The organism is Galactobacter valiniphilus (assembly GCF_003575975.1).
In the GTDB taxonomy this organism is placed as follows: Bacteria; Actinomycetota; Actinomycetes; order Actinomycetales; family Micrococcaceae; genus Galactobacter; species Galactobacter valiniphilus.
In genome coordinates this window covers 1-55,018 of sequence record NZ_QQXK01000014.1, presented here as the reverse complement: position 1 = coordinate 55,018, position 55,018 = coordinate 1, and the positions used below count along the sequence as shown (strand labels likewise).

General features: G+C 72.0%; 56 protein-coding genes. 36 read left to right on the top strand and 20 right to left on the bottom strand.

All coding sequences use genetic code 11. From position 1 onward, the window contains the following. Positions 1–20: 20 nt before the first annotated feature. Entirely contained in the window at positions 21–1,040 is a 1,020-nt protein-coding gene (locus DWB68_RS08430; protein ID WP_119424696.1) for a hypothetical protein, read from the bottom strand. Between the two features lie 132 nt (positions 1,041–1,172). On the opposite strand from DWB68_RS08430, the gene DWB68_RS08425 reads away from it, so the two are divergent. From DWB68_RS08425 to DWB68_RS08355, 15 genes are all read left to right on the top strand, one after another. Next, positions 1,173–2,813, top strand: a complete 1,641-nt coding sequence (locus tag DWB68_RS08425) for an AAA family ATPase (RefSeq protein WP_119424695.1) — start codon at positions 1,173–1,175, stop codon at positions 2,811–2,813. 46 nt (positions 2,814–2,859) lie between these two features. Beyond that, a complete protein-coding gene (locus DWB68_RS08420; protein ID WP_119424694.1) occupies positions 2,860–3,297 on the top strand; it encodes a hypothetical protein in 438 nt (145 codons plus the stop codon). After that, on the top strand, positions 3,294–3,512 hold the full coding sequence (locus DWB68_RS08415; RefSeq protein WP_119424693.1) for a DUF2997 domain-containing protein: 219 nt from the start codon (positions 3,294–3,296) through the stop codon (positions 3,510–3,512). The genes DWB68_RS08420 and DWB68_RS08415 overlap by 4 nt, the downstream gene beginning before the upstream one ends. Continuing rightward, positions 3,509–4,618 carry a helix-hairpin-helix domain-containing protein gene (locus DWB68_RS08410; RefSeq protein ID WP_119424692.1) on the top strand — a complete coding sequence of 370 codons (1,110 nt, stop codon included), beginning with the start codon at positions 3,509–3,511 and terminating at the stop codon, positions 4,616–4,618. Before DWB68_RS08415 ends, DWB68_RS08410 begins: the two co-directional genes overlap by 4 nt. Then, on the top strand, positions 4,608–5,252 hold the full coding sequence (locus tag DWB68_RS08405) for a 4Fe-4S single cluster domain-containing protein (RefSeq protein ID WP_119424691.1): 645 nt from the start codon (positions 4,608–4,610) through the stop codon (positions 5,250–5,252). Before DWB68_RS08410 ends, DWB68_RS08405 begins: the two co-directional genes overlap by 11 nt. Beyond that, positions 5,249–7,054 carry a CoA transferase gene (locus DWB68_RS08400; protein ID WP_199700416.1) on the top strand — a complete coding sequence of 602 codons (1,806 nt, stop codon included), beginning with the start codon at positions 5,249–5,251 and terminating at the stop codon, positions 7,052–7,054. The genes DWB68_RS08405 and DWB68_RS08400 overlap by 4 nt, the downstream gene beginning before the upstream one ends. Then, complete coding sequence (locus tag DWB68_RS08395; protein WP_119424690.1) at positions 7,051–7,878, top strand: MerR family transcriptional regulator; 828 nt, start codon at positions 7,051–7,053, stop codon at positions 7,876–7,878. The genes DWB68_RS08400 and DWB68_RS08395 overlap by 4 nt, the downstream gene beginning before the upstream one ends. 314 nt (positions 7,879–8,192) lie before the next feature. Next, a complete protein-coding gene (locus tag DWB68_RS08390; protein WP_119424689.1) occupies positions 8,193–9,926 on the top strand; it encodes an ABC transporter ATP-binding protein in 1,734 nt (577 codons plus the stop codon). Beyond that, positions 9,926–12,100 (top strand): ABC transporter ATP-binding protein, encoded by a 2,175-nt coding sequence (locus DWB68_RS08385; protein ID WP_119424688.1) that lies wholly within the window; start codon positions 9,926–9,928, stop codon positions 12,098–12,100. Before DWB68_RS08390 ends, DWB68_RS08385 begins: the two co-directional genes overlap by 1 nt. Before the next feature lie 57 nt (positions 12,101–12,157). Next, positions 12,158–13,384, top strand: a complete 1,227-nt coding sequence (locus DWB68_RS08380) for a low temperature requirement protein A (protein WP_158588260.1) — start codon at positions 12,158–12,160, stop codon at positions 13,382–13,384. A 15-nt stretch (positions 13,385–13,399) separates the two neighbouring features. Next, on the top strand, positions 13,400–14,077 hold the full coding sequence (locus DWB68_RS08375) for a pentapeptide repeat-containing protein (protein WP_119424686.1): 678 nt from the start codon (positions 13,400–13,402) through the stop codon (positions 14,075–14,077). A gap of 28 nt (positions 14,078–14,105) precedes the next feature. Then, the gene (locus tag DWB68_RS08370; RefSeq protein WP_158588259.1) at positions 14,106–14,912 is read left to right on the top strand and encodes a CPBP family intramembrane glutamic endopeptidase; all 807 of its coding nucleotides are present in this window, start codon (positions 14,106–14,108) and stop codon (positions 14,910–14,912) included. A gap of 15 nt (positions 14,913–14,927) precedes the next feature. Then, on the top strand, positions 14,928–16,184 hold the full coding sequence (locus DWB68_RS08365; RefSeq protein ID WP_325048557.1) for an MFS transporter: 1,257 nt from the start codon (positions 14,928–14,930) through the stop codon (positions 16,182–16,184). Positions 16,185–16,261: 77 nt separating this feature from the next. Then, the gene (locus tag DWB68_RS08360; protein ID WP_119424684.1) at positions 16,262–16,699 is read left to right on the top strand and encodes a hypothetical protein; all 438 of its coding nucleotides are present in this window, start codon (positions 16,262–16,264) and stop codon (positions 16,697–16,699) included. A 167-nt stretch (positions 16,700–16,866) separates the two neighbouring features. Next, entirely contained in the window at positions 16,867–17,238 is a 372-nt protein-coding gene (locus DWB68_RS08355) for a YciI family protein (RefSeq protein ID WP_119424683.1), read from the top strand. On the opposite strand, the gene DWB68_RS08350 is transcribed toward DWB68_RS08355, so the two are convergent. After that, positions 17,213–17,740, bottom strand: a complete 528-nt coding sequence (locus DWB68_RS08350; protein ID WP_233548687.1) for a GNAT family N-acetyltransferase — start codon at positions 17,738–17,740, stop codon at positions 17,213–17,215. The genes DWB68_RS08355 and DWB68_RS08350 overlap by 26 nt on opposite strands. 160 nt (positions 17,741–17,900) lie before the next feature. On the opposite strand from DWB68_RS08350, the gene DWB68_RS08345 reads away from it, so the two are divergent. The 3 genes from DWB68_RS08345 (at position 17,901) to DWB68_RS16205 (ending at position 20,284) form a co-directional block, all read left to right on the top strand. Next, entirely contained in the window at positions 17,901–19,049 is a 1,149-nt protein-coding gene (locus DWB68_RS08345; RefSeq protein WP_119424682.1) for an acetyl-CoA C-acyltransferase, read from the top strand. Positions 19,050–19,157: 108 nt separating this feature from the next. Next, the gene (locus DWB68_RS08340; protein ID WP_119424681.1) at positions 19,158–19,817 is read left to right on the top strand and encodes a dihydrodipicolinate synthase family protein; all 660 of its coding nucleotides are present in this window, start codon (positions 19,158–19,160) and stop codon (positions 19,815–19,817) included. Then, positions 19,814–20,284: a hypothetical protein gene (locus DWB68_RS16205; protein WP_158588258.1), complete on the top strand. Its 471-nt coding sequence runs from the start codon at positions 19,814–19,816 to the stop codon at positions 20,282–20,284. The genes DWB68_RS08340 and DWB68_RS16205 overlap by 4 nt, the downstream gene beginning before the upstream one ends. A 24-nt stretch (positions 20,285–20,308) precedes the next feature. On the opposite strand, the gene DWB68_RS08330 is transcribed toward DWB68_RS16205, so the two are convergent. Both DWB68_RS08330 and DWB68_RS08325 read right to left on the bottom strand, forming a co-directional pair. Then, positions 20,309–21,130: a class I SAM-dependent methyltransferase gene (locus tag DWB68_RS08330; protein ID WP_119424679.1), complete on the bottom strand. Its 822-nt coding sequence runs from the start codon at positions 21,128–21,130 to the stop codon at positions 20,309–20,311. Between the two features lie 127 nt (positions 21,131–21,257). Further along, complete coding sequence (locus tag DWB68_RS08325; protein ID WP_119424678.1) at positions 21,258–21,704, bottom strand: SRPBCC family protein; 447 nt, start codon at positions 21,702–21,704, stop codon at positions 21,258–21,260. A gap of 291 nt (positions 21,705–21,995) precedes the next feature. On the opposite strand from DWB68_RS08325, the gene DWB68_RS08315 reads away from it, so the two are divergent. Then, positions 21,996–23,297 carry an MATE family efflux transporter gene (locus tag DWB68_RS08315; RefSeq protein ID WP_119424725.1) on the top strand — a complete coding sequence of 434 codons (1,302 nt, stop codon included), beginning with the start codon at positions 21,996–21,998 and terminating at the stop codon, positions 23,295–23,297. Continuing rightward, positions 23,294–23,737, top strand: coding sequence for a hypothetical protein (locus DWB68_RS08310; protein WP_119424676.1), 444 nt, complete (start codon positions 23,294–23,296; stop codon positions 23,735–23,737). Before DWB68_RS08315 ends, DWB68_RS08310 begins: the two co-directional genes overlap by 4 nt. Positions 23,738–23,740: 3 nt before the next feature. Here DWB68_RS08310 and DWB68_RS08305 read toward each other — a convergent pair whose 3' ends face one another. Together DWB68_RS08305 and DWB68_RS08300 are read right to left on the bottom strand one after the other, a co-directional pair. Continuing rightward, the gene (locus tag DWB68_RS08305) at positions 23,741–24,325 is read right to left on the bottom strand and encodes a VanZ family protein (protein ID WP_119424675.1); all 585 of its coding nucleotides are present in this window, start codon (positions 24,323–24,325) and stop codon (positions 23,741–23,743) included. Positions 24,326–24,451: 126 nt separating this feature from the next. Further along, the gene (locus DWB68_RS08300; RefSeq protein WP_119424674.1) at positions 24,452–24,700 is read right to left on the bottom strand and encodes a DUF4287 domain-containing protein; all 249 of its coding nucleotides are present in this window, start codon (positions 24,698–24,700) and stop codon (positions 24,452–24,454) included. 211 nt (positions 24,701–24,911) lie between these two features. Here DWB68_RS08300 and DWB68_RS08295 point away from each other — a divergent pair, with 211 nt between their 5' ends. Continuing rightward, complete coding sequence (locus tag DWB68_RS08295; RefSeq protein ID WP_119424673.1) at positions 24,912–25,388, top strand: DUF805 domain-containing protein; 477 nt, start codon at positions 24,912–24,914, stop codon at positions 25,386–25,388. Between the two features lie 262 nt (positions 25,389–25,650). Continuing rightward, positions 25,651–26,292 (top strand): D-alanyl-D-alanine carboxypeptidase family protein, encoded by a 642-nt coding sequence (locus tag DWB68_RS08290; protein WP_119424672.1) that lies wholly within the window; start codon positions 25,651–25,653, stop codon positions 26,290–26,292. Positions 26,293–26,355: 63 nt separating this feature from the next. On the opposite strand, the gene DWB68_RS08285 is transcribed toward DWB68_RS08290, so the two are convergent. Further along, on the bottom strand, positions 26,356–26,835 hold the full coding sequence (locus DWB68_RS08285) for an anthrone oxygenase family protein (protein ID WP_119424671.1): 480 nt from the start codon (positions 26,833–26,835) through the stop codon (positions 26,356–26,358). A gap of 128 nt (positions 26,836–26,963) precedes the next feature. Here DWB68_RS08285 and DWB68_RS08280 point away from each other — a divergent pair, with 128 nt between their 5' ends. Beyond that, entirely contained in the window at positions 26,964–27,722 is a 759-nt protein-coding gene (locus tag DWB68_RS08280) for an SAM-dependent methyltransferase (RefSeq protein WP_119424670.1), read from the top strand. Between the two features lie 105 nt (positions 27,723–27,827). On the opposite strand, the gene DWB68_RS08275 is transcribed toward DWB68_RS08280, so the two are convergent. Further along, the gene (locus DWB68_RS08275) at positions 27,828–28,367 is read right to left on the bottom strand and encodes a hypothetical protein (protein ID WP_119424669.1); all 540 of its coding nucleotides are present in this window, start codon (positions 28,365–28,367) and stop codon (positions 27,828–27,830) included. 135 nt (positions 28,368–28,502) lie between these two features. Between DWB68_RS08275 and DWB68_RS08270 the strand changes: the two genes are divergently transcribed. The 5 genes from DWB68_RS08270 to DWB68_RS08250 all read left to right on the top strand — a co-directional run bounded on the left by DWB68_RS08270 (position 28,503) and on the right by DWB68_RS08250 (position 34,571). After that, on the top strand, positions 28,503–29,264 hold the full coding sequence (locus DWB68_RS08270) for a LamB/YcsF family protein (protein ID WP_119424668.1): 762 nt from the start codon (positions 28,503–28,505) through the stop codon (positions 29,262–29,264). Next, positions 29,261–31,048 (top strand): 5-oxoprolinase subunit B/C family protein, encoded by a 1,788-nt coding sequence (locus DWB68_RS08265; protein ID WP_233548686.1) that lies wholly within the window; start codon positions 29,261–29,263, stop codon positions 31,046–31,048. Before DWB68_RS08270 ends, DWB68_RS08265 begins: the two co-directional genes overlap by 4 nt. Further along, the gene (locus DWB68_RS08260; RefSeq protein WP_119424667.1) at positions 31,045–32,799 is read left to right on the top strand and encodes an acetyl/propionyl/methylcrotonyl-CoA carboxylase subunit alpha; all 1,755 of its coding nucleotides are present in this window, start codon (positions 31,045–31,047) and stop codon (positions 32,797–32,799) included. The genes DWB68_RS08265 and DWB68_RS08260 overlap by 4 nt, the downstream gene beginning before the upstream one ends. A gap of 139 nt (positions 32,800–32,938) precedes the next feature. Continuing rightward, positions 32,939–33,799, top strand: a complete 861-nt coding sequence (locus DWB68_RS08255; RefSeq protein ID WP_119424666.1) for an NAD(P)H-binding protein — start codon at positions 32,939–32,941, stop codon at positions 33,797–33,799. A 118-nt stretch (positions 33,800–33,917) separates the two neighbouring features. Further along, the gene (locus DWB68_RS08250) at positions 33,918–34,571 is read left to right on the top strand and encodes a GntR family transcriptional regulator (protein WP_325048556.1); all 654 of its coding nucleotides are present in this window, start codon (positions 33,918–33,920) and stop codon (positions 34,569–34,571) included. Between the two features lie 152 nt (positions 34,572–34,723). Here DWB68_RS08250 and DWB68_RS08245 read toward each other — a convergent pair whose 3' ends face one another. Both DWB68_RS08245 and DWB68_RS08240 read right to left on the bottom strand, forming a co-directional pair. Continuing rightward, complete coding sequence (locus DWB68_RS08245; RefSeq protein ID WP_119424664.1) at positions 34,724–35,560, bottom strand: putative hydro-lyase; 837 nt, start codon at positions 35,558–35,560, stop codon at positions 34,724–34,726. A 7-nt stretch (positions 35,561–35,567) separates the two neighbouring features. Then, positions 35,568–36,809: an NRAMP family divalent metal transporter gene (locus DWB68_RS08240; RefSeq protein ID WP_119424663.1), complete on the bottom strand. Its 1,242-nt coding sequence runs from the start codon at positions 36,807–36,809 to the stop codon at positions 35,568–35,570. A 215-nt stretch (positions 36,810–37,024) separates the two neighbouring features. Here DWB68_RS08240 and DWB68_RS08235 point away from each other — a divergent pair, with 215 nt between their 5' ends. Next, positions 37,025–38,908, top strand: coding sequence for a S1C family serine protease (locus DWB68_RS08235; RefSeq protein ID WP_119424662.1), 1,884 nt, complete (start codon positions 37,025–37,027; stop codon positions 38,906–38,908). Positions 38,909–39,085: 177 nt separating this feature from the next. Here DWB68_RS08235 and DWB68_RS17150 read toward each other — a convergent pair whose 3' ends face one another. Then, positions 39,086–39,739 carry a metal-dependent transcriptional regulator gene (locus DWB68_RS17150; protein WP_119424661.1) on the bottom strand — a complete coding sequence of 218 codons (654 nt, stop codon included), beginning with the start codon at positions 39,737–39,739 and terminating at the stop codon, positions 39,086–39,088. Positions 39,740–39,797: 58 nt separating this feature from the next. Between DWB68_RS17150 and DWB68_RS08225 the strand changes: the two genes are divergently transcribed. Continuing rightward, complete coding sequence (locus DWB68_RS08225; RefSeq protein ID WP_119424660.1) at positions 39,798–41,102, top strand: MFS transporter; 1,305 nt, start codon at positions 39,798–39,800, stop codon at positions 41,100–41,102. Between the two features lie 39 nt (positions 41,103–41,141). Here DWB68_RS08225 and DWB68_RS08220 read toward each other — a convergent pair whose 3' ends face one another. Together DWB68_RS08220 and DWB68_RS08215 are read right to left on the bottom strand one after the other, a co-directional pair. Next, positions 41,142–41,675, bottom strand: coding sequence for a GNAT family N-acetyltransferase (locus DWB68_RS08220; protein WP_158588257.1), 534 nt, complete (start codon positions 41,673–41,675; stop codon positions 41,142–41,144). A 386-nt stretch (positions 41,676–42,061) separates the two neighbouring features. Then, positions 42,062–43,240 (bottom strand): Nramp family divalent metal transporter, encoded by a 1,179-nt coding sequence (locus tag DWB68_RS08215; protein ID WP_233548688.1) that lies wholly within the window; start codon positions 43,238–43,240, stop codon positions 42,062–42,064. A 384-nt stretch (positions 43,241–43,624) separates the two neighbouring features. Between DWB68_RS08215 and DWB68_RS08210 the strand changes: the two genes are divergently transcribed. From DWB68_RS08210 to DWB68_RS08195, 4 genes are read left to right on the top strand one after another with little or no spacing between them, the layout of a single operon-like run. Beyond that, the gene (locus DWB68_RS08210) at positions 43,625–44,410 is read left to right on the top strand and encodes a polysaccharide deacetylase family protein (protein WP_199700415.1); all 786 of its coding nucleotides are present in this window, start codon (positions 43,625–43,627) and stop codon (positions 44,408–44,410) included. Further along, the gene (locus tag DWB68_RS08205) at positions 44,400–45,116 is read left to right on the top strand and encodes a hypothetical protein (protein WP_119424657.1); all 717 of its coding nucleotides are present in this window, start codon (positions 44,400–44,402) and stop codon (positions 45,114–45,116) included. The genes DWB68_RS08210 and DWB68_RS08205 overlap by 11 nt, the downstream gene beginning before the upstream one ends. Further along, positions 45,113–45,865, top strand: a complete 753-nt coding sequence (locus tag DWB68_RS08200; protein ID WP_233548685.1) for a response regulator transcription factor — start codon at positions 45,113–45,115, stop codon at positions 45,863–45,865. The genes DWB68_RS08205 and DWB68_RS08200 overlap by 4 nt, the downstream gene beginning before the upstream one ends. After that, positions 45,858–47,219, top strand: coding sequence for a sensor histidine kinase (locus DWB68_RS08195; protein WP_119424656.1), 1,362 nt, complete (start codon positions 45,858–45,860; stop codon positions 47,217–47,219). Before DWB68_RS08200 ends, DWB68_RS08195 begins: the two co-directional genes overlap by 8 nt. Here DWB68_RS08195 and DWB68_RS08190 read toward each other — a convergent pair. Together DWB68_RS08190 and DWB68_RS16415 are read right to left on the bottom strand one after the other, a co-directional pair. Further along, entirely contained in the window at positions 47,198–47,989 is a 792-nt protein-coding gene (locus DWB68_RS08190; protein ID WP_199700414.1) for a Dyp-type peroxidase, read from the bottom strand. The genes DWB68_RS08195 and DWB68_RS08190 overlap by 22 nt on opposite strands. A 14-nt stretch (positions 47,990–48,003) precedes the next feature. Then, entirely contained in the window at positions 48,004–48,183 is a 180-nt protein-coding gene (locus tag DWB68_RS16415) for a hypothetical protein (protein ID WP_199700413.1), read from the bottom strand. Positions 48,184–48,360: 177 nt separating this feature from the next. Here DWB68_RS16415 and DWB68_RS08185 point away from each other — a divergent pair, with 177 nt between their 5' ends. Further along, positions 48,361–49,218, top strand: a complete 858-nt coding sequence (locus DWB68_RS08185) for an SseB family protein (RefSeq protein WP_158588256.1) — start codon at positions 48,361–48,363, stop codon at positions 49,216–49,218. A 69-nt stretch (positions 49,219–49,287) separates the two neighbouring features. Here DWB68_RS08185 and DWB68_RS08180 read toward each other — a convergent pair whose 3' ends face one another. Further along, positions 49,288–50,439 (bottom strand): calcium:proton antiporter, encoded by a 1,152-nt coding sequence (locus tag DWB68_RS08180; RefSeq protein ID WP_119424654.1) that lies wholly within the window; start codon positions 50,437–50,439, stop codon positions 49,288–49,290. 239 nt (positions 50,440–50,678) lie between these two features. After that, positions 50,679–51,032 (bottom strand): DUF5956 family protein, encoded by a 354-nt coding sequence (locus DWB68_RS08175; RefSeq protein ID WP_119424653.1) that lies wholly within the window; start codon positions 51,030–51,032, stop codon positions 50,679–50,681. A 254-nt stretch (positions 51,033–51,286) separates the two neighbouring features. On the opposite strand from DWB68_RS08175, the gene DWB68_RS08170 reads away from it, so the two are divergent. Continuing rightward, entirely contained in the window at positions 51,287–51,487 is a 201-nt protein-coding gene (locus DWB68_RS08170; protein ID WP_119424652.1) for a hypothetical protein, read from the top strand. On the opposite strand, the gene DWB68_RS08165 is transcribed toward DWB68_RS08170, so the two are convergent. The 3 genes from DWB68_RS08165 to adh all read right to left on the bottom strand — a co-directional run bounded on the left by DWB68_RS08165 (position 51,477) and on the right by adh (position 54,703). Beyond that, entirely contained in the window at positions 51,477–51,863 is a 387-nt protein-coding gene (locus DWB68_RS08165) for a DUF779 domain-containing protein (protein WP_119424651.1), read from the bottom strand. The two genes, DWB68_RS08170 and DWB68_RS08165, sit on opposite strands and share 11 nt — an antisense overlap. Beyond that, positions 51,863–52,873 (bottom strand): alcohol dehydrogenase AdhP, encoded by a 1,011-nt coding sequence (gene adhP / locus DWB68_RS08160; RefSeq protein ID WP_119424722.1) that lies wholly within the window; start codon positions 52,871–52,873, stop codon positions 51,863–51,865. Before adhP ends, DWB68_RS08165 begins: the two co-directional genes overlap by 1 nt. Before the next feature lie 306 nt (positions 52,874–53,179). Next, positions 53,180–54,703, bottom strand: coding sequence for an aldehyde dehydrogenase (adh, locus tag DWB68_RS08155; RefSeq protein ID WP_119424650.1), 1,524 nt, complete (start codon positions 54,701–54,703; stop codon positions 53,180–53,182). Between the last annotated feature and the right edge of the window lie 315 nt (positions 54,704–55,018).

The window sequence follows — 55,018 nt, the reverse complement described above, 5'->3', positions numbered from 1 at the left end:
GTGAAGTCGGATTTCCACCATTAGGAAAAATTGCCGTCGGCGAGGAGCCGATCCGCCACCACCACGGGCTGCCCCGCCACGCTCGCCGGCACCGCCGTGGCCCACACCGTGGGGTCCCGCGGCACCCGCGTGAGGAGGCTCGCGCGCTCCACCGGCACCGCCTCGAAGCCGGCCGCCCGCAGGTCCACTGGCGTGCGCAAGAGCACCTCGACCCGGCCCGCCTCGAGCCCCGGCGTGTGCACCTGCCGCGCCACGGAACCGCTCAGCAGGGCCGAGGCCCCGGCCCGCTGGGCCAGCAGCGCCGCGGCGCGTGCCTGCCCCAGGGGAGGCAAGGGGTGCCACCAGCCCTCGCTACGCCCGCCCGGCCCCGGATACGCGGCGAGCCACGCGCCCAGGAGGGCGGCGTCGTCGTGCGCCGTCCACACGCCGGAGCCGTCGCGGCGCACCAAGGCGCCCCATTGCGTCAGGGCGCGGCTCACGGCTTGGCGCGAGACACCGAGGACATCGGAGAGGTGCCCCACGGGGGCGCCGCCGCGCAGCAGGAGCAGGCGCGCCACGGCCCAGCGCGTCCAGGCCGGGCGCCCGCCGGTGTGGGAGGGGAGCGCCTCGGCGGCGGGGAGCCGCTCCAGGAGCCCGGCCGGCAGCGGGGCCGGTTGCGTGAGGGGCGCGGGTTGGCCCAGGCGGTCGCGGCGGCGCGGGGCGTCGCTCGGGACGCCCGTGCCGATCGCCTCGTAGGCCACGCCGTTGATGAGCGCGAGCGGCGCCTCCCACAACAGGAGGTCCCAGCGGCCCAGGCGCGCGGCGTCCAGCACACCGGGGGAGGCGGACGGCGCGACGAGCAGGACGCGCTCCGCCCCGCCGACGTCCCCGCGCTTGCGAGCCTCGGAGAGCGTGATGCGCCCGCGGTCCCCGCGCAGCGTGCGGCGGGCCGGGCGGGCGTTGGGCAGGATGAGCGCCCACGAGTCCCCGACACGCTCCCCGATCCTGAATCCGAGCGCGCGCAGGCCGGCCTCGCTGGCGGCGGCGACCTCGTTGAGCACGTGCGTCCTTGGTGGGTGGAGTCGGCGGGCGACGCCCGGCGACCGGGCGCAATGACTAAGCATGTCAGGTTCGGGCGGGGTCATGTCATGGCACGATGATCTCAGTCACATCGGCGTCTGTAGGGGGAAGAGATGGCGGCAACGGGGCCCAGCCCGTTCCAGAACACGCTCACGGAGCTGATCCGGGCGCGGCACCCCGTGCTGCTGGTGCAGACCCAGGAGGCGGACCGCGTCATCGCGGCCGTCTCCGAGCTGCTCACGCACGGCATGGTTCCCCGCGGCCGCGGCCTGCAGCTCTACTCGCTCACCCGCGGCCTGCACGCCCCCGGCGGGGGCGCCGGGCGCCGTGTGGCGCCCGAGCAGGCGCTCGCCGACGCCGCCAACGTCACCGAGCCCACGGTCTTCATCTTCCAGGACCTGCACCATCAGCTCGGGGCCGGCGGCTCACGCGCCGAGCCGGTGCTCATCCGCGCGATCCTCGACACCGCCATGCAGTTCAAGAACGGCCCCATCCCGCACACGCTCATCATCGTCTCGCCCACGCTGGCCCTGCCGCCGGACCTGGAGAAGGCCGTGACCGTTGTGGACCTCCCGCTGCCCACGGAGGAGGAGATCGGCGCGGTGCTTGAAAGCATCGTGAGCGTCAACCGGGACGCCATCACCGACAACCTGAGTGAGGACGACCGCCGCCGGCTCATCCAGGCGGCCCAGGGCCTCACGCTGTGGGAGGCCGACAACGCCTTCGCGCGCGCCCTCGTGGCCGACCGCATGCTCGATGCCGGCGACATCACCATGGTCCTGGAGGAGAAGCGCCAGACCATCCGTAAGGCGGGGCTCCTCGAGTTCATCCCGCCGGCCGGCTCGCTGGACGACGTCGGCGGGCTGGGAAACCTCAAGACCTGGCTGACCCAGCGCGGCCACGCCTGGTCGGCGGACGCCGCCAAGTGGGGCATCCCGGCGCCCAAGGGCCTGCTCATCACGGGCGTGCCCGGCTGTGGAAAGTCGCTGACCGCCACGTGCGTCTCCGCGCAGTGGGGGTTGCCGCTCCTGCGCCTCGACGTGGGCCGCGTGTTCGCGGGCCTCGTGGGATTCAGCGAGGAGAACATGCGCCGCGCGCTCTCGCTCGCCGAGGCCGTGGCGCCCGCCGTGCTGTGGATCGATGAGATCGAGAAGGGCTTCGGCACGGGCCAGGGCGGCGACGCCGGCACGAGCCGGCGCGTGCTCGGCACCTTCCTGACCTGGATGCAGGAGAAGGACAGCCCCGTCTTCGTCATCGCCACGGCCAACGCGATCGACGCGCTGCCGCCCGAGTTCCTGCGCAAGGGCCGCTTCGACGAGATCTTCTTTGTCGACCTGCCCACGCGCGCCGAGCGCGAGGACATCTGGCGCCTGCACCTGACCCAGCGCCTCACGAAGGGCCCCTCGGCGGCGGGTGGGATCGAGATCGAGCCCGCCGCGGTGCAGCTCGCCGAGGCGACGGAGGGCTTCTCCGGCGCGGAGATCGCGCAGGCGGCCGTGGCCGGTTGCTTCGACGCCTTCGAGGCCAGGCGACCCCTGAGCATGGAGGACCTGCTCACGGCCGTGCGCAATACGGTGCCGCTCTCGGTGACGCAGGCCGAGCAGATCGCTGCGACCCGCCAGTGGGCGCAGACCCGCGCCGTGGCGGCGACCGCCAAGGCGGCCCGCGAGGAGTATGCCGAGGTCACCCCGGAGGGCAAGGCCCCCGAGGGCGACATCGGCTCTTGGCGCGGCGGCCGCACCATCGACTTTTAGCCCCGCCGGCACCGACCGGCACTCCACACGAACAAGGAACAAGCAGATGAGCATCGGAGCACTCCTCATCCCCCTCGGCATGGCGCTGATCGGCGCCGTCACCTCGGCCGCGACCAAGCTCGAGGAGCAGGGCCGGACCGAGTTGACGCCCATCCGCGTCTCCGACCCGCAGCTCGTCGCCGCCGCCCTCGAAAGCCTCGGCGCCACCAACGTTGCGGTGGAGGAGCACCTCGTGACGGCCACGACCGCCACTGGCGTCATCCGCTTCGAGCGCGTGGGGCAGGTCTTTGCCGGCGTGCTGCTCGGGGCGCCGCAGGAGGCCTCGGCCCGGGCGGCGGCAGACGTCGAGGCCGCCGCCGGGCGCCTGGCCCAGGCCCGCACGGCCGAGCTCGCCAAGGCCCAGGCCGCCGAGCTCGGCTTCACGCTCATCGAGGAGCGCACCGAGCAGGGAACCATCAACTACGTCTTCGAGGAGATCGCGTGACCCGCCGCCTCAGCGTCAGCATCCGCCCGGACGGGACCATCGCGGCGGAGGCCTCCGGCACGCCCGGACCCGATTGCCTCGAGGCGCTCGAGCAGCTCAAGGCGCTCCTGCACGCCGAGGTCGAGGCCTCCAAGCCCACGCCGGAGTTCGCGCTCCTGCCCGAGACGGTGCAGGACGAGGCGGCCGCGCGGCAGCGCCTCGAGGGGCAGGCGTGAGCTATGCCCCCTACGGCCCGCGCCCCACGGCGGGGTGGCGGATCGTCAACAGCCTCTGGATGCTCACCGGCTTCCTGAGCCTCGGCCTCTTGTGGTTCATCGGCTTCTGGATGGTGGCCATCCGGCGGCGCACCAGCGCGCTCTGGTACATCGCGGCAGTGGTCGTGACGGCCCTCGACGTGGCTGTCATCGTGCTTGTCGCCCTCAGTAACGCCGACCCGGACAACTCCGTCCTGGACACGCTCGGCAGCACGATCTTGGGGATCATCTTGCTCGGCGTCCCCGTGGCCGCGTTCACCATGAACGTCTCGTGGCTTCGCTGGCTGTGGCAGGACCAGCTCGCGAGGGGCGGGGGCGGCTGGACCGCCGCACCCGCCGGCTTCGCGCCCTCGCCGTGGACCAGCAGCCCGGGTGTGGGCCACGTGCCCGAGGGCGCACCGGTGGCCTGGGCCCCGGACCAGGCAGGCGGCCAGAGTGGCTACCTGGGCGGCGCTGCGGCGAGCTACCCCGCTGGGCAGCCGGCGGGGAACGCCGCCTGGGGCCGGTCCGGGCAGAACCCCCCGGGGCGCCACGCGGGCGGAGCGGGGGCCCCGGTTTCGGGGCAGCCAGCGCCGTTCGGACAGTTCGGCCAGCCCGGCCAGCCCGGCCAGTCGAGCCGGGCCACGCCCACCGCGTGGGAATCCGCTCCGTACCCGGGATCCCAGCAGCCGGCCCGGGTGCCCGGTGCCCACCGGGGATCGGCCCACCAGGGAAGCCCCGCGCCGGCCCCCGCCGCCCCCGCGGACACCGGAGCGGTCCCCGTCATCGGCGGCCCTCAGTTGGATCTCAATGCCGCGAGCGTGGCCCAGCTCGCCGCGCTGCCCGGCGCGGGGGAGGCGCTCGCCCGCGCGATCGTCGCGGAGCGCGACGCCCGCGGCGCCTACGCCCGCGTGAGCGATCTCGTGGCGCGCGGCGTCGTGCAGCCCCACGTCTTCCTCGCCTTCTCCACCGGGCTCTTTGCCGGCCCGCTCGCCGCCCCACCCACGCCCGGCCTGGACGGCGAGCCGGCAGCGCGGCGCCGAGACGACGGCGGCGAGGCGGGAGGCGGGCGGCGCCTTGAGTTCTGAGCTGCGCGTTGGCCGCATCTTCCACGGGACCACGGCCGAGGGGCCGGGCAAGCGCACGGCCGTGTGGGTCCAGGGCTGCACCATCCGCTGCCCCGGCTGCATCAACCCCGAGCTGTTCGACGCGCGCGGCGGCTCGCTCGTGAGCGTGCGGGATCTCTTGGCCGAGGCGCTCGCCGAGGAGGTGGAGGGCTTCACGTTCCTGGGTGGCGAACCCTTTGAGCAGGCCGATGCGCTCGGCGAACTCGCCGAGCTGGCCCGCGCCGAGGGCCTCGGCGTCATCGCCTTCACGGGCCACCGGCACGAGGAGCTGCTGGCCCGCCCGGAGGCCCAGCGGCTCCTGGCCAACGCCGACCTGCTCGTGGACGGCGAGTACCAGGCCGCCCATCCGGAGACCCAGCGCTCCCTCGTGGGCTCCGCCAACCAGCGCTTCCTGCACTTCACGCCTCGCTACGAGGGAGTGCTTCCCGCGCCGCAGCGCAACCGCGTGGAGCTGCGGATCGGCGCGGACGGCTCCGTCGAGATGGCGGGCTTCCTCACGAGCGAGGGCCTTGGCGAGTGGGCCGACGCCCTCGGCGCCCGGCGCCGCCCGCGCCGGGCCGGGAACTCGACGCAAGGGAAGCAAGGGGAGGCATGAGCGCGCTGGAACGCACGGAGGTTCGGGTGCCCGACGACGGCGGGCTGGCCGCCGCGCTCGCCCTGGCCGGGACGCGGGGCGGGGACCCGGCGCGCACCCCGGGCGGCGGGGAGCGCGAGGGCGCGCCCGGCGCGGCCGGCGCGGGCGGTGTCGATGTCGCTTCCGCGGAGGCGCACCGACGGGCGCAAGGGCGTGCGGAGGGGTGCAGGCACCCGGACGGGGTGTCGGGCCTGCTTCCGGGGCGCGAGGCGCTCGCCGACGTGAAGGTCTCCGGGCCGCGGCGCTGGTGGGGCGGACCGCTCGACGTGGAGGGCCTGGCCCTTGGGTCGTCCCGACTCGCCGCCGCGGCGCTCGCCCGCCTGATCGGCCGTCCGGGCGCGCTGAGCCTGCGCAGCGAGCGGGTGGCCGCCGCCTTCGATTCCTTCCGGCTCCTGCGCGTGGGCGGCGAGCCGGTCCAGGGTTTCGCGCCGCTCTCGCGCTTCTGGCCGTGCGCCGACGGCTGGCTGCGCACGCACGCCAACTATCCGCACCACCGCGCGCGGCTGCTTGCCGCGCTGGGGCTCGGTGAGGGCGCCGGGCCCGGGGCCCTGGGCGCGGCGCTCGCGCGGCTGACGGCCGCCGAGGCCGAACACCGCATCGTGGAGCGCGGCGGGGTCGCGGCCGCCGTGCGTTCCCGCACCGACTGGGCGGCCAGCGCCGCGGGCGTGGAGGCCTCGCTCTTCGCCCACGCGCCGCTGCGCCTTGAGCGGTCCGGGCCGGACGGGCCCGGCGCGGCCGGCCGAGGCTCCGAGGGGCAGACCGGGGCCGGCCGGGCGGGCGGGCCCGGAGAACCTGCCCCTTGGCCGGAACCTCGAACCGACGGGGTGCCACCACTCCGGGAGCCCTGGCGCCCGGAGCCACGCCACGCCCGCGCCCCGCTGAGCGGCCTGCGCGTGCTGGACCTCAGCCGCGTCATCGCTGGCCCCACCGCCTCCCGCACGCTCGCCGCCCTCGGGGCCGACGTGCTGCGCCTCGACCCGCCGGTCCTGCCGGAGCTGCGCGATCAGTACCTGGACACCGGCACGGGCAAGCGCCGCGCGAGCGTCGACCTCGGCGCGGAGGCGGCGCGGATCCACGCCCTGCTCGCGGACGCCCACGTGGTCATCACGGGCTACCGCCCCGGCTCGCTCGAGGCCCTGGGCTTCGGCCCGGCGCAGCTCGCGCGCCGACACCCGCACCTCGCCGTGGCGAGCCTGAGCGCATGGGGCCCCGGGCCGTGGGCCGAACGCCGCGGCTTCGACTCGATCGTCCAGGCGGCCAGCGGCATCTCCCTCGAGTACCGGGACGGCCACGGCCACCCCGGCGCCCTGCCGGTGCAGGCCCTCGACCACGCCACGGGTCAGCTGCTCGTGGCGGGTCTCGCCTCGCTGCTGTGGGCCCGGCTCGACCCCGCCGCCGGATCGCCCGCGCCCGGCTCGGCACCGGGCGACGCCACGGCCTCCGGCCCCCACCCCGGTGGCCTCGTCACCGCCTCGCTCGCCCACACGGCCGAGGCGCTCTGGGCGCTGGGAACCCACCGGGACCCCGCGCCCGCCGGACACGCGGACCCCGCGGGAGCCCCGCCTGCCGGGGCCGCACGCGTCGTCGAGCCCGTGAGCTGGCGGCCCGAGCCCGGCGGCCCGGAGGTGCTCGCTGCCCCGTCCGCGCTTGACCTGGACGGCGCCCCGGCGGCACCGGCGGCGTGGTCGCTGGCCCCCACGGACCTCGCGTGGAACGAGGGGCTTGCAGCTGACACGGTGTCAGCACCCACGGTGGAGCCATGACCACCAACGCCGGCCTCAGCATCGGGGAGTTCAGCTCCCTCGCCCGCATCAGCGTGCGGATGCTGCGGCACTACGACCAGCACGGCCTGCTCGCGCCGGCCGCTGTCGACCCGTTCACGGGCCGCCGCAGCTACTCCCGCGAGCAGCTCGTGAGGGCGGGGGACATCCGCCGCCTGCGGGACGTGGGCTTCGGCGTGGCGGCCATCGGGGCCCTGCTTGCCGCACGCGGCACGGAGGACTTCGCCAGCGCCATCGCCACCCGGCGCGCCGAGCTCCTTCGGGAGCTGGACGAGGCCGCGGACCGGCTGGCGCTGTTCCGCCAACTGTTTCCAGAGGAGGGCGACATGCCTGCCATCACCGTTTCGACCGCCACCGTCCCCGCCACGACCGTCGTGGCCCTGCGCGGCACCATCCCCAGCTATCCGGAGGAGGGGGTGCTGTGGGGCCGCCTCATGCCGCTGCTCGCGGCCGCCGGCGTGGTGCCCACCGGCCCGGGCGGCGTCATCGAGCACGACGGCGAGTTCCGCGAGAGCGACGTCGACGAGTCGGTCTGGGTGCCCGTGGCGCCCGGCACGCACGTGCCGGAACCGCTCGAGGTGCTCAGCCTGCCCACGCGCGAGACCGTCGTGGCCCGCGTCGAGGGGCCGTACTCGCTCATCACGGAGGCTCACGCACGCATCGGCGCCTATGCGCTCGAGCACGGGCTGACGCTCGCGGCCGGGGGCCCCGACGCCCCGCTGCCCGAGCGAAACTTCAACGTCTACCTCAGCGAGCCGGACGCCGAGGGCGGCCCGGTCACCGAGGTGCACATGCCGCTCGCCTGAGCGGCGGGCGGGCGCCCCGTTCCGGGCGCCGCCTGCCCGACGGCGCGGGGAGGCGCGGGTGCCGCCCCGCGCCCCGGGCGCGGCGGGGCGACAACCCGGCCACCCGCCGTCGTGCATCGGTGAATTCCCGGGCGAATCATCCGTTTGGGGGATACCAACCAGTCGGGGTCGCGGGTTATTCTTTTCGTCGCTTTGGGGGCAGCCGGCCCCCGTGGCCCACCCGCCGATCTCCCTCACCTTTGCCCACCTGGCCGCCGGCACCGCGCGCCCGGGCCAGGGGAGGAAGACGGGGCGGAGCCTGACGAAGGAAGAACATGCTTCTCAAGCTCATCGCACGGCACGCCAAGCCGTACGTTGGGTGGATTTCCCTTGTGGTGATCCTCCAGCTCGCATCCACCATCACGACTCTCTACCTGCCCGCGCTGAACGCCAACATCATCGACCAAGGCGTCATCGTGGGGAACGTTGCCCGCATCTGGGAACTCGGCGGCATCATGCTGATCGTCGCATTCATCCAGGTCATCGTGGCCGTCGCCGCCGTGTACTTCGGCTCCAAGACCGCCATGGCGATCGGCCGCGACATCCGCCGAGACGTGTTCCACCGCGTTTCCGACTTCTCGGCCCGCGAGGTCAACAAGTTCGGCGCTGCCACGCTCATCACGCGCGGCACCAATGACGTCCAGCAGATCCAGATGCTCACGCTCATGGCCCTGAACTTCATGGTCAGTGCGCCGATCATGTGCATTGGCGGCATCATCATGGCGCTGCGCGAGGACGCCGGGCTGTCCTGGCTCGTGTGGGTCTCCGTGCCGTTGCTCTTCCTGGTGGTCGGCCTGCTGGTCATCAAGCTCATGCCGCTCTTCCGCGAGAACCAGGAGCGCCTCGATTCCATCAACGGCGTCCTGCGCGAGCAGATCACCGGCATCCGCGTGGTCCGCGCGTTCACGCGCGAGCCGCACGAGACGAAGCGTTTCAACGAGTCGAACGACGCCCTGACCGGCGTGGGCGTGCGCGTCGGCAACCTCTTTGTGCTGATGTTCCCGCTCATCATGCTGATCCTCGAGGCGGCCACCACGGCCGTGCTGTGGTTCGGCGGCCACCGCGTTGACGAGGGTGCCATCCAGGTCGGCTCGCTCACGGCGTTCATGCAGTACCTCATGCAGATCCTGACGGCCGTCATGATGGGCACCTTCATGGCCATGATGATCCCGCGCGCCCTGGTCTCCGCCGAGCGCATCGGCGAGGTCATGGACACCGAGCCGTCCATCGAGGACGCTCGCGTTGAGCCGGCCCCCGTGGCCGGTGCCCCCGCCGTCGAGTTCCGCGACGTCTCCTTCGGCTACCCCGGTGCAGAGGCCAACGTCGTCTCCGGCCTGAACTTCGTGGCCGAGGCCGGCAAGACCACCGCCATCATCGGGTCCACCGGTGCCGGCAAGACCACGCTCCTGAACCTCATCCCGCGCCTCTACGACGCGGACTCCGGCGAGGTGCTGATCAACGGTGTGCCCACGGAGCAGATGACCCGCAAGGGCCTCTCCTCCGCCATCGCCGCCGTGCCGCAGAAGCCCTTCCTGTTCTCCGGCACCGTGGCGTCCAACCTGCGCTTCGGCGCGCGGGACGCCACGGAGGAGCAGCTCTGGGAGGCGCTCGAGGTGGCCCAGGCCGCCGACTTCGTCAAGGAGCGCGAGGGCCAGCTGGAATCGGCCATCTCGCAGGGCGGCACCAACGTCTCCGGCGGCCAGCGCCAGCGCCTGTGCATCGCCCGTGCGCTCGCGGCCAAGCCGCAGGTCTACCTCTTCGACGACTCCTTCTCGGCGCTCGACGTCGCGACGGACGCCCGTCTGCGCGCGGCGCTCGAGGAGCCCACCAAGGAAGCGGCCGTGATTATCGTGGCCCAGCGCGTCTCCACGATCCTGGAGGCCGACCAGATCCTGGTCCTGGAGCACGGCGAGATCGTCGCCCGCGGCACCCACGCGGAACTGCTGGAGAGCAGCCCCACGTACCAAGAGATCGTCGAGTCGCAGATCAGCGCGGAGGAGGTGGCCTGATGAGCCCGCGAAAGAACAAGAAGGACACCGCGGCCCAGACCGAGGCCGCCACCGAGCTCGAGGGTGCCGTGGCCACGGCCGAGGCGGACGCCTCGGCGGACATGAGCATCGACGACGGCTTCGGCGGTTCCATGTCGGTGCGCAAGGCCGAGCACTTCTGGCCCAGCGCCAAGCGCCTGCTGGGGCTCCTCGCCCCGTTCAAGCTGGCCCTCTCCGCGGTCTTCGCCCTCGTGGCGATCTCCGTGGTCTTCAACGTCGTGGCCCCCAAGGTCATGGGCCGGGCCATGGACATCATCGCCGGCGGTTTGGTTGGCCGCGGCATGCCCTCCGGCGTGACGAAGGAGCAGCTCATCGCCGGCCTGCGAGCGGAAGGGAAGACCGAGGAGGCGGACCGCCTCAACACCATGGTCTTCACGCCGGGCCAGGGCATCGACTTCGTGGCCCTCGGCAACGTGCTGCTCGTGGTGCTCACGCTCTACGTGCTCGCCTCGCTCTTCATGTGGGCGCAGGGCTGGCTGCTGAACAAGCTCGTCATGCGCGTGGTGCGCGGCCTGCGCCGCGACGTGGAGGCCAAGCTCAACCGCCTGCCGCTGAACTACTTCGACACGCGCCAGCGCGGCGACGTGCTCTCCCGCGTCACCAACGACGTCGACAACATCCAGCAGTCGCTGCAGCAGGCCCTGAGCCAGCTCGTCTCCGCCGTCATGACGGTCATCGGCATCATCATCATGATGTTCGTGGTCTCGTGGCAGCTCGCGCTCATCGCCCTCGTGGCGCTGCCGCTGACGGGCGTCATCATGGCCGGCATCGGCAAGCCCTCGCAGAAGCGCTTCGTGGCGCAGTGGCAGGCCACCGGCGCGCTCAACGGCCAGATCGAGGAGTCCTTCTCCGGCCACGAGCTGGTCAAGGTCTTCGGCCGCGAGGAGGACATGCGCGAGCGCTTCGAGGAGCGCAACGAGTCCCTCTTCAAGGCGGCGTTCTCGGCGCAGGCGCTGTCCATGTCGATGATGCCGATCATGACCTTCGTGTCCTACCTGTCCTACGTCGGCATCGCCGTCGTGGGCGGCCTGCGCGTCGCCGCCGGCCAGATGAGCCTGGGCGACGCCACGGCGTTCATCCAGTACTCGCGCCAGTTCACGCAGCCGCTGTCCGAGATCGCCGGCGTGGCCAACATGTTCCAGTCGGGCGTTGCGGCCGCCGAGCGCACCTTCGAGCTGTTGGACGCTGACGAGGAGGAGCAGGAGGAGCCCTCCGGCAAGCTCCCCGCCCGCACCGAGGGCCGCGTGCAGTTCCAGAACGTCTCGTTCTCCTACTCGGAGGACAAGCCGCTCATCGAGGACCTCTCCTTCGAGGCGGACCCGGGCCACACCGTGGCGATCGTCGGCCCCACGGGCGCAGGCAAGACCACGCTCGTGAACCTCGTGATGCGCTTCTACGAGATCAACTCGGGGCGCATCCTGCTGGACGGCGTTGACACCAAGGAGCTCTCCCGCCAGGAGCTGCGCTCCAAGGTGGGCATGGTGCTGCAGGACGCGTGGCTGTTCGGCGGCACCATCATGGAGAACATCCGTTACGGCCGCCTCGAGGCCACGGACGAGGAGGTCATCGCCGCGGCGAAGGCCACCTACGTCGACCGCTTCGTGCGCGCCCTGCCGGACGGCTACGACACGGTGCTGGACGAGGACGCCACGAACGTCTCGGCCGGTGAGCGCCAGCTCATCACGATCGCCCGCGCGTTTGTCTCCGACCCGAGCCTGCTGATCCTCGACGAGGCAACGAGCTCGGTGGATACCCGCACGGAGCTCCTGGTCCAGCAGGCCATGAAGGCCCTGCGCTCGGACCGCACGAGCTTCGTCATCGCCCACCGCCTCTCCACCATCCGCGACGCCGACACCATCCTCGTGATGGAGGCCGGCCGGATCGTGGAGCAGGGCAACCACGAGCAGCTGCTCGCGGCGCGCGGGGCGTACCACCGCCTCTACATGTCGCAGTTCGTTGGCCCCGCCGACACCGAGGTGGCCGAGGAGGAGCGCCAGGCCGCCGAGGCCGAGGTGCTTGCCACGGGTTCAGTGCCCGTCGTGACCGAGGACGCCCCGGCGGCCGACGCCTCGCAGGGCGCCGACGCGCAGGCGCCGGAGCACGGCAAGCACGGTGCCGGCGAGCCCGGTGCCTAGGTGAGCGCGGCTCACGAGAACGAGGCCGTGCGGGGTCGAAGGGCCCCGCACGGCCTCGTGCCGTTAACGGGAAGGGACCCGCGTGAGGCCGAGCGCGCCGGCTCGCCGCTCGAGCTGATCTTCGACCTCGTGGCCGTGGTGGCGGTCTCCATCGCCGCCTCCAACCTGGAGCACCTCCTGGCCGAGGGGCACTGGGTGCAGGGCATTGGCACGTTCGCGTTCGCGACCTTCGGGATCACGTGGGCGTGGTGGAGCTACTCGCAGCTCCTGAGCGCCTTCGACACCGACGACTGGGGCGTGCGCCTCGTGACGCTCATGCAGATGGCCGGGGTCCTGGTACTGGCCCTCGGCATCGCGCCCATGGTCGCCTCGGTGGACGCCGGCGGGCCGCTCGGCAACCAGATCATGGTGCTCGGCTACGTCTTCATGCGCGTGGGAAGCATCATCCTGTGGCTGCGCGTGGCGCGCAGCTCACCCGAGTACCGCACGACGGCGCTCGCGTACGTCCGGGCGCTCGTCATCTCCCAGCTCGGCTGGGTGCTGCAGGCCTTCCTGCCGCTGCCGGCGGGGGTCAGCTTTGTGCTGATGGGGATCTGGCTCCTGCAGGAGGTGGCCTACCCGCTCCTCGCCGAGCGGCAGGGGCGCATCCCCTGGCACTCGTTGCACATGGCCGAACGGCTCTCGGCGTTTGTCATCATCACGCTGGGCGAGGTGGTGCTCGGCACCTTCACGGCCGTGCAGGCCGAGCTCTCGGAGCCCGACCGTTGGGCGGATGCCGCCGCCGTCGGGGCCGCGGGCCTGAGCCTGGCCTTTGGCCTCTGGTGGATCTACTTCATCGTGCCGGTTGGCGAGGTCTTCGCCGTGCGCCGCGGGGCCCTGCACTGGATGGGCCTGGCGCACATCGTGCTCTACGGCTCCATCGCGGCGATCGGCGCCGGGCTGCACCTCGCCGCCACGTACGCGGAGGGGGAGGAGGGCCTCGGCGCCACCGCCGTGGTGCTCGCGGTGGCCCTGCCGGCAACGCTCGCCGTGGTCATGGTGTTCGTGTGCTTCACGGCGCTCGTGCCCGGCTTCGACGCCTTCCACCTGCTGCTCCTGGCGCTGACCTTCGCGCTGGGCGCGGCGGCGGTGCTGCTCGCCGCGTCCGGTGCGTCGCTGGGCGTGTGCCTGCTCGTGGTCATGCTGTTGCCGTGGGTCGGCGTGGTGGGCTGGGAGCTCAAGGGGCACCGGGACATGCGCCCCCGGCTGGAGCGGACCCTGGCGGCGTTGCGCGTGCGCCCGTAGGTGCACACTGGTGGCATGCCTGCCTCCCGCCAGCCCCTCGCCCCGGCCGCCCCGCGCGTTCCACTCGCCGATCCCTCGGCGGCCACCCGCCCCGTCTCCTGGGAGGACGTCGGGATCGGAGGGGAGTTCGACCAGGTGCTCCTGACGGGTGCCCCCGAGGTGGACGACCTGAGTGATGTGAGCTTCAGGGACTGCACGCTGCGGCAGGCCGGGCTGGACGGCGTCGACCTCTCCCGCATCCGCGTGGAGGGCTGCACGATCGCCTCCGTGGACGCCGCCGAGCTGCGGGCCACGCGCTCGCACTGGCGGCACACGGTGATCCGCCACCTGCGGGTGGGGGCCGCGGACCTCGTGGACTCCAAACTGCAGGCCGTGGCGGTCTCCGGCGCCCGCCTGGGCCGCGTGGACCTGCGCCGCAGCATCGTCTCCGATGTGGTGCTCGAGGATGCGGTCATCGAGGAGCTGGACCTCGAGGAGGCCAAGGTGACGCGCCTGGCCCTCAGGGAGGTGAGGATCGGCCGGCTCCTGCTCGGGGGCTCGGTGCTCAAGGACGTGGACCTGCGCGGGGCCCAGCTGAGCTCCGTGGGCCCCGTGCAGGGCCTGCGCGGCGCCACGATCTCCGATTGGCAACTGCAGTCCCTGGCCCCGGCGCTGGCCAGGGAGCTCGGCCTGCGCGTCCTCGGCGAGGACTGAGCGGCGGCTCCCGCCTAGCATGGGGTCCATGAGCTACCCGCCGCAGCCGCCCGTGATGCCCTGGGCCCCCGCGCCGCCGCCCCGGCGGCCGCGGCACCCCGAGGCCAAGCTGGGAAAGTTCACGTGGCGGGACCTCATCACGGTCCTCGCCTACGCCCTGCTCATGTTCGTGGGGCTCGGGGCGCTCGTCCTGTTCATCCCCGGCGTGCCGGAGCTGCTGGGGCGCGACGAGAACGCCATGGTGTTTGCCGCCAACTTCGTCAGTTATGCGGTCTCCTTCGCCCTGGTCCTGTGGGCGCTCGGCCCGGAGCTGTGGCGCTCCTTCAAGACCTTCCGCTGGTACCCGTGGGCCAAGTACCTGGGCATCCCCGGCGCGTGGCTGAGCACCATCATCACCTCGGCCGTGATCGTGGCGGTCGCCGCGACCGCCATGGGGATCAACCCGGAGGACATCAGCCAGAGCGCCAACCAGCAAGAGGCGAGCGAGCTCATCTCCGCCATGCCGTTCGGGCTCATGCTGATCATGGTGGTCATCATGGGTCCGCTCGTGGAGGAGTTCGTCTTCCGCCACCTGCTCATCGGCAAGCTCTCGCGCTGGATCAACCCCTGGATCATGGTGGTCGTCTCCGCGTTGCTGTTCATGTCGCTGCACTTCATCGGCAAGGAATGGCCCACCGTCATCACCGCGGCGCCGTATGTGGTGATGGGCGTGTCCTTCGGCGTGGGCTACGTGCTTTCAGGCAAGAGCATCGGCTACGCCTGGGTCATGCACGCCTTCTCGAACTTCATGGCGCTCTCGCTCTCCACGCTGCTGGCGCCGTACCTGCCCTCCTAGGAACTGAGCCGTACCGTGTCATCCTCTTCCGCCGCCGGGGGCTCGCCCTTTGGCGGGCACGAGCGTGGGAGCGCCGGCTACCGGCGCATGATCCTCGCGTTGTTCGCCGCCGGCGTCGCGACCTTCTCGCAGCTCTACTCGGTCCAGGGCGTGCTCCCCGAGCTCGCCGCGGACCAGCGCGTCTCCGAATCCACCGCGGCGCTGGCCGTGTCGATGTCCACGCTCGGCCTCACCGCGGCCGTCATCCCGTGGTCCATCCTGGCCGACCGCCGCGGGCGCCGCGCCACCATGCGCGTCTCGCTCACGGCCGCCGTGATCCTGGGCCTGCTGGTGCCGTTCGCCCCGACCTTCGAGGTGCTCCTGGCGCTGCGCTTCGTCGAGGGCCTCGCGCTCGGCGGCATCCCGGCGATCGCCCTGGCCTACCTCACGGAGGAGATCAGCCCGCTGGCCGCCGCCGTGGCGAGCGGAACCTACATCTCCGGCACCTCGCTGGGCGGGCTGTTCGGGCGCATCGTGGCCGGCCCTTTGAGCGAGTTCGTCTCCTGGCGGGCCGGGACGCTCGTGGTCTCCCTGCTGGCGGCCGTCGCGGGCGTGATCTTCTTCCTCACGGCGCCGGCGCCGCGCGGCTTTGTGCCGGTGGTGCGGCACTCCTCGCGGGACATCCCGCTGGCGCGCAAGCTGCTGGCCTGCCTCAAGGACCGCCGCCTCGTGGTGCTCTTTGCCCAGGGCGGCCTGCTGATGGGCGGCTTCGTGGCGGTCTACAACTACCTGGGCTTCCGGCTCCAAGCCCCGCCGTTCCTGATCCCCGCTGCGATCTCCTCCTTCCTGTTCCTTGCCTACCTCTCGGGGACCTGGTCCTCCGCGTTCTCCGGCCGGCTCGCGTCCACGCGCGGGCGCCTCCCGGTCCTCCTGGGCTCCGCGGCGCTCATGCTGCTGGGACTCGTGGTCACGGCGTCGAGCTGGCTGCCCGCTGTGGTGCTGGGCCTGTTGGTGTTCACGGCCGGCTTCTTCGCCGCCCACGCCACGGCCTCCGGCTGGGTGCCGCGGCTCGTGACGACGGGGCGGGCGCAGGCCTCCAGCCTGTATAACCTCGCCTACTACGGCGGCTCCTCGCTGTTCGGGTGGGCCGTCGGGCTGGCCTTCCAGTCGCTGGGCTGGGGCGGCGTGGTGGCCGCCGTGGGCGCCATGGTGCTGCTCGCCATGCTCCTGGCGTGGACCGTGCTGCGCGGCGAGCCGAGCGGCAGGCCCTCGCCGCGCCCAGCTACGCTCTGAACTCGGGTCCGGCGCACGACGCCGGGTGGGAACGTAGAGCTCGCCGCGTCCGCGGCGAAGGGGAGACGAGGTGCACCGTGGGGCTGTTCAGGAGCGAGGAAGAGAAGGCGGCCGCCGCGGCGGCCCGGGCCGAGGAGGACCGCCTCGAGGGGTTGCGCCGCCAGGAGGCGAACAACGAGCGCGTGCGCCAGCAGTGGCTCGCCTCGCCCGTGGGTGGCGCGGAGGCCGCGCTGGCAGCGGGGGAGCGCTTCTACGAGGTGCAGCTCGCGGTCAACGCCCAGGAGCGCGACGCCATGTTCGGCGATCGCCGGCACGCGGCGACCGGCCAGGTCACGAGCGCGGCGACCACCCTGGGCCAGATCGAGGCGCTCGGCTGGCGGCTGGAGCACGTCGGCTACGTCTACCAGGTGACGGGGCAGTCGAGCTCCTCGCGCGTGTTCGTCTCCGGCGAGGACACGGCCGTGAGCGGCGTGACGGTGGGCATCTATCTCTTCAGGAACCCGGCCTTCGCGTAACCGCGGCCCGCGGCGGAACCCGGTGCCCGCCCACGGGGCTCGGCCCGGCCGGGGCGGCGTTTCCCCTTCCGCTGGGCCGCCGCGCGGGCCAGGATGGGGCCAAGCCGCTGGGCAGGGCCCGGCGAGCCACGAGAGGCGTTCGAGCCGAGCGAGCAAAGGAGCACGCCATGCACTTCACGATCCTGCTGTACGCCCCGGAGCCGGCCCCCGGCGAGATCGCGCCCGAGGTGATCGAGGCGGCCAAGGCCGGCTACCGCGCCTTCGCGGCCGAGCTCGTGGAGCGCGGCGTGTTTGTGGCGGGAGAGGTGTTCGACACCGAGGACACGGCCGTGTGTGTTGCCGAGCGCGACGGCGCGGTGCACCTCACGGTGGGCCCGCCCGAACGCCTCACGCAGCCGCTCGGCGCCGTGTTTGTCGTGGACGTCGACTCGCGCGACGAGGCCGTCGCCTGGGCCAAGAAGTGCCCGGGCGTGGCCTACGGGACGCTCGAGGTCCGCGCCGCGGCCACCTCCATCACGCCGCAGGGGACGTGGGCGTAGGCCACTCCTCGGCCAGGAGGGCGTAGGCGACGCCGTCGATCCAACCGCGGGTCCCGTGCAGGGATTCCTTGACGTTGTAGGCCTCGCGGCGCAGGCCCAGCTGCGTGAAGCACAGTCCGATGACGGCGCGGACGGCCTCGCTCGCGTAGCCGCGCCCCTGGAAGTCAGGGTGCAGCGTCCAGCCGAGCTCGGCCTCGACCCCCGTGGCCAGGTCCTTGACCTCGCGCTGGCCCCAGCCGTCGCCGATCCGGATCATGACGTCGCCGATCACCCGGCCGTCCAGCTCGATCGCCACGTTGATGCCGTGGCGCCCCGGGTACTCGGCATCCCAGTCGGCGCGATCCGCCGGAATCCAGCCGAGCCACTCGCTGACCTCGGGGCGTCGGCGGTACTCCCACATGGCGTCGGAGTCCTGCAGCGTCGACCGGCGCAGCACCAAGCGCTTGGTGCGCACGGGCCAGTCGATGGCGTCCAGCGGGTCGGTGCTCTGCTCATCACTCACGCACCCCAGTATGGTCGGTGTTCACAGCACGACGGCGGGAGGTCGCGCCCGGCGCGTGCCGTGCCTGGGGCGCGGTGCCGGGTGAGGCACCCGGGGTGCGGCACGCACCCGTGCCGGCCACGCGCCGTCGGGCAGTGTGGACAGAGCAACGGGAGGAACCATGGCCGAGGCCTACATCGTCGACGCGGTGCGCACGCCCGTGGGCAAGCGAGGCAAGGGGCTCGCCTCCGTGCACCCGCTGGACCTGGCCGCCGCGCCGCTCGAGGCGCTCCTGGGGCGCTCGGGCGCGGACCCGGACGGAGTGGACGAGGTGATCCTGGGGTGCATCGATCAGCTGGGGCCGCAGTCAATGAACATCGCGCGCAACGCGTGGCTCGCGGCCGGGCTGCCCGAGGGGGTGCCCGGAACCACGGTGGAGCGGCAGTGCGGCTCGGGGCAGCAGGCGGTGAGCCTCGCGGCGCGGGCCGTGCTCTCCGGGGCGGCCGACCTGGTGGTGGCCGGCGGCGTGCAGTCCATGAGCTCGGTGCCGCTGCAGGCCTCGAACCGGGCGGGGGAGGCCTGGGGCTTCGCGGATCCCTTCGCCGGCTCGCAGCGGTGGGCCGCGCGCTATGGCGGGCAGGAGATCTCGCAGTTCCGCGGGGCCGAGCTCATGGCCGCGCACTGGGGTTTTTCCCGCGGCGAGCTCGAGGACTTTGCCGTGCGCTCGCACGAGCGGGTGCTGGCCGCGCAGGCGGCGGGTGCGTTCGAGCGGGAGATCGTGCCGCTGGCCGGCCTGAGCGCCGACGAGGGGCCGCGCACGCCGGACCGTGAGCGCATGGCCGCCCTGGAGCCGATCGTGGCCGGCGGCCTGCACACCGCGGCGACGGCATCGCAGATGTCGGACGGCGCGGCGGCGCTGCTCATCGCCTCTGAGCGGGCCGTGCGCGAACGCGGCCTGACGCCGCGCGCGCGGATCACGCACACCTCGGCCCGCGGCGGGGACCCCGTCATGATGCTCGCGGCGCCCATCGAGGCGACGCGGCGCGCGCTGGCCCGGACCGGGCTCGGGATCGGGGACATCGACGTGTTCGAGGTCAACGAGGCGTTTTCAGTGGTGCCGCTCGCCTGGCAGCGCGAGCTCGGCGTGGACTCGGCCCGGTTCAATCCTCGCGGCGGGGCCATCGCGCTGGGGCACCCCATCGGGGCGACGGGCGCGCGGTTGCTCGTCTCGCTGCTGCACATGCTCGAGGACACCGGCGGCCGCCGCGGGCTGCTCACGATGTGCGAGGGCGGCGGCCAGGCCGACGTCACGATCCTGGAGCTGGTTTAGGCGCGGTGGAAAGAAAAGTTTCCTTGAGCCCAGATTTCTTTCCCGGTGGGGTGGTCGGGGAACAGGCTGCCGCTTGGGACGGGGCCAGCCCACGGCGAGGATGAACACATGGACTTTCGCGGCCTGAGCGCCTTTGCCCCCACGCCCTTCGTCGACGGCACCCCGGATGAGGCGGCCTTCCGCCGCATCATCGCGGGGCTGGCCGCGAGCGGCGTCGACTCCATCGGCGCGCTCGGCTCCACGGGGCACTATGCCTACCTGAGCGTCGAGGAACGCGTGCGGCTCACGCGCGCGGCGGTCGAGGAGGCCGGCGACGTGCCGGTGCTCGTGAGCATCGGGGCGCCGGCCACGCGCACCGTGTTGGAGCTCGCCGAGGGGGTGCAGTCGGCCGGGGCCTCCGGCGTGCTCCTGGCGCCCGTGTTATATCAGCGGCTCACGCGCGCCGAGGCCCTGGGCCTGTATCGCGACGCCTGCGCCGAGCTGTCCGTGCAGTTGTGCATCTACGACAACCCCGGCACCACGGGCTTTACGTTCGACGACGAGCTCTACGCCGAGGTCGCTGCCCTGGGGCCGGTGGCCTCCGTGAAGATTCCGGGGGTGCCACTGGGTCCGGGTGAGGCCGGGGCCCGCGTGGCGGCCACCGTGGCAACGCAGCTGGGCCTGGGCGCTGACTTCCTGCCGCGCCCGCTCTTGCCTCTGGGCGCGGGCGAGCAGGCAGAGGTCGCGGAGGCGCTCGCCGCGCTGGGTGTCTCCGGCAGGGCGCGGTGACGGACCCGGGTCCGGCGGAGCCGGGGAAGGCCGCTGACTCCCGCGGGCGGGCGGAGTACGACGCCGCTTGGCGGCTCGTGCGCTCGGCGGTCCTTGCGGCGTGCTCGCCGTGGGTGAGTGCGGGACTCGCCGTCGTGGAGGAACGGGGCCCGGACCACGAGTTCGGCCCCGAGCTGGAGATCACGCCAAGCTCCGGGACGGCAGCGCAGATCACCGTGTCGCTCGCTGACGAGGAGGAGGCCTCGCTGACGTGCGGAGGCGTCTTCTTCTGGGTCTGGCGCGGCACGCCGGAGGAACTCGCGGGCAGCGTGGCGGAGGTGGTGCGCGATGTGGCCGAACACGGGATGGTGGCGGCCGGAGCGGCCGCCCGCATCCTGACGGGCGAGGACTCCTACGGGGTGGGTCTCTCGTCCTTCGTCCCGTGGCGGTGGCGCCGGGGCAAGCGCGTGTTCACGCCCTACCGCTGAGCCCGCGCCCTGCCCGCGCCGCGCTCAGCGCACCCGGTAGGTGATGACCTCCGTGATGTGGCGGACCTTCAGGAGCTGACGCCCGGCGCTGTCCGGATCGGCGTCGAGGATCGCCTCCATGCCGGCGAGCGTCGCGGCGCGCTGCTCCTCCGAGGAGGCCAGGAGCGTGCTGACGGTGCCCCAGCGCTGCAGGTAGTCGCTGCGCGTGAGGTGCTCGCTCCAGCGCAGCCGCTCGCCGCGCAGCGTCTCGAATCCGGGCAGCGCCGGGGTGTGCACGTCGCCGCCCAAGGCCAGCGCGCCGTCGTCGTCCCCGAGGTCACGGGGCGGATGGGCCAGGCGATAGCAGGCCCGATCCCACGCGCAGCGCGGATCCGGGACGGTCCACACGATCGCGAGGACGCCGCCCGGGCGCAGCACGCGCGCGATCTCGGCCGAGGCGGCGTCGCGATCGAACCAGTGGAAGGCCTGGGCCACCGTGACCACGTCCACCGAGCCGGAGGCGAGGGGGAGATCCTCGGCCAGGCCCACGCGGGTGTCGACGGCGGGCAGCTTGGCGCTGAGCTGGGCCAGCATGTCGGCCGAGGGGTCGATGGCCGTGACGGCATCGGCGCGGGGAACCAGCAGCTCGGTGAGCTTGCCCGTCCCGGCGCCGAGGTCGAGGACGTCCCCGAGCAATCCGCCGCGGGCGGCGGCGACGCGGCGCACCGTCTCGAGGGGGAAGCCGGGGCGGTAACGGTCGTAGTTGGCGCCGTTGCCGAGGAAGGTCGCTGCCAGCTCGGCGCGGGCGCCGGCCGCGGTGAGGGGGCTCACCGCGGCGTTGGTGGGGGAATCCACGAGCGTCGTCATGACGCGATTTTTGCCGCGTGTGACGGGCCGAGCCAAGGGTTCGTGACACGGAACGACATACGAGCAGGGCGCTCGAAATTCCCCGGCGCGCTGGAGCGAGCGCGCCCCCGCCCCGGCCGGCGCCCCGTCAGGCGGTGACGAGGCGCTGCAAGGTGTCGAGGAAGCCCTCGTAGCCGGCGATCGTGGCGCGCTTCGCGTCGTCGGGGAAGCCGGGGGTGTCCTGCTCCACGTGGACGCGGGTGCCCTCGCCGAAGGGTGTGAGCTCCACGCGGACCTCGGCGCGGGCCGGATCGTCCGGCTGATCGGTGAGGGTGAAGACCACGCGGGTGTCCGGCGTGACCTCGCGGAACTCGCCCGTCCAATGGATGCGGTTGCCGTCCGGCAGCACCATGGTGGCGCGCCACTCGCGGCCCGGCTCGGCCACGAAGTCCAGCTCCTCGGCCGGGACGTTCACCTGGTCCGTGCCGAACCACACGGCGAAGTCCTCGGCGCGGGTGAAGGCTTCAAAGACCCGGCTGGCGGGGGCGGCGATGTCGCGGTCGATCTCGATGCCCTCGGGCGTCAGGCCGGTCATGGTGTCTCCTCGTTGAGAACGCAGATGTGGACCCCCAGGCTAAGGGCACGACGGCGACCCGGTCACCCCTTGCTCCCGCCTCGCGGACCGCCAGGTCACCACGGAGAGGGGACAGGCTGGGGCCCGGCGGGGGCCCGGGCGGCCGAGGCGGGGGGCAAGGCGCGCCTTGGGGGGTCATCAGCACCCGCCGGGTACCGGCGGCGCACCCGGCCTGGCTAGGCTCGGGTGGTGAGTGTCCCCGCCCAGCCCAGCCCACCGTCGTCGGGCAGTGAAAACCAGCGCTTCCCCGGCCTGACGCGCCAGATCCTGGCGCTCGCCGTGCCCGCGCTCGGCGCGCTCATCGCCGAGCCGCTGTTCCTGCTCGCCGACACCGCGATCGTTGGCCACCTCGGTGTGGACCAGCTCGCCGGCGTGGGCCTCGGGACCACGGTCCTGCAGACCGCCGTGGGCCTCATGATCTTCCTCGCCTACGCCACCACGCCCGCCGTGGCGCGCCAATTTGGCGCCGGAAACCTGCCGAAGGCGCTCGCCGCGGGGCGCGACGGCGTGTGGCTTGGCCTCGCGCTCGGGCTCGTTCTCGCGGCGCTCGGCTGGGTGGCCGCCCCGGCTTTGGCCGGGCTCATGGGGGCCGATGGCGCGGCGCTGGGTTACGCCGTCGACTACCTGCGCTGGTCCATGCCGGGCGTGCCCGCGATGCTCCTGGTCATGGCGGCGACGGGCACCCTGCGCGGCCTGCAGGACGGGCGCACGCCGCTCATCGTGGCCGGCGGCGGCTTCGCCGTGAACATCGTACTGAACTTCGCGCTCGTGTACGGGGCGGGGCTCTCGGTGGCCGGCTCGGCGATCGGCACGTCGATCGCGCAGTGGCTCATGGCGCTCGTCTACCTGGCGCTGCTCCTGCCGCGCATGCGCCGCGAGGGCGTGGGGCTGCGCCCCAGCGCGGCGGGCCTGCGGGCCTCGGCGCGCGCCGGCGGCTGGCTCATGCTGCGCACCGTCTCGCTGCGCGCGGCCATCCTCTCCACGGTCTGGGTCGTGACGGCGCACGGCACGGTGACGCTCGCCGCGCATCAGCTCGTTTTCACCTTCTTCTCCACGCTGGCCTTTGCCCTGGACGCGCTCGCGATCGCGGCCCAGAGCCTCATCGGCAAGGAGCTCGGTGCGGGGGACGTTGACCGCACGCGCGCCCTGAACCGCACCATGATGCGCTGGGGCCTGTGGTTCGGCGTCCTGACCGGTGCGCTCCTGGCGGCCCTCGCGTGGATCATCCCGCGCGGCTTCTCCGGCGATCCCTCCGTGTGGCACGCGGCCACGATCGGGCTGCTGGTGCTGGCCGTGCAGCAGCCCATCTGCGGGCTCGTCTTTGTGCTGGACGGCGTGCTGATCGGCGCGGGCGACGCCCGCTACCTCGCGCTCGCGGGGCTCGTGAACCTCGCGTTCTACTGGCCGGTGCTGGCGCTCGTGGCGTTCCTGCCGCTGCCGGGTGAGGCCGTGGGCTGGGTGTGGGCGGCGTTCTTCGTGTACATGCTGGCCCGGGCGGCGACGCTGTCGTGGCGCGTGCGCGACGACCGGTGGATGCGCGTGGGGGCGGCGTGACCGGGGCGATGCCCGAGGGCTGGTCGGCGCCGGGACATCGTCGCCTGCGCGTGTACATCCCGCCGCTGTCGGTGGTGCCGGATCTGCGCGTGGATGGGGTGTCGCTGAGCGATGCCGTGAGGCACGGCTGGCCCGGCGGCGTGGACGCCAGCTGGGTGCGATCCCAACTGGGTGAGGGTCCTGCCGCGCTGCCCGACACCGTCTTGCTGGCCGTCTGCCCGCAGTGCGGCGACCTCGGCTGCGGGGCGGTCGCCGCGAGGGTGATCTGGGCCGAAGGCACCGTGACGTGGAGCGATTTCCAGTGGATCGACGAGGACGGGCTCGAACCGGCCGGAACAGACCTCGTGGTCGAGGACCTGGCCGTGCCCGGCTTCCCCGAGCGCTTCGTCTTCGATCGGGACCAGTACGTTGGGGAGCTCCGGCGCGCGTTGGGGCGCTAGCCGCTACGCCGGCTGGGAAGGCGCACGGCCACCCGTCGCCGGGCGTCTCGCCACGGCCCGGATCCCGCTGAGCAGGAGCGCGCCCAGCCCCACGCCCACCACGGCGCCGAGCGCGTAGGCCACGATGTCGGTCAACGAGAAGACCCGGCCGACCAGGGGGAGGGCCTGCAGCAGCTCGATGCCCAGCCCGCCGAACACCAGGCCGAGGACGAGCTTCCACGACGCGGCCTTCGACACGCAGCGCAGAAGGAATCCGCCCGGGACGAAGAGCGCGACGTTGAGGCCTGTTTCCCTGATGGCAACGGGGTTCCAGCCCTCCTGATCCAGCCAGCCCTCGAAGAGCGTGAACGACGCGCTCGGGCACATCAGCGCCTCCGGGTCGAAGCAGCCGGTCCCGGAGAGCAAGGTGAGCACGAGGACGCAGAGCGCCCAGCTGCACAGCAACCAGAACCCGATGGTGAGCGACCAGGATGGGCGGCGGCCGAGCGGTCGCCGCTGTCTCACCAGGATGACCATGACCGCTAGGAGCGCGCAGAGCGCCAGCGTGGGAACGATCAGCCAGCCGAAGACCGACAACATGTTGGACATCAGCCGACCCTAGGCGAGCGCTCCTCCTCGGGGTCGAAGATGACGCCGAGCGCGTCGCTCGCTCCGGCCGGTGGCTGAGGCCGGTGTCCTGACCGCTTCCGCGCTGCTTCGCTCGGACTCCATGAGCTACGCCAGCGCGTTCTTGACGTAGCCGACGATCGCGTTGGCGTGCCCGTGGCCCAGGCCGTGTTCCTCCTTGAGCCAGGCCACGGCCTCCATGTGCTTGGCCCCGCCGTCGAGGCGCTCCACCACGAGGTCAAGCCATTCCTGCATGGGCTTCCCGTACGTCTTCTCGATGGACGGGAAATACGACGCCGGGCCCTTGGGCTTGTTGTCCGGATCGATGACGGGGGCTGCAACGCGGGGCTCGCTCATGCGGGCAAGTGTGGCACGGGGCGGACGGCCGGGGGGAGGGGTGTGCCACCATGGTGCCGATCATCGACGCCAGGGGGGACGAACGTGAGCACTTCGGACGAAGACCGCAGGGAACTCGACAAGGCCGCCGAAACGGCGTCCGAGGCTTCCGCTGAGCCCGGCGCCGGGCTGGCCGAGCGCGGGAGGCGACGCCCCGCCGTCGTCCGGGGCGGTGCCCCCGGCGCCGGGCTACGGTGACCCCGCTGCGCCCGGCTACGCAGGCCAGGGGTACGGCCAGCCGTACCCCCCGTCCTACGCCGTGACGCCCGGCTACCCGGAAGCGCGCGACGCCGCCGACCCGGTCGACCTCACCCTTCCGCTGCGCGGCGCCACGATGGGGCAGGCCATCAAGCGCTTCTTCAAGAACTACGCCACGTTCGACGGGCGCGCGTCGCAGAGCGAGTTCCTGTGGGTGCAGCTGGCGGGCTTCCTCGTCTTTGGGGCGTTCGCGTTTGCCTTACGTGCTCTCGGAGTCCAGGAAGACTCACTCGAGCAGGGACCGGACACGAACCCGTTTACCGTTTTCCTCATCATCGGGATCGTCGCGTTCTCGCTCGGGACGATCGTCCCGCACCTGGCGTTGACCTGGCGACGCCTGCACGACACCGACCTGTCCGGCGCGCTGTGGTGCATCAGCTTCGTTCCCTAACTTGGCTCGCTCGTGGTCTTCATCCTGTGTTGCCTGAACCCCAAGCCGCGCGGCGCGCGCTTTGATGTCGCGAACCGGTACCGCGGGTACTAACCTCTCCGCGCTCTAGCCGGGGCCCGACTGGACCCCCGGGCCCACCCCGACGTCCACCCGTAGGACCATGCGGTGCCCCGGGTTTCGTTCTTTTGTCCGACGCGCGTGACCCCTCCCGAGCGGGAGCCTGGAAGGACCCCACCACCGGGGTTCACACCAGGAGGTCACCATGCGCGAACTCGACGTTCCAGCCCGCACCCGGATCGCCCGCAGCATCGGCGTCGCCGTGATTCTCGCGTTGATCATCGGTGCAGGCATCGGCTTCCTGGCCCTCAAGGACAAAGCGGCAACGAACGACGGCGGGCGGTCGGCTCAAGCGGTCGGCTCGGGTTCCGGATCGGGGTCGGGGTCGGGGAAGGGACGCGGCGAGGCCGCGCCCTCGGAGGCGGTCAAGGCGGCGGTGAGGGACACGAGGGTGGATCCCTTCGATGAGTCGCACGCGGCGGTTGCCGGGCTGGATGTACCGCTGCGCCAGGCCGTGCAGAAGGCGGCGCGGGCCGCTGCCGACGAGGGCGTCGGCGACTTCTGGCTGACCTCCGGTTGGCGCACGGCCGAGTATCAGCAGGCCCTGCTCAACGACGCCGTCAAGAGGCACGGCACCCTCAACGTGGCCCTGCGCTGGGTCAAGACCCCCGACACGTCCGAACACGTCCACCGCTCGGCCGCGGACGTGGGGCCCGCGTCGGCGGCGGTGTGGATGACGCGGAACTCCGAGCGCTTCGGGCTGTGCCGGACCTACGCGAACGAGGCGTGGCACTACGAGTTGCGCGAGGGCGATGTCTGCCCAGAGCCGAAGGTCGACGCGCGCTGAGGTACGCAGGCTGGTACCCGGGCCCGCCTCGTGCGCCGGGCCTGTCGCGCGAGTCGGGTCTGTCTAGGGCCGCATGAGCGCCGCGGTGAGCAGCACGGGGATCGACAGGACCGCGAAGGACGCCCGGAGCCGGTTGGCGGTGCTCCACTCCCGCAGGTACTGCGCCCAGGCCGCCGGGACGCGCGGATCGCGGGGCTCGAGTCGATCGAGCGCCTCGTTGCGCGGCACGTTGTAGACCACGGTGATCAGGAAGCTCGCGAGATGCAGCACGGCGCCGGTGCCCGCCACCCAGCCCCACCGCGCGGGGACAAAGAATGCGCAGACGAGGACGAGCACGCTTGCGAGCGCGGCCCCGAAGAACGGGATGAGGAAGGGCAGCAGCAGCGCCCGGCGGTTGAAGCGCTGCATCTCGAGCGTCGCCTCGACGGGTGGGCGCCGCGCGAGCCGCGGCATCACCGAGCTGGCGAAGTGGAAGTACACGCTGGCGGGGACGAGGCCGAGCACGGCGGCACACCACGCGGCGATGACAAGCAGAACGGACACGGAGCGCTCCCGGAGGGCTCGGGGGTGGCGGTCGCTCCCGAGTCAAGCAGCGCGGGGGCCAAGCGTCCAGGCCTCATGCCCGAGAAGGTGCTCGACGGGCCAGGAGGCAGCACCGTAGCCTCGCGATCATGGTTGAGCTGCCGCCGCTGTACGACGATCTGACCTTCCTCTCGCCGCTCTCGGAGCAACGCGCGGCGGGTCTCGTCGCGCACCTCGCCGAGGCACGGCCCGGCACGCTCCTGGACATCGGCTGCGGCTGGGGTGAGTTCCTGCTCCGCGCGGCGGAGGCGGCGCCGGGATCGAGAGGCCTGGGCGTCGATCTGGAACCCCAGCGGCTCGAGGAGGCCCGCCGCCGCGCCGCGTCGCGCGGCCTGGGCGAGCGGGTGAGCTTCGAGGCCAGGGACGGGCGCGAGATCACTGGCAGCTTCGACGCCGTGGTGTGCATCGGGGCCTCACACGTGTGGGGACTCCCGGTGGAGGCGGCGCAGCCCCTGGACTACGCGGCGGCCCTGACGGCGCTGCGCGGTCTTGTGCGCCCCGGCGGGCGTCTGATCTACGGCGAGGCGGTGTGGTCGGCCGCGCCGACGCCCGCCGCCACCGCAGCGCTGAGCGGCCGCGACGACGAATACCTCCAGCTCGACGCGCTCACCGCGCTGGCGAGCACCCACGGGTTCACCGTGGAGAGTGTGGAGGAGGCGAGTCGGGAGGAGTGGGACGCCTTTGAGGCCGGCTTTGTGCGGCGCCTGGAGCGCTGGCTCGAGGGGCATCAGGGAGACCACCCGGACGCTGACGACGTTCGGACCCAGCTCGGCGAGCAGCGGGAGCGGTACCTCAACGGCTACCGAGGCGTCCTCGGCCTGGCGTACTTCACGCTCGTCGCGGACTGAGCGGACTGGGCGGACTGCCCCGGGCCCGCCCGCCGGCGGGACCCGGCCCCGCGCCGTCGGGCACCGGCGGTGAGCCCCACGCCCCGGACCGGAGGGACCGTACGGCTAGAAGAGGTGCGCCAGCAGCTCGAGCGCCACGGCCGCCACGCCGATCGCGGTCAGCACGCCGATGAGCAGCAGGCGCTGCCACAGGGGAAGCCGGACGCGGCGCAGGGCGATCCACGCGAGCAGGCCCAGGGTCACGACCAGGACGATCTGGCCGGCGCGCAGGGCCGTGGTGAGGTGCATCCAGCCCAGGCCTGCGGCGGCGATCAGCAGCAGGGGAACGGTCACGGCGCTCAGGGCGCCGCCCGTGACGCGCAGGAGGTGGCGCAGCTCGTCCCGGTGGGGCAGGCCCTGGTGCACCACGGTGTGGGCCACGAGGTCGGCGCAGAAGGAGGCCAGGAGCACGCCGGCCACGGTGATGAAGAGCGTGAGCGCCGCCTTACCCGGCGTCTCCTCGTGCGCGTGGGAGGAGAGGGCCATGAGCACAGCGAGCGAGGTGAACGTGACGTACACGCGCTCCTTCAGCCGCTCGGCGTGCTGCTCGAGCTCGGTGTGGTCGGCCGTGGTGGCGGAGTTGCTGTCCTCGCGACGCTTTTCCATTACCCAAGTCTACGGAAAGGGTGGCACCCGCCGGACACGGGGCGGAGGAGACCCCGAGTCACGCCGGTCAGATTGTTGAACAATCCGGCGTGTTCGTGCATGCTTGAGCCAGCACATCGGGTAACGGAGGTCACAGTGAGCGTCATCGATCTGAACAGCGACATCGGCGAGTCGTTTGGCGCCTGGCGCATGGGCGACGACGAGGCGATTCTCGAGTCGGTCACGAGCGCCAACATCGCCTGCGGCTTCCACGCCGGGGACCCGAGCCACATGGCCTCCACCGCGCGGGCCGCCGCGCAGCGCGGCGTCGCCATCGGTGCGCATGTCGCCTACCGCGACCTCGTCGGCTTCGGCCGCCGCTTCGTCGACGCCACCCCCACCGAGCTGGCCGACGACGTTCTCTACCAAATCGGAGCCCTCGACGCCCTGGCCCGCGCCGCCGGATCCAAGGTCACGTACGTCAAGCCCCATGGCGCGCTCTACAACACGATCGTCCACCACGAGGCGCACGCCCGCGCTGTGGTGGACGGGGTCAGGGCCTTCAACCGCGACCTCGCGCTCCTGCTCCTTCCCGGTTCCCTCGCCCTCATCTTCGCGGAGGATGCCGGCCTGCGCGGCGTCTCCGAGGCCTTCGCCGACCGCGGTTACAACCCCGATGGCACGCTCGTCTCCCGCCGTGAGCCGGGCGCCGTCCTCCACGACGAAGCCCTCGTCACCGAGCGCATGGTCCGCCTCGCCGCCGAGGGCGTGCTCGAGGCGGTGGACGGCACGCTCATCCGCCCGAACGCCCAGTCCATCTGCCTGCACGGCGACACCGAGGGCTCGGTGCGCCTCGCCGCCGCCGTGCGCGCGGGCCTCGAGGGCGCCGGCGTGCGCATCGAGAGCTTCGCCGCGTGAGCCCCCACCAGCACGACGGCGCCGTGCCCGGCTCGGGCGCGCCGCGGGCAGCCCCGCGCTTCCTCCCCGCCGGCCCCTCGGCCCTCCTCCTCGAGGTCGAGGGCCTCGCCGCCGCCATGGCCTGGCACGCCGAGCTCCTGGCCCGCCCGCTGCCCGGGCAGCTCGAGGCGCTCGCCGCCGCGACCACGGTGCTCCTGCGCTTCGACACCCCCGAGCACGCCGCGGCCGCCGCCCGGCGCGTGGGCCAACGCCGCCCCGGCGAGGCCGCCGCCGCGGCGCCCCGCGCCCACACGATCGGCGTCCGCTACGACGGCGAGGATCTCGAGGAGCTCGCGCGCCTCACGGGCCTGAGCGTCGAGGGCGTCATCGCCGCACACACGGGCACGCCCTGGACGGGTGCCTTCGGCGGCTTCGCCCCCGGCTTCACCTACCTCACGGGCGGCGACCCGGTGCTCGACGTGCCCCGTCGCAGCTCCCCTCGCACCGCCGTCCCCGCCGGATCCGTGGCCCTCGCCGGCCGCTTCTCCGCCGCGTACCCGCGTCAATCGCCCGGCGGCTGGCAGCTGCTCGGCACCACCGACGCCGTCCTGTGGGACAGCGCCCGCGAGCGCCCGGCGCTCATCGCGCCCGGCGACGTGGTCAGCTTTGTCCCGCTGCGCGACGCCGCCCTGGTCACCTCGGAGGCCGCGGCCGCGAGCGCGGGGGAGACTCAGGCGTCCGCCGGGCCACCGGCTGCGCAGGCGGAACGGCCCGCGGCCGATCTGCCCGCCGGCACGCTCGCCGCCGAGACGCCAGAAGCCGGGACAAAGGCCGCCGCGTCGCCCGCCCTCACGGTCCTCTCGCCGGGGCTGCTTACCGCTTTCCAGGATCTCGGCCGCCCAGGCCGCGGCGACCTCGGCGTGACGGTCTCCGGCGCCGCCGACCGCCCGAGCGCCGCGCAGGCCAACCGCCTCGTCGGCAACCCGGCCGGCGCCGTGGTGCTCGAGACCCTCCTCGGCGGGCTCGCGCTGCGCGCCGAGCACACCGTGGTGCTGGCGCTGACCGGAGCGATCGGCGCGGCCAGCGTGGCCCCGGCCGACGGCTCGCGCCCTGCCGTGCCCCGCGCCGTCGAGCCCTTGGCGCCCTTTGTCCTGCGCGCCGGCGAGACGCTCACGCTCGGTGCCCCGGCGGCCGGCCTGCGCGGCTACGTCGCCGTGCGCGGCGGCTTTGCCGCGCCCGCGGAACTGGGCAGCGCCTCCACCGACACGCTCTCGGGCCTCGGCCCGGCGCCCCTCGCGGCCGGGCAGGAACTGGCCGTGCTGGCACCCCAGCCCGGACGCGTCGTCGGGCATCCGGAACCGGCCGCGACCGCCCTCCCGAACCCCGGCGAGGCCGTGACCCTCCGCGCGATCCCCGGCCCGCGCGACGACTGGTTCGGCCCCGAGGGTCTTGCCGCCCTTGAATCCACGGCCTGGCGCGTGACGGCGCAGTCGGATCGCGTCGGCGCTCGCCTTGAGCTCGACCCGGCCGCCGGCGAGCAGGAACCGCTGGCCAGGATCCGCGGGGGCGAACTCGCGAGCGAGGGCGTCGTCGCGGGCTCGCTGCAGGTCCCGCCCTCCGGCCTGCCCGTCCTCTTCCTCGCCGATCACCCCGTGACCGGCGGCTACCCCGTCATCGCGGTGGTGCTGCCCGCCGACGTCGCGCTCGCGGCGCAGCTGCCGCCCGGCACCCCCGTCCGCCTCCGCCTCTTCGAGGCGCCCCCGACCCCCGCCGCCACCGCCGCCACCCAAGGAGCAGCCAAGTGAAGAAGGTCCTCATCGCCAACCGCGGCGAGATCGCCGTGCGCGTGATCCGCGCCTGCCTGGACGCCAACCTGTCCTCGGTGGCGGTCTACTCCGACCCGGACGCCGACGCGCTGCACGTGCGCCTCGCCGACGAGGCGTACGCGCTGCACGGCAGCACGGGAGCCGAGACCTACCTGGACATCGCCAAGCTGCTGGACGTGGCCAAGCGCTCCGGCGCGGACGCCGTGCACCCCGGCTACGGCTTCCTCTCCGAGAACGCCGACTTTGCGCAGGCCGTCCTGGACGCCGGCCTGACGTGGATCGGCCCCGGCCCGGATGCCATCCGCACGCTCGGCAACAAGGTCAGCGCGCGCGAGCTGGCCCAGCGCGTGGGCGCCCCGCTGGCCCCCGGCTCCGACGGCCCGGTCTCCACGGCGGCCGAGGTGCGCGCGTTCGCCGAGGAGCACGGCCTGCCGATCATCATCAAGGCGGCCTTCGGCGGCGGCGGCCGCGGCATGAAGGTGATCCACCGGCTCGAGGACGTACAGGACGCCTTCGACTCCGCAACCCGCGAGGCCGTGGTGGCCTTCGGTCGGGGCGAGTGCTTCGTTGAGCGCTTCCTCGATCGCCCGCGCCACGTCGAGGCCCAGGTCGTGGCCGACGCCCACGGCAACGTGGTGGTCGTCGGCACGCGCGATTGCTCGCTGCAGCGCCGCAACCAGAAGCTCGTCGAGGAGGCCCCCGCGCCGTTCCTGAGCGAGGAGCAGCGGGCCTCCATCCACGAGGCCTCGCGCCGCATCTGCTCCGAGGTGGGCTACGTGGGCGCCGGCACCGTCGAGTTCATGGTGGCGGCGGACGGCCTCGTCTCCTTCCTCGAGGTCAACACGCGCCTGCAGGTGGAGCATCCGGTCACCGAGGCCACCACGGGCGTGGACCTGGTCCGCGAGCAGTTCCGCATCGCGGCGGGCGAGTGGCTCTCCCTGGAGCGCGACCCCGAGCCGATCGGCCACGCCTTCGAGTTCCGCATCAACGCCGAGGACCCGGCCCTCGGCTTCCTGCCCACGCCGGGCCCGGTCACGGGCTTCCAGGCGCCCTTCGGCCACGCCGTCCGCCTCGACACGGGCGTGCTGGCCGGCGACGCGGTGCCGCCGCAGTACGACTCGCTCATGGCCAAGCTCATCATCACGGGCGAGAACCGCGAGCAGGCGCTCAAGCGCGCCCGCCTGGCGCTCGACGAGTTCCGCATCGAGGGCCTGCCGACCGTGCTCCCGTTCCACCGCGCCGTGGTGCGCGACGAGGACTTCACCTCCGAGCCCTACCGCGTGGACACGGGCTGGATCGAACGCGACTTCACCGCGCGCCTCGAAGCATCGGACCAGGTGGCGCTCGCGCCGGACGGCTCGCGCGCCGAGTTCACCATCGACGTGGACGGCCGCGCCGTGCGCCTGGGCCTGCCCGCCGCCCTCACCTCGCTCCTGGGCGTCGCCGCCCAGGCCGGCGCGGGGCTGGGTGGCGAGGCCGCGCCGTCGGGCACGGGCCAGGGCGCCCCAGCGCCCGACGACGCCTCGGTCACGGCCCCGGTGGACGGCACCTTGGCCGCGTGGAAGGTCCGGGACGGGGCCGCGGTGGAGGCGGGGGACCCGATCGCCGCCGTCGAAGCCATGAAGATGGAGACCGTCGTGACGGCGAAGCGCTCCGGCGTGGTGCGCCTGGCCCCGCTCGCCGCGGGCGAGGCCGTGCGCCGCGGCCAGGAGCTCGCTCGCGTCGAATAGCTGCACCCCGCCCGCGTTCTCTCACGCCCTCCGCGCGTTCTCACCGGGATCTGGACGGTGAGGAAACGCGGAGGGCGTGACTTTTCGTTGGCGCCGAGCCGCTGCGTCGCGGCGGCCGGCCGGTGCTAGCGTTCCCCGCATGCGCATGGCGATTCTGGGGGGACGCGGCACGCTCGGCACCTTGGTGGCAGGAGCGCTGAGGCAACGCGGGCACGAGGTGGCGGCACTGGGGCGCCGCGACGGGGTGGACGCGCTCACGGGCGAGGGGCTCGACGCCGCGCTGGCGGGCGTGGACGTCGTCGTGGACGCGCTCAATTTCCAGGGGATGAGTGCAACGAAGGCGCGCGCCTTCTTCGGCGGGACCGCGCGCACCGTGGCGGCGGCGGCGGCCCGCGCAGGGGTCAAGCGCGTGGTGGTGGTCTCCATCGCCGGGGCTTCCGAGCCCGAGGTGCACCGGCGTCACGGCTACTACGCGGGCAAGGCGGAGCAGGAGGCGGCCTATGTGGACGCGGCGACGGCGGCCGCCACGGGCCGCGCCGCCGAGGGCGCGCCCGCCACGATTGTCCACTCGACGCAGTGGTTCGAGCTCGTGGACCAGATGGTCTCGATGATCCCCCTCGGCCCGGCCGCGCTCCTGCCAACCATGCGCATGGCGGCGGTCAGCGCGGCCTCCGTGGCCGAGTTCGTCGCCGCGACGGCCGAACGGGACGCGGCGGAGGACACCCTTCCGCCGGTCCGATCCGTGGACATCCGCGGGCCGGAGGTCGCCACGGGCGCGGAGCTCGCGCGGAGCATCGCCGCCGTGCGCGGCACGGTGGGCGGCCGCCGCCCGCGCGTTGTCTGGGAGCTACCCCTCTTCGGGAAGGCGATCGCCTCCGGCGGGCTGATCCCCGGCGGTCCCCGCGGCGAGGCGGTGATCGGCGCGGCAGGCGGGGTGGAGCCCGTGACGATCGATCCCGTGACGGTGCGGGAGTGGGCCGGCCGGGGCGAGCGGGGCTGAGGCGCGGTTCGCTGGGCGGCGCGCTGCGGCCCGACGCCCGGCGGCCGGAGGCGTGCGGGCCCCGAGGCACGGCGTCGCGATGGCGGGCAGTCGACTCGCTTCGTGGGAGGCTGTGAGGGTGAACGCACCCCACGCCCACACCACCTCCTGGGTGACCCAGCGCCTGCGCGAGCGCATCGAGGCCGGCACCCTCCTGCCCGGCGCCAAGCTCGCCGAGCAGCAGCTCGCCGGCGAACTCGAGGTCTCCCGCAACACCTTGCGCGAGGCCTTCACCGCGCTGGCCGCGCACGGCCTCGTGGAACGCATCCCCAACCGCGGGGTCTTCGTTGCCTCGCCGGGTGCCGACGGCGTGCGGGAGATCTACGCGGTGCGCCGGGTGGTGGAGCCGGCGGCCCTGCTCTGGGCACCCGTGCCCGAGGGCACCGTGGAGCGCATGGAGTCGATCGTGACCCGCGCGCTGGCCGCCAAGGAACGCGCGGACGTCCCGGCCATGGCCGCCGCCAACCAGGAGCTGCACCGCATCATCGTGGGGCTCAACGCCTCCGACGGGGTCACCGAGATGATGGAGCGCGTGCTGGCCCGCATGCGCCTCGTCTTCTTTGCCATGCACGACCAGCCCGACTTCCACACCCAGTACGTCCTGCTCAACGCGCGGCTCGTGGAGCTGCTCGGCCGGGGCGAGCGCGCGCAGGCGGCCGAGACGATGCGCGAGTACCTCGACCAGGCGGAGGCCGAACTCCTGGGGCACCTGGAACGCGACGCCCGCGCCTGAGGCGCCCGGGCGTCGTCGTGCACCGAAACCGGGCCGCGGAGCCGGGCCCGGCGCTTCCAGCCCCACCCACGAAAAACCGCGCCCTCCTGAACGATCCGTGCACTCGAGTGCTCGGAAAGTCCAGGAGGACGCGGAAAAAGCGAACGGACCGCCTACGGCAGCTGCAGCGCCGAGTTCTTGAGGTCGGTGATCAGCATGTGGCCGGGTGCGTGGCCGATCGCGAGCGCCGGCTTGGACTGCATGACCGCCGCCTGCGGCGTCACGCCGCACGCCCAGAACACGGGGACCGTGCCCGCGGCGATCTGAACCGGATCACCGAAATCGGGGCGCGAGAGGTCTTCAATGCCGAGCGCCTCCGGGTCGCCCACGTGCACGGGCGCGCCGTGGACGGCAGGGTAGCGCGAGGTGATGCGCACGGCGTCGGCCACCTGGGAGGCGGGGATGGGGCGCATGGAGACCACGAGCGGGCCGGACATGGACCCGGCGGGCGCGCACGCGCGGTTGGTGCGGAACATCGGCACGTTGACGCCCTGTTCGATGTGGGCCACTGGCACGTCGCCCTCGCGCAGCGCCGCCTCGAAGGAGAAGGAGCAACCGAGGATGAACGTCACGAGGTCCTCGCGCCACACGGCGCCCAAGTCCGTGGGCGAGTCGACGAGCACGCCGTCCTCGTAGACGGTGTAGCGAGGCACGTCGGTGCGGATGTCGCCGCCGGCCAGGAGCTCGGAGCTCGTCTCGCCGGCGTCCAGGACGCCAAGCACGGGGCAGGCCTTGGGGTTGCGCTGGGCAAAAAGCAGCACGTCGAAGGCCTGAGCCTTCGGGACGATCAGCAGGTTGGCCTGGGCGTAGCCGTCGCTGTACCCGGCCGTCGGGGTGACGAGCCCCGCGCGGAAGAGCGCGCGGGCCTCGGCGGGGGAGAGGCGGCCGGGCGCCGCGGGGGCGGTGGGGGTGCCCGACGCCGCGGGGCCGGGCTGGGTGCCGTGGGTCATGGGTGCCTCACTTGAACAGAGCGGCGATGCCGCTGATGGACTGGACGGCCAGGAAGACGGTCAGGGCCCAGGCCAGGACGCCCACGATGAGCAACCACGCCGGGTACTTGTAGCCGTGGAGCAGATCGCGGCGGCGCCAGGCCGCGTAGAGCAGCACGCCGAAGCCGATCGGCAGGATGAGGCCGTTGAAGGCGCCGGCGAAGATCAGCAGGGTCTGCGGGGCCTTGCCGATGAGCAGGTAGATGACGGCGGAGACGGCGATGAACGCGATCGTGAGCCAGTTGCGGGTGCGCGGGGCCGTGGTCTGCTTCGTGACGAAGGAGATGGACGTGTAGGCTGCGCCGATCACCGAGGTGAGGGCGGCGGCCCAGAGCACCACGCCAAACATGCGCAGGCCGATGGTTCCGGCGGCCGCCTGGAAGGCCTCGGCCGCCTTGTTGTCGCTCGTGAGGGCCATGCCGCCGGCCACCACACCGAGGATCGCGAGGAAGAGCAGGACGCGCATGACGCCCGTGACGATGATGCCGAGGATCGAAGTCTTGGAGATCTCCTTGACCGCGTCCACGCCCTTGACGCCGGAGTCCAGCATGCGGTGGGCGCCGGCGTAGGTGATGTAGCCGCCCACCGTGCCGCCGATCAGCGTGGTGATGACGAGGAAGTCGATCTTCTCCGGCAGCACCGTGTTCTTGAGGGCCTCACCCACGGGCGGGGCGGAGACGATCGCCACGTAGAGCATGAGCAGGATCATGAGCGCGCCGAGCACCACCACGATGCGGTCGAGGGCCACGCCCGCCTTCTTGGAAACGAACACCAGGATGGCGATGAGCGCGGAGAGCGCGCCGCCGAGCTTGGGGTCGAGGCCCGTCATGGCGTTGAAGCCGAGACTCGTGCCGGCCACGTTGCCGATGTTGAAGACGAGGCCGCCCACAAAGACGAGCGCGGAGAGCACCCATCCAACGCCCGGGAGCACCTTGTTGCCGAGGTCCTGGGCGCGCAGGCCCGAGACGCCGATGACGCGCCACACGTTCAGCTGCACCGCGATGTCCACGAGGATCGAGACGAGGATCGCGAAGGCGAAGGCGGCGCCCAGCTTCACGGTGAACTCGCTGGTCTGGGTGATGAAGCCAGGGCCGATCGCGCTCGTGGACATGAGGAACATGGCTCCGAGAAGGGCGGTGCGGTGCGAGGCGCCCGGCTTCTTGGCTTCGGGGCCCGTCGAGGCCTTCGGGGTGGGTGCAGAGGACGTCATGGGAATCCTTGCGTCGGGTGAGCGGTGTCACAGGGTGATGTGAGGTGGACTCTATCGGTTGTTGAACAATCTGGGCAAGAAATTGTTGAACAACTTTGCGCTTAGCCGTCATGTCGCGGGATCCTGGCGGTCACAGGATCGGCACAGGGAGGCCACACAGCGTTCAACGGCCGGGCCGGTGAACTCTTCTCAAGAAGTTCTTCAGGAGGGACATCATGAACGAGCAGAACCAGCAGGGGCAGCCCCAGGACAACGGCACCGAGGCCCAGGCCGCGCCGGAGCAGGCGGCAGCGCAGAGCGCCGCCACGCAGCGCCTCGGCGCCGCGGCGCAGGCAGCCCCGGCGGAGTCGACCGCCTCGGGCACGGAGCCGGCCACCGAAGCAGTGCAACAGCCGAATGCCACGCAGCGCCTGGAGGCGACCCCCGGCGCCGAGGCCGCCGGCCCGGCCCAGCCGGGACCCGCCGCCGGCGACGCCGCCCGCCCCATGGCCCAGCCCATGGTGCTCCCCACCGGGCCCACACAGCGCATCGAACCGCAGCGCGTGATCGAGGAGCCGGCGCAGGCTGCCCCCTACCAGCAGCCCATCCAGGCCCCCACCGGCGCGGAGCCCGCGGCCCCGCAGGCCCAGGCGTACGCCCCCGCCGCCCAGGCGGCCCACGGCACCCAGTCCGAACACGCGCCGTCGGGCACCGCCTGGGGCCAGCAGGCCCCCTACGCGAACCCCTGGACCACGGCGCCGCAGGCGACGCCGGGCCAGCAGCAGTCGAACCCCTATGCCTACCCGCAGGCGTGGAGCCAGGCCGCCCCGGCGGCGAAGGCGCCCATGAGCCCGCGCAAGCGCAAGGCCCTGCGCTTCGGCGCCGCGGGCGCCGCGCTCGCCCTCGCCGTGACGCTCGGCGCCGTGCCCGGGTGGGCGTTTGGGCACCAGGCCGGCATCGAGCAGGGGCAGGCGCAGGCCGAGGCCCAGAACAACAACAATCCCTTTGGGAACTCGCAGAACGGAAACTCCCAGAACGGCAACGGCATCAGCCCCTTCGACGGCTCGCAGGACGGCCAGGGAAGCGACGGCTCCGACGGTTCAAACGGCACCGACGGCGGCGGCCGCTTCCAGCAGCTGCCCTACGGCGACTACGGCAACGGCTCCACCGACCAGGGGAACAACTCCTCCGTGGAGGAGGGCACCAAGCTGGATTCCGGCCTGGCTGGCCTGGTCATGATCGACACGACGCTCAACGGCGGCGAGGGCGCGGGCACGGGCATGATCCTGAGCTCGGACGGCTACGTTCTGACGAACTACCACGTGGTCGAGGCCTCCACGAAGGTGCAGGTCACCGACTCCACGACGGGCAAGAAGTACACCGCCACCGTGGTGGGCCGCGACTCCACACACGACGTCGCGCTGCTGAAGCTGGAGAACGCCTCCGGCCTGCAGACCGTCAAGACGGCCTCCGGCTCCGTCAGCAAGGGTGACACCGTCCACGCCGTGGGCAACGCCTCCGGCGAGGGGTACCTGCGCAAGCTCAGCGGTTCCGTCACGGCGACCCAGCAGTCCATCACCACGCAGTCGGAGCTAACCTCCGAGGGCGAGAAGCTCAGCAACCTCATCGAGACGGACGCCGATGTGGTGCCGGGCTACTCCGGCGGCGCGCTTGTCAACGACGCCGGCGAGGTGGTCGGCATGACCACCGCCGCGTCCTCCGGCAACACCTCCGCCACGGTGGATGGCTACGCGATCCCGATCTCCGAGGCGCTCTCGATCGCCGAGCAGATCAAGAACGGCCAGTCCTCCGACACCGTCCAGATCGGCCGCGGCGCCGCCCTGGGCATCTCGGTGCTCTCCTCCGACACCGGTCAGGTGGGTGGCGGTTACGGCGTGACCGTGCAGGAAATCATCGACGGCGGCGCCGTGGCGAAGTCGGGTCTGAAGGCCAACGACACGATCATCGGCCTGGACGGTCAGTCCGTGAAGTCGTACGCGGCGCTCAAGGAGATCCTGGCCGGGCACCAGCCGGGCGACAAGGTCGAGCTGACCTGGCTGAACTCCGACGGCGCACAGAAGTCGGCCACGGTCACGCTGGGCGAGTCCTCGGTGAACTAAGCCTCCCGGTCCGCGGCCGGAGTGTAGGCCGACCGCCCGGGCCGGGCGAACACAGCGACGCCGGGGCGTCTCCTTCTTGAGGGGAGACGACCCGGCGTCGCTGTGTTGTCTGGCTGGTGCGCGTCACTGCCCGACGGCGCCGGGCAGGGTGAGGCGGGCGCCTCGCCCGGGCGGGGCTCAGGCCGGGAGCGGCCGTGCGTAGATCGATTCCAGGGCCGGCTCGTCGAGCGGCTGGCCGGCGCCCGTGAGCGCCGCGCCGTTGGCGGCGATAACCACGCGCGTGCCCGGGCGCACGCCCCACTCCTCGAGGCGCTGCAGGATCGCCGGATCGTCGTCGTTGATGCGCAGCACCTGGTAGCTGCCCGGCGCCGCGTCGGCGAGGCGGCACGCGTCCTCCGGGTGAGGGACCGTCAAGTCCTCCCGCGGGATCGGATCCCCGTGGGGATCCGCGACCGGGTGCCCCAGGAGGGCATCGATGCGCTCCATGAAGCGGCGGGTCACGGCATGCTCAAGCCGCTCCGCGTCGTCGTGCACCTCATCCCAGCCGTATCCCAAGGTGTTGACGAGGAAGGTCTCGAGGAGGCGGTGACGGCGCACCATGACGAGGGCCAGGCGGCGGCCCTCCTCGGTGAGCTCGACCGGCTTGTATGGCGCGTAGATCAGCAGGCCCTGGCGCGCGAGGCGGCGCAGCGTCTCGGAGACGTTGGGGGCGCTCGTCTCGAAGCGCGCGGCGAGGGCCTTGGTGGTGATGGGCGGCTCGCCCCACTCGGTGGCGTTCCAGATCGCCTTGACGTAGTCCTGCGCCACGGGCGTGATGTCGTCGATCTCCACGGTGTTCAGGGTACCGGGGGTGCCCCGACGTGTCGGCAGTCACAGGTAGGGTGGCGCGGTGGAAACGAGCGAGACGGTGCCGAAGGACGAACGAGTGGGGCGGGTCCGGGGCGTGCGCACGCTCTTGCTGGCCGCCGGGCTCAGCGGACTCTCCTTCGGCATCCTGGGCGTGGCCAACGACCTCGTGGCCGTCCTGGCGCTCGGAGCCGGGACCGAGCAGATCGGCGCGCTGAACGCGATCGAGTCCGCGGCGTTCGTGCTGCTCTCGGTGCCCGTGGGTTGGTGGCTGGATCGGACCGATCGGCGGCGGGCGCTGCAGTGGACGCAGGTCCTAGCCACCCTGGCGCTGCTCTCCATTCCCGTCGCGTGGTTGTGCGGCGTCCTGACGTTCTGGCAGCTGGCCGGCACCTCGTTCCTCGTCGGCACCGCCGGCATGGTCTGGAACCTGGGTCTCGGCGCCTTGATTCCCGGGCTGACGGGCAAGGCGCGGGCCGCCGCGGCCTTTTCGCGCAAGCAAGCGGTGGAGACCTCGGCGGGGCTCGTGGCCCCCGGCCTGACCGGCCTGATGCTCATGGTGCTCGCCGCGCCGCTCGCCCTTTTCTTTGCCGCGGTGCTGGAGCTGTGTGCCGGATTGGTCTTGCGCTGGGTTCCGGCGCCTGGCGGTGAGGCCACAGACGGCCCAGAGCCCGACGGCGCGGGGCCGGGTTCGGCGTCCGAGCCCCGGCCGCGCTTCTGGGCCGGGGTGGGGGAGGGGCTCCGCTTTGTCCTGAAGACCAAGCCGCTGTTGGTCTCCACCCTGAACGCGGCCGTGCTCAACGCGGCGCTGGCCCTCTATGCCGCGGTGAGCACGGTCTACGAGGTGAGGGTGCTCGGCTTCACCCCGGCGATGATCGGCGCGGTGGGCGTGGCGATCGCCGCCGGCGGGCTGGCCGGCGCGGTGGCCGGCGGGTGGCTGCTCGAACGCTTCCGGCCCGTGCCGCTGTCCGCCGCCATGATCGCGGTGGCCGGGACGTCCACCGTCCTGGTGCCGCTGGCCTCGCTTCCCGCGCTGGCGGGCGGCGGGGCGTTCGCGCTGCTCCTGGTGCAGAGCCTGATCTGGAACTCCACCGTGGTGATCGCCAACGCCGGGCTCTACGGGGTGCTGGCCCAGCTCACGCCGGATCACCTGCTGGGTCGGGTGCAGTCGTTCCGCATGCTGGTGGCGATGGGGCCGCTACCGATGTTTGGTCTCGCGGGCGGCTTCCTCGGGGCTGCGCTGGGGATCCTCCCGACGCTGTGGATCTATGTGGGCCTGGCCCTGCTGGCCGCCCTGCTCACCACGATTCTGTGGCGGATGTCCGTGAAGGAGGGGTGGGGGCGCTAGCCGCGTTGTTGGGTGGCGTATCGCGCGGCAAAGAGGCCCTCATGAACTAACGAGGGCGGTGGCCTGGATCCCCGCGGGCGAGAAGCCGAGCGAGAGGGCGAGCCGGAAGGATGCGTCGTTGCCGCGGCGGCTGCGCCATTGCGGGACGAGCCCCTCCTCCAGGGCCGCGGAGACGGCCCGGGAGGCGGCCGCCGTGGCGTGCCCGCGGCGCCGGGATGCCGATGCGGACGCCACGCAGAAGTGCGCAACATCGGAGGACCAGCGGGAGAATCCCGCCGCCGCCAGGGCCTCGCCGGAGGGACCGGAAACCCACACCCGCTCGGCGTCGCAGAGGCCGCTTTCGGCCCACTCCTCCGCTGCGAGGTGATCGCGCAGCGACGAGACATCCGCGGGGCGGGCCGCTCGTGCATCGGTGCGGGGGTTGAGAGCGTGCCCGGCCGCTCCGAGAGTCAGCAGCTCGGCAGTGCCGAAAGGCGACGCCCCGCCGGGCAGGGCCACGGCCAGGAGGTCGGCGTCGAGCAGGGTGACGGGATCCAAGCGGCTCACCTGATCCGCCAGGTGCTCAGGAGCCACGGTGAGACCGACGCCGCCCACCCGGACCGAGACCACCGCATCGCTGCTCGCCCGGACGAGATGAATCCACTCGCCGGTGCTCCGGGGCGAAGGGGGCGCGCCCATCGCCGTGGCCCACGCCGCGAGCAAACGCGCGGACGAGTCAGTCAGAGGGTGAGTCGGGTCGTGTCCCATGCGCCGACGCTACCGGTCGGGCTCCCGCGGCAGTGGATGTGGTCCGCTTGTGGTTCTTTTCGGGGAGCCAATTGCGGACCACCTGAGCTAGGCGCGGACCACATGTGGCGGCTTGCCCGCGTGGCAACGTAGGGGGGCGCAGTAAGTCGTCGCGCGTGCGACGGCTCTCGCCATGACCGTTGCCTGCGCCGGGCGAACCGGGCGAGGTACAGCTAGGCCGTAAAGGTGAGCCACAGCAGCGCAGCATTCAGCGCCACGATGAGCGCCGCGCTCACCCAGATGGCTGTGCTCAGCACCCGGCCGTTGGCCAGAGGTCCCATCACCGCGCGTGAGGAGGTCAGCCTTGCCAGGGGGATCAGCGCAAACGGGATGCCCAGGGACAAGACCACCTGGCTCACCACCAGTGCCCACGTGGGATCGACGCCGAGCGCGATCACCACCAAGGCAGGGATGAGCGTGATGGCGCGCTGCAGCAGCAGTGGCAGACGCACCCGCAGGAGACCGGACATGATGGCCGCGCCGGCATAGGCGCCCACCGAGGTGGAGGCGAGACCGGAGGCCAACAAACCCAGTCCAAACGCCACGCCCACGGCCGGGCCCAGCGCCTCGGTGATGGCGGCGTGCGCACCTTCAATCGAGTCGGTCCCCTCGCGCCCGGCCAGCGCCGATGCGGCGAGGAGAAGCATGCCGATGTTCACCGAGCCGGCCACCACAAGCGAGACGATCACATCCAGGCGCGTGGCCCTGAGCAGGCGTGGCAGCATCTCGCGCCCGGCCTTGCCGTGTCGGTCGCGTGCGAGCGAGGAATGGACGTAGATCGCGTGCGGCATGACCGTCGCGCCGAGCATGGAGGCCGCGAGCAGTACGGTCTCCGCACCCTCGAATCGCGGCATCAGGCCACCAAAGGCAAGTCCCCAGTTGGGTGGCGAAAAGAAGAGTCCGGCGAGGAAGCCCACGGCGATGATGAGCAGCATCCCCATGATCACGAACTCGAAGGTGCGCTGTCCGCGCCGCGCCTGGAAGAGCAATAAGCCCAGCGAAACGGCCCCGACGATCAGCCCGCCGAGCAGCATGGGCACGCCGAAGAGCAGGTACAGCGCGATCGCCCCACCGACGACCTCGGCCAGATCGGTAGCGATCGCCACGATCTGCGCCTGTGCCCAGTAGAGCAGGCGCGCCGTGCGCGGAAGGCGCTCGCCGAGCAGCTCCGGGAGGCTCTTGCCCGTGACGAGGCCCAGCTTGGCGGAGAGGTACTGGATGAGGACCGCCATGACGTTGGCGACCACGAGCACCCACACCAGCAGGTAGCCGTAGCGGGCGCCGGCCGTGAGGTTCGCCGCAACATTGCCCGGGTCCACGTAGGCGACGGCGGCCACGAACGCCGGACCCAGGAGCGTCCAGAGGCGCCGTTCCGGGAGCCGGGGGGTACCGCCCGTGGGGGCAGTCCCTGCTCCGGTGCCCGACGGCGCGGGCTCACCTCCGCGCCCCGGCGCGTCTTGACGCGAGTTCTGGGGCCGGTTCCCCGGTGTGGGGATCGGGTGGTGTGTGGCGTGGGGGCCGCCGGACCGCTGAATCATGAGAGTTAAGTTACCTTAACTTTGATCCTCGTGGGCCAGCCGTGCCGCGTCGAGATGTGGTCCCGTCTGAAGGTTGTCGCGAAACCGTCGCAGAACCGTCGGGTGACGGGCGGAGCACCGGGAGGGGGCGGAGGGGTGGCGCTCCTAGCGTGGGTGGGACGGCCCACCGCGGGCCCCGGATCCCCCAGGAAGGCCACCGTGTCCCTGCGCGAGCGGCGTCGCGCCGCGCTCACCCTTGTCGTCGTTTTTGTTCTCGGCTGCGTCGCCATGGTGACCGCCGTCCAGCCCTCCGCAGTTCTCGCCGGGGAGCGCCCGCAGGGGAGCCCGGCTCCCGCCGCGGCGCCACTCGCCCCCACCGCCAAGCAGGCGGCGCCGCGCGCCGTCGACTGCCGCAACCTCAAGTGCGTGGCCCTCACATTCGACGACGGTCCGGGCCCGTACACGGCCGGCATCGTCAAAGCGTTGAAAGCGAAGGGCGCCAAGGCGACCTTTTTCATGCTCGGCTCGCAGGTCAAGGGACGGGAAGCCGCCGTCCGCGCCGTCAAGGCGGCCGGCATGGAGATCGGCAACCACAGCTTCAACCACCCGGACCTGAGCAAGCTGGGCGCGCGGGCCATCCGGTCACAGGTGGGACGCACGGACGCTGCCCTGGCCAAGGCCGGCGTCAAGGCCACCCTCTACCGGCCGCCGTACGGGGCCATGAGCCGCACGGTCCGGGCCTCCCTCGCGGACCGGCCGATCTCCCTGTGGGGCGTGGACACCCTCGACTGGCGCACGCGCAGCACCTCGGCGACACTGCGCGCGGCCAGCGCGGCCCCGCGTGGAGCCATCGTCCTGATGCACGACATTCACGGCTCCACCGCGAAAGCCGTCCCGGGGATCGTCTCCGCGCTCCAGGCCAAGGGGTACCATCTGGTGACGGTTTCCGAGCTGCTGCGGGCGCCCCAGCCCGGGAAGGTGTACACGGGTCGCTATGCGCGATGAACGCCACACCCTTCGGGGCCGAGCCCGCCGCGCCCGGCTCATCCCCGCCGCACTCCTGACGGGCGTGCTCGCGCTGGCGAGCGCCTGTGCCGGCCCCGATCCCAGCCTTCGCGTGGAGGGAACGGCCAGCCCCAGCAACATGGAGCTGGCGCTGCCTGCCACCGAGCCGTCGTCGGACTGGGCCACCCCCTTCAACGAGGAGCAGCTGCTCAAGGCCTTGCTCGGCATGAAGCTGTCGGCGCTTCCTGAGGCCGCGGAGGCCACGGAGGCACCCGCCCATACGCAGGGAGGGCAGGCCGCGGAACCGATCCGGCTGGGCCCCGGGCAGATCGAGGAGCTGCTGCGTCACTGCAACGGGCACTGCCTGCACATTTCGGCGCCGGCGGTGATCGAGGGGACGCGCCTGCAGCTGGTCTCCCTCACCTCCGCGGCGGACGGCTGGGGATACGTCGCCTTCGCGGTGGCCGACGAGGGTGGCAAGCCCGTCGTGAAGCTCATGGTTAAGGGGGACGACGTGGTCCTCCAGCCCGGTCGCGGCGGGACGCTGGTGGCCCAGGAATCGATGTACCTGGACGATGAACCACTGTGCTGCCCCTCGGGGTGGTCCATGCGCGTCTTTCGCTGGGATGGCGAGCGGTTCGTGGGCGGCAAGCGGATTCAAGGCGTGAGGACCACCCCGAGCGGGGAGAGCGGGGAGGGGCAGTGATCGGCGAAGGACAGGCGCGCCTTCACGTGGTGCACGTGGAGGACGACGACGTCATCCGGGAGGCCACCGCCCTCGGCCTCGAACGCATCGGCTACGACGTCCACGGCGAGGCGGACGGCCTCGAAGGGCTCGAATACCTGCGCACCCACCCCGCGGACGTGGTGCTCCTGGACGTGATGCTCCCCGGCATCAGCGGCGCCGCCCTCTGCCGGCGGCTGCGCGAGTTTTCCCGGGTGCCCGTGATCATGCTTTCAGCCCGCCACGACAATGTGGACGTGGTGGCGGGGTTGGACGCCGGCGCGGACGATTACGTCGCCAAACCCGTGTCTCTCGATGTCCTCGACGCCCGGATTAGGGCGTTGCTGCGCCGCAGCGGGGCCACGACGGGGCGGGCAGAAGGGCCGGACACCCTGGCTTCCGGCGGCGTCGGCGGAGCGGACATCGCTGCCCAGGGGACCTCAACAGCGGAGGCCATTGGCCCCGACCTGCTGATGGACCGCGAAGCGCTCCAGCTGACCCTCAGGGGGGAACCGATCCACCTGACCCCCACGGAGTGGCGGCTGCTGATCCTCTTGGTGCAGGAGCGCGGGCGGCTCGTGACACGCGAGCACCTCTTGCGCGAGGCGTGGGAGGACGCGTGGGCTGGCGACACCCGCCTGGTTGACGTGCACGTGCAGCGCCTGCGCCGCAAGGTCGGAGGGGAACGCATCACGACGGTGCGCGGCTTTGGGTACCGCTGGCATGACTGACAGCGTCCTTGGGGCGGCGCACCAGCGCGGAGAGGGCAGCGGCTCGGATGGGCACCGGCTCCGCGTCAGACTCGTGGCGTTGACGGTGCTGAGCGTGCTCGTGGCGGTCGCGTTTCTCGGCGTTTTGGTGCACGTGCTCGTGGCAGGTGCCGAGGACCGCAGGCTCCGGGATGCGGCGGTGGATCAGCTCAACGAGGCGCTGACCGTCATGTCAGAGACGGGCGTGAACGCCTTTAACTCCTCGATCGACGACCCGGGACTGCCGCGGGATGTGGCGGACGCGGCCCGGGCGGGCGAGGTGGTGACGCGGCGACACAGCGTGCAAGGGCACGACGTCGTGACGGCGGCGAGCCCGATCTCCGCCGCACCGAACTCCACGTCCGTCCTCTCCGTCAACGTTTCCGCCGAGCCGTCCGAGGAGTTGATCAGGCAGCTCGACCGCGCCTTGCTGATCGCGGGCGCGGCCAGCACCGTGGTGATGACCGCCCTCGCGGCGTTCGTGACCACGCGGCTGACCCGCCGGCTGGCGCGGGCCGCCTCCGCCGCCCGCGCCCTGCCGGCGCGCATCGCCGAGGGCGGCTCCGTCCCGGGGATCGCCGAGGCCATCGGGGCCGGGCGGGCCAAACCGGACGAGGTGGATCGTTTGGTCGAGGCCGTCGACACCATGGCAGGCACGCTGCGCGCCCGACTGGAGACCGAGCAGCGTTTCACTGCGGACCTGGCCCACGAGCTGCGGACCCCGCTGACGGGCTTGGTCCTCGCGGCCTCGCTGCTCGACGACGAGCGCCCGGCCCAGCTGGTGCGCGAGCGCACCGAGCGGCTGCGTGTGCTCGTGGAGGACCTGCTGGAGGTCTCGCGCTTCGAGGCCGGGGCGGACACCGCCGAGCTGGAACCCACCGATCTGCTCCGCGCCGTCCGCTCGTCCGTGCATCGCGCCCGCGAGGAGGGTGTTCCGTGGGCCGAGACCGTCACGGTCGAGGACCGCGGAGGGGAGTGGGCCCTGCTGGAACAGCGCAGGCTGGATCGCATCGTGTCGAATCTCATCAAGAACGCGGCGGCGCACGGAGCCCTGCCGCTGCACGTGTGGGTCGAGGGCACCAGCGTGGTGGTCGAAGACGAGGGGCCAGGCTTCCCGGCCGAGATTCTTGCGGCGGGGCCCAGTCGGTTCGTGACCAAGGGAGGCGGCTGGGGCCTTGGGCTCACGATCGCCCGCGGTCAGAGCAGGGTGCAGGGCGCGCGCTTCGAGCTGGGCACGGGAGCCGCCGGCGGGGCCAGGGTGCGCCTGCGTTTTGCAGCGGCGGACGAGCCGGTTCGTCCGGAGGGCCCGCGGGCTCAGGCCGGGTCGGTCGCCTGAACCTCCGCCGCGGCGGCCTGCAGCCCCGCGGCGGGGTCGTCCAGAAACGTCTGCGACGGCACAAAAAACAGGCCTCCCGTGTGTGCCGTGGAGAAGTCCAAGAGGCGGTCGTGGGCGGCGCCGTCTGCACCCGTGAACATGCGCTCCAGCATCAGTTCGGTGGTGCTCACATCAGCCGCGTAACCAATGAAGTACGTGCCAAAGGTGCCGTCCTTGAGGGAGCCGAAGGGCATGTTGTCGCGCAGGATCTTGCGCTCGCGGCCGTCCGCGTCCTCCACCACGTTCAACACGATGTGCGCATCCGGGGCCTTCGCCTCGTCGGGGAGCTCGAGGTCCTCCAGCTTGGTGCGCCCGACGGCGGCCTCTTGGGCTTCGACGCTGAGCCCCCTCCACGCCGACAGGTCGTGGGTGTAGCGCTGCACCACAACGTAGCTGGAGCCGGGGAAGGGATCGTTTGCCCCTGTGAGCGCGGCAGCCTCGGCGACGGCGCCGGCGGGGTTCTCAGTGCCGTCCACGAAGCCGAGCAGATCGCGCTCGTCGAAGTACCGGAAGCCGTGCACCTCGTCCTCCACCGCGGCGAGCCCCGCGAACGCGTCCGCGATGCGGTGCGCCAGCTCGAAGCACAGGTCCTGGCGCCGGGCCCGGAGATGAAACAGCAGGTCTCCGGGGGTGGCCGGAGCGCTGTGTTTGGCGCCGCGGACGGCACGGAACGGGTGCAATTGCCCGGGCTTGGGCGTGCCGTAGGCCGCGTCCCAGAAGTCGGAGCCCATGCCGATGACGCAGCTTAGGGATAGCTCGGGGCGCGAAACCCCACGCTGCGCACGAGCCCGGGGACATCGCCCAAGAGCTCGGCCGCGGCGCGCGTACGGCCAGGGTTCACTCGCATGACCAAGAACACCGCGGCCTCGGTCAGGGGACCGGTCACCTGCTGGGGAATGACTGCGGCGGGATGTGGGGCGTTCATGATGTCTCCTCGCGTTGTGTGGTCCACGGTCATGCTGACGCGCGGCGGGGACGAGGTCAACGGCGGCCCGTAGATGAGGCGCGTCACGCGCGTTTCGGACCGCGGCACCCCGGTGGGAGGATGGAGGGTGGACCGCCGCGCGGCCCACCCCAGCACACACCACGCAATGAGGACGGCATGAGCGAGAACATCGAGGGCCTGCACGGCATCGATCCCGAAGCCATCGACCCGGAAAACTTCGACGCCGCCGCGGCGGCCCGCGCCGCCGGCGAGGGCGCCCGCCTCATGCAGTCCTTCGTCCGCCAGGACCAGGACCCGAGCGTCAAGAACGATCTCGCCGTGGTCTCCGATTTCCTCGGCACCGAGCTGTTTGTGCCGGTGCTTGCCCCGCGTGTGGGCGAAGAGGCCCCACAGTTCGCCGCGTTCAAGGCCGGCAACGACACGGTGCTCGGCGTGAGCCTGCGCGAGCAGGACGCCATCCACGTGCACCGCACCATCGCCGAGTCCGAGGGCCGCGCCGACGACGCCCTGGGCGACCCGATCACCATCAAGCTGCTCGGTTCGGAGCTCGTGGAGCTCGCCTTCAACAACACGACCTTTGCGGCCACCGGCATCGACACCATCTCGGTGGACCCGCTGGGCCTGGGTATCGCCTTCCGCCGCGACGACGCGCTCCTGGACTACCCGCTGCGCTCCGGCGCGCTGCGCCGCGCGGTGCACCAGGGCAAGGAGGCCGTCCTGACGCAGCTCCTGACCGACGGTGCCACGGGCGTGTACATGTTCCAGCCGGACGGCGAGCCGCAGCCCATGCTCCTGCGCCGCCCCAGCGACGGCGCGCAGGTCTTCCCGCTCTTCTCCTCCTCGATCGAGGTCTTCCGCTTCTCCGACAAGTTCGCCACGGCCGAGCTGACGGGGGAGTGGCTGCGCGGGGCGATGCCCGCCGGCATGCACCTCGTGGTGGACCCCGCCGGCGGCGACGCGATCGAGTTCAGCCCCGAGGAACTCGAGGCGGCGGGCTTCCGCACGCAGGCCTGATCAAGAACCCAGAGCACGACGGCGGCGCGGCACCTTTCGGTGCCGCGCCGCCGTTGTCGTGTGGTGGGCTCAGGCGAAGAGCACCAGGGCGTAGATCCCGAAGAGGGCCAGGTGCGCCGCACCGTGCATGGCCGTGACCTTCTTGCCGCCGAACGTCGCGACGGAGAGCAGGAGGCTCACGCCGAGCAGCAGGAGGTTGGCAGGGGTCTCGGCGAAGACCACGTGCTGACCCGTGAGCAGGCTGATCACGAGCACCGCGGGGATCGTCAGGCCGACCGTGGAGACGAGCGCGCCGTGGCAGAGGTTGGAGACGCGCTGGATCTCGCCTGCCAGGGCGGCGCGGACCGAGGTGATGGACTCGGGCAGGAAGACGATGAGCGCAATGAGCACGCCGGAGAGCGCCACCGGCGCACCCAGGCGGGCCAGGCCCTCGTCGAGCAGGGCCGCCATGTCGTGCGAAAGCAGGACGATGGGGAGCACCGTGGCGACGAGCAGCGCGAGGCGGCCGAGGATCTCGCCCAGATGCTCACGGAACGTCACGGCGAAAGGCGTGCGGGCGCCGTCGTGCCCCTGCTCCTGCGCCGCCAGGCGCGGGTCCACCTCGCGGAAGTCGTCGGCCTGCGCGCCCATCTGGCGCCAGAGGAAGAAGCCGTAGAGGAGCACCGTGATCGTGATGACGGGGATCTCCTGCGCCGGCGTGTAGGCGCCGTCGGTGCCGATGAGGCCGGGGAGGCCGAACGCCAGGGCGCTCAGCAGGATGAGCAGGCCCAGGTACGCCGAAGTGCCGGTGCGGTTGTGGGCCATCCCGCCGTGCTTGAGCCCTCCGATCAGCAGCGAGGCGCCGATCACCAGGTTCAGGATGATCATGGAGACGGCCATGACGGAGTCGCGCGCGATGGTGGTGTGCTCGCCGGGGCCGAGGAGGACGGCGGCGATGAGGACCACCTCGATCAGCACGATGCTGAGGGTGAGGACCAAAGTGCCGTAGGGGTCGCCGAGGCGCATGGCGAGGTGCTCGGCCTCGTGGACCACGCCGAACGCGCACACGAGGATCACCGCGACGATGCCGGCCAGGAGCAGCGCGAGCGCGGGGCCGGGGAGGTGGCCGTGCAGGGCCGGGCCCGCGGCGATGAGCGCCGCGAAGGCGCCCCAACCGAGGGCCAGGCGCGCGAGGCCCGCCTTGGTGAGCAGGGGTTTCAGGGTGGAAGCGAGGGCGTTCATGCCGGCTCCTGTGCTGCGGGGCCGTCCCCAAGTGCTTCGCGGCCGTCTGGTCGTCCGGGGGCCGTGCGCGGCGTGAGCGCCGCTGATGCTTCCAAGGATAGCAAGGGCTCGACGGCGGGTGGCCGGGTGGTGGTGAAGGGCACCTAGAAGATGGCCCGCACCCAGCGCCGCAGGACGGGATAGAGCGTGCTCGGGTGGTTTCCCACGGCGGGGTCCCAGAACTGGGCGTTGGCCTGCTCTCAAAAGGCCTGGATTGAGAGATGCGGCGGTGGATGGATCAACCAGTCGTAGGCGACGATGTCGGGGACCTCAGGGGCTCCGGCTTCCGCAAGATATTCGTTGATGGACTCCGTGATGATGGCCTCGTCCTCGGCGGTGAGGGTGAAGGGTCGTTTCCCTGCCGCGTCCTCGATCTCCCCGATGCGCGGTTCAAGATGGCGTGTGCACGCGACGTGATCGCCGTGGCCCTCGGCGATGAGCGAGGCGGCGACCAGCAGGCCCCAGCCGATTTCGGGAACGAGGCCCCAGCCTTCCGGCCGATGGGGCAGCTCGCGGACGGCCCAGAAGCTGGAAGCATCGCCGGGTGTCGACATGGAGGGCCTCCTTTGGCGTCATGGCGGCCGCGGCATAACTCGCTCTTGCCCGCGGTTCGTGGCGAAGCCTAGATTGTCTGAACCGGGCGACACCAGCCACCACCTTGGAGGGGGAAGCATGTCTGAGAACTACGCCGACGTCACTGCGGCAGGGCGGCCAGCGGCCAGCGGCCAGCCGCGCCGCCACCAGCGAGCCGACCGTTGACCGGCTCTTCACCGTCCCCGGCACGGGGCTCGTCATTGCCGGGTGGATCGTGACGATCATTGCCGTGGTGCTGGCGGCCTTCCTGCTACTCGCCTCCGCACAGAACGACGAGCCGCTCCCGTTCCATCGCCTGATCCTGACGGCGATCCTGGGTGGCTTCGGCCTGTTCATCGTGCTCATCGGCCAGCTCCAGCGCATGACCTCGGTTCTCGCCGGCCGCCACCAGGAGCCTGCGCCGCCTACCCCATGAGGGTGGACCGGATGAGGAAGCGCTTGCCCTCAGGCGCCTCCAGCGAGAAGCCGGAACCGCGCCCGTTGACGAGGTCCACGGTCAGGAGCGTGTGCTCCCAGTAGGCAAACTGCTCGGCGCTCATCCAGAAGCCGATCTCGCCGCGCCCGGGGAGTTCAAACACGCCGAGCAGCACGTCGGCGTCGGAGGTGATGAAGTCCCCCTCGGGGAAGCACATGGGGGCCGAACCGTCGCAGCAGCCGCCGGACTGGTGGAACATCAGCGCGCCGTTGCGGTCCCATAGCTTCTCGAGCATCTCCAGCGCGGGCGCGGTCAGCGCGACCCGGGAGAAATCCTCCCCGGGCCGCGCCGGCCGTGCTTGCAGGACTGCGTCCATCAGTACTTGATCACCACTCGTCCGTCGATCTTGCCGCGCTCCATCTCGCCGAAGATCTCGTTGATCTCGCCGAGCTCCCGGGTGTGGAAGGTCGGGTGGATCTTGCCGACTGCGTAGAACTCCAGGGCCTCCTCGAGGTCCTGACGGGTGCCGACGATCGAACCACGGATGGTCAGGCCCTTCAAGACCGTCTCGAAGATCGGGGCCGGGAAGTCTCCCGGGGGCAGGCCGTTGAAGACGATGGTGCCGCCGCGGCGGGTCATGCCGATCGCCTGGCCGAACGCCGCCGGGTGCACGGCCGTCACGAGCACGCCGTGCGTGCCGCCGGTCGCGGCCTGGATGGCCTCGATCGGGTCCTCGTTGGCGGCGTTCACGGTCACCTCGGCGCCGTGCTTGCGCGCCAGCTCCAGTTTCTCGTCCGCCACGTCCACGGCGGCGACGCGCATGCCCATCGCCACGGCGTACTGCACGGCGATGTGGCCCAGACCGCCGATGCCGGAGATGACGACCCACTGGCCCGGCTTCACCTCGGTCTGCTTGAGGCCCTTGTAGACGGTCACGCCGGCGCACAGCACGGGCGCCACCTCGTACGGATCAGAGCCGGCGGGGATGCGGGCGGCGTAGCGGGCGTCAACGAGCATGTACTCGCCGAAGCTGCCGTCAACGGAGTAGCCGCCGTTGACCTGGGACTCGCACAGGGTCTCCCAGCCGGTGCGGCAGTACTGGCAATCGCCACACGCGCTCCACAGCCACGCGTTGCCGATCAGATCGCCGACCTTGATGTCGTCCACGCCGGCGCCGATCGCGACGGCCTCGCCGACGCCCTCGTGGCCGGGGATGAGCGGGAGAACGGGCTTGACCGGCCAGTCGCCGTGGGCGGCGTGCAGATCGGTGTGGCACACGCCGGAGGCGATGTTCCTGACGAGCACCTGGCCGGGGCCGGGCTGCGGAACGTCGCGCTCGGCGACGTCGAGGGGTGCGCCGAACGTCGTGACGACGGCGGCCTGCATGGTCGTGGGGGTCTGCTCCGAGGTGGTCTCGAGCTGGGTCTGCGTCATGGTCACTCCTAGAAGAATTGCGGGCTTGTAGGACTTCGGTGACCGCTTCCGGGGCGAGGCGAGCGGGGACGCCGGGCGGGCCGCAGGGGCCCTCAATCAGGGAGTTCAGTCGGGGGCGCCTGAGGCGCCCCATCCGGGGCCTGGTGCCCGACGGCGGGTGGGGGCACCCGCCGTCGGGCACCTCCCGCGCTGGGTGCGCGGGAGGCTACCGCTTCCTCCTGACCGGCCCCGGTCTTTCGGGAGGAGGCGGGGTCTTGTTTAGAAGAAGCCGAGCTTGTCCTCCGAGTAGGAGACCAGCAGGTTCTTGGTCTGCTGGTAGTGCTCGAGCATCATCAGGTGGGTCTCGCGGCCGATGCCGGAGGACTTGTAGCCGCCGAACGCAGCGTGCGCGGGGTACGCGTGGTAGTTGTTCACCCACACGCGGCCGGCCTGGATGTCGCGGCCGGCGCGGTAGGCGACGTTGCCGTTGCGGGACCAGACGCCGGCGCCGAGGCCGTAGAGGGTGTCGTTGGCGAGCGAGAGCGCGTTGTCGTAGTCGGAGAACTTGGTGACCGCCACGACGGGACCGAAGATCTCCTCCTGGAAGATGCGCATGTTGTTGGTGCCCTCGAAGATGGTCGGCTGCACGTAGAAGCCGCCGGCCAGGTCGCCCTCGAGCTGCGCGCGGCCGCCGCCCGTGAGGACCTTGGCGCCCTCCTGCTTGCCGATGTCGATGTAGGAGAGGATCTTCTCCAGCTGGTCGTTGGAGGCCTGGGCGCCGATCTGGGTGTCGGTGTCGAGGGGGTTGCCCTGGATGATCTTCTTGGTGCGCTCCACGACGTCGCCGAGGAAACGGTCGTAGATGCTCTCCTGGATCAGCGCGCGGGACGGGCAGGTGCAGACCTCGCCCTGGTTGAGCGCGAAGAGGGTGAAGCCCTCCTGCGCCTTGTCGTAGAAGGCGTCGTCCTTCTCCGCGATGTCGGCGAAGAACAGGTTGGGGGACTTGCCGCCGAGCTCCAGCGTGACCGGGATGAGGTTGTTGGAGGCGTACTGCATGATCAGGCGGCCCGTGGTGGTCTCGCCCGTGAAGGCGATCTTGCGGATGCGCGGGCTCGAGGCCAGGGGCTTGCCTGCCTCGACGCCGAAGCCGTTGACGACGTTGAGCACGCCCGGGGGCAGCAGGTCGCCGATGAGCTCCATCAGCACCATGATGCTGGCGGGGGTCTGCTCGGCGGGCTTCAGGACCACGGCGTTGCCGGCGGCGAGGGCCGGGGCGAGCTTCCACGTGGCCATGAGCAGCGGGAAGTTCCAGGGGATGATCTGGCCGACCACGCCGAGGGGCTCGTGGTAGTGGTACGCCGTGGTGTTGTCGTCGATCTGGGAGAGACGACCCTCCTGGGCGCGGATGGCACCGGCGTAGTAGCGGTAGTGATCGATCGCGAGCGGGATGTCCGCGGCGAGCGTCTCGCGGACCGGCTTGCCGTTGTCCCACGTCTCCGCGACGGCGATGAGCTCCAGGTTCGCCTCCATGCGGTCGGCGATGTTCAGGAGGATCTGCGCGCGCTCGGCGGGGGAGGTCTTGCCCCAGGCGGGGGCTGCGGCGTGAGCGGCGTCGAGGGCCTTCTCGATGTCCTCGGCGGTGGAACGGGCCACCTCGGTGAAGACCTTGCCCGTCACGGGGGTGACGTTCTCGAAGTACTCGCCCTTGACCGGCGGCACCCACTCGCCGCCGATGTAGTTGTCATAGCGGGGCTTGAAGCTGACCTTCGAGCCTTCCTGGCCCGGCTGCGCGTAGACGGTCACGTCGCACTCCTTTGTGTCGTGTTACCCCGCTGAGTCGAGGTGATGTGGATCACACTAGATTTGGGTGCGTTGCAGTCGCGTTGCAGTCGCGTTGCAGGGAGGAACTTCCGCGAGTTTCCGGGGGAATACGAGTGTGATGACAGTTTGCTGTCCTCGACATGTCACGTTGCCATCACGGTGTTTGATAACGGCTAGCTGTATTGCCCCGGCAGGTTAGGTACGTCTTCGGCGGGGCGGCGTGACATGAGGAAGACCTCCGGGTGAGGTGTGGAGCTATCTAGGATCCAGCTCTCACCACGGAGGTCTTCATGCCCC

What these genes read in the sequence shown, in the direction of transcription:
- DWB68_RS08425 (WP_119424695.1), top strand. Translation starts at nt 1,173, where the DNA reads ATGGCGGCAACGGGGCCCAGCCCGTTCCAGAACACGCTCACGGAGCTG.
- DWB68_RS08420 (WP_119424694.1), top strand. Translation starts at nt 2,860, where the DNA reads ATGAGCATCGGAGCACTCCTCATCCCCCTCGGCATGGCGCTGATCGGC.
- DWB68_RS08400 (WP_199700416.1), top strand. Translation starts at nt 5,249, where the DNA reads ATGAGCGCGCTGGAACGCACGGAGGTTCGGGTGCCCGACGACGGCGGG.
- DWB68_RS08395 (WP_119424690.1), top strand. Translation starts at nt 7,051, where the DNA reads ATGACCACCAACGCCGGCCTCAGCATCGGGGAGTTCAGCTCCCTCGCC.
- DWB68_RS08390 (WP_119424689.1), top strand. Translation starts at nt 8,193, where the DNA reads ATGCTTCTCAAGCTCATCGCACGGCACGCCAAGCCGTACGTTGGGTGG.
- DWB68_RS08385 (WP_119424688.1), top strand. Translation starts at nt 9,926, where the DNA reads ATGAGCCCGCGAAAGAACAAGAAGGACACCGCGGCCCAGACCGAGGCC.
- DWB68_RS08375 (WP_119424686.1), top strand. Translation starts at nt 13,400, where the DNA reads ATGCCTGCCTCCCGCCAGCCCCTCGCCCCGGCCGCCCCGCGCGTTCCA.
- DWB68_RS08370 (WP_158588259.1), top strand. Translation starts at nt 14,106, where the DNA reads ATGAGCTACCCGCCGCAGCCGCCCGTGATGCCCTGGGCCCCCGCGCCG.
- DWB68_RS08355 (WP_119424683.1), top strand. Translation starts at nt 16,867, where the DNA reads ATGCACTTCACGATCCTGCTGTACGCCCCGGAGCCGGCCCCCGGCGAG.
- DWB68_RS08345 (WP_119424682.1), top strand. Translation starts at nt 17,901, where the DNA reads ATGGCCGAGGCCTACATCGTCGACGCGGTGCGCACGCCCGTGGGCAAG.
- DWB68_RS08340 (WP_119424681.1), top strand. Translation starts at nt 19,158, where the DNA reads ATGGACTTTCGCGGCCTGAGCGCCTTTGCCCCCACGCCCTTCGTCGAC.
- DWB68_RS08330 (WP_119424679.1), bottom strand. Translation starts at nt 21,130, where the DNA reads ATGACGACGCTCGTGGATTCCCCCACCAACGCCGCGGTGAGCCCCCTC.
- DWB68_RS08325 (WP_119424678.1), bottom strand. Translation starts at nt 21,704, where the DNA reads ATGACCGGCCTGACGCCCGAGGGCATCGAGATCGACCGCGACATCGCC.
- DWB68_RS08305 (WP_119424675.1), bottom strand. Translation starts at nt 24,325, where the DNA reads ATGTCCAACATGTTGTCGGTCTTCGGCTGGCTGATCGTTCCCACGCTG.
- DWB68_RS08300 (WP_119424674.1), bottom strand. Translation starts at nt 24,700, where the DNA reads ATGAGCGAGCCCCGCGTTGCAGCCCCCGTCATCGATCCGGACAACAAG.
- DWB68_RS08290 (WP_119424672.1), top strand. Translation starts at nt 25,651, where the DNA reads ATGCGCGAACTCGACGTTCCAGCCCGCACCCGGATCGCCCGCAGCATC.
- DWB68_RS08280 (WP_119424670.1), top strand. Translation starts at nt 26,964, where the DNA reads ATGGTTGAGCTGCCGCCGCTGTACGACGATCTGACCTTCCTCTCGCCG.
- DWB68_RS08275 (WP_119424669.1), bottom strand. Translation starts at nt 28,367, where the DNA reads ATGGAAAAGCGTCGCGAGGACAGCAACTCCGCCACCACGGCCGACCAC.
- DWB68_RS08255 (WP_119424666.1), top strand. Translation starts at nt 32,939, where the DNA reads ATGCGCATGGCGATTCTGGGGGGACGCGGCACGCTCGGCACCTTGGTG.
- DWB68_RS08245 (WP_119424664.1), bottom strand. Translation starts at nt 35,560, where the DNA reads ATGACCCACGGCACCCAGCCCGGCCCCGCGGCGTCGGGCACCCCCACC.
- DWB68_RS08240 (WP_119424663.1), bottom strand. Translation starts at nt 36,809, where the DNA reads ATGACGTCCTCTGCACCCACCCCGAAGGCCTCGACGGGCCCCGAAGCC.
- DWB68_RS08235 (WP_119424662.1), top strand. Translation starts at nt 37,025, where the DNA reads ATGAACGAGCAGAACCAGCAGGGGCAGCCCCAGGACAACGGCACCGAG.
- DWB68_RS08205 (WP_119424657.1), top strand. Translation starts at nt 44,400, where the DNA reads ATGCGCGATGAACGCCACACCCTTCGGGGCCGAGCCCGCCGCGCCCGG.
- DWB68_RS08195 (WP_119424656.1), top strand. Translation starts at nt 45,858, where the DNA reads ATGACTGACAGCGTCCTTGGGGCGGCGCACCAGCGCGGAGAGGGCAGC.
- DWB68_RS08190 (WP_199700414.1), bottom strand. Translation starts at nt 47,989, where the DNA reads ATGGGCTCCGACTTCTGGGACGCGGCCTACGGCACGCCCAAGCCCGGG.
- DWB68_RS16415 (WP_199700413.1), bottom strand. Translation starts at nt 48,183, where the DNA reads ATGAACGCCCCACATCCCGCCGCAGTCATTCCCCAGCAGGTGACCGGT.
- DWB68_RS08185 (WP_158588256.1), top strand. Translation starts at nt 48,361, where the DNA reads ATGAGCGAGAACATCGAGGGCCTGCACGGCATCGATCCCGAAGCCATC.
- DWB68_RS08180 (WP_119424654.1), bottom strand. Translation starts at nt 50,439, where the DNA reads ATGAACGCCCTCGCTTCCACCCTGAAACCCCTGCTCACCAAGGCGGGC.
- DWB68_RS08175 (WP_119424653.1), bottom strand. Translation starts at nt 51,032, where the DNA reads ATGTCGACACCCGGCGATGCTTCCAGCTTCTGGGCCGTCCGCGAGCTG.
- DWB68_RS08165 (WP_119424651.1), bottom strand. Translation starts at nt 51,863, where the DNA reads ATGGACGCAGTCCTGCAAGCACGGCCGGCGCGGCCCGGGGAGGATTTC.
- adhP (WP_119424722.1), bottom strand. Translation starts at nt 52,873, where the DNA reads ATGCAGGCCGCCGTCGTCACGACGTTCGGCGCACCCCTCGACGTCGCC.